Raw genomic sequence first — 55713 nt, forward strand, 5'->3', positions numbered from 1 at the left:
CAGGTACGAGTGCGTTTGCCGGCAGGGAAGCCACAGAATTGTAGAATAGAGGTAGAAGATAGTCCGGTAGATTTCGACAATGCCTACTACTTCACGCTGCAGCCTGCTGCTCCAATTCCGGTAGTAGAAGTAGCTGCAGATGCGCAGCTAAACCGATTGTATGGCAACGAGCCTTTGTTTCTCTATCAGCATATGGGGGCGCAGGCAGCAGATTACCGAAAACTTGCCACTGCCAACCTAATCATTGTGCGCGAGGCGCTTGGGCTTGGTGCTGGGGTACGTGAGCAACTTCGGCAACGGGTACAACAAGGTGCCACGTTGGTGGTAGTGCCACCGGAAGTAACCGGAAGCCAGGAGTCGTATAGTAGGCTGTTTCGGGAACTGGGGGTAGGACCTATTCAGTGGCAGCCGCGGCCACAAGGAGAGCCAGTGTTGCAGGAAGTGGCGATGCCTAGCATGCAAAATCCTTTTTTTCGGGATGTATTTGCGGGAGTAAATCAGCGAGCCGGGATGCCGAAGGCTGCGCCTGTTTTGCGGTGGTCACGGTCGGGGACTGACGTGCTGCGCATGCGGGATGGGGAAGGTTATTTGGCTGGGTTTGCTAGTGGGGCGGGTACGGTTTATGTATTTGCGGCGCCGTTTAGCGCGCCCTATTCCGATTTCTCGCAGCATCCGCTTTTCGTGCCGGTGCTTTACCGGCTGGCCCTACAAAGCTACCAGCAAGAGCAGCGGCCTGCCTACCGACTAACGGAGCAAGCCATTAGTCTACGACTGCCCAGGGCAGTCAGCACCCAAGAAGGTGAACAAGTGTACCGTTTGGTACAAGACAGCTTGGTTTATATTCCCACGCAGCAACTACAAAATGGTACGTTGCGGCTGGAGGTGCCACCGACGTTGCGCCGGCCGGGCTTCTACATGCTACAACGCGGCAACCAAGCCGTAGCAACCTTAGCATTCAACTTTGACAAACGAGAGTCGGACCTACGCAGCTACTCGGCGGCAGAGCTGCAGCAGCTAGTAGGAACCAACCGACCCAATGTGCAGGTGTACGAAGTAGGGCAAGGGCAGACCGTGGCAGCTCGCTATAAAGCAGCCCGCATGGGTGTGCCCTTGTGGCGCTACTGCCTTTGGGTAGCCTTGGCCTGCCTGCTGGCAGAATCCATACTGCTCCGCTGGCCTCGTAAGGTAACATCGGCACCGGTGGAACAGGCAGTAGCAGCTTAGGCTGGTGGCCAGCAGCTGCGTTCAGACCAAAGTATCGGCAAGGGGAGTAGTGTGGTATGAGTGACTCACGAGGTGGCCGACCAAACTTGATTCTCATCAGCCAACAGGTAATAAAGGTGGTTAGCTTGTATCTTGCTGCCTTTATTACCTGTTGGCTTTGGAATCTGCTGCTTCAACCCCGAACCCTGTGGTGCGCACGGCCGCTTTGTGCGGCGTAGTGGCGGGGGGGCTGTGTATCGGGTGGGTGCTGTTTCTGTATGCCACCGACAACAATCCGTACGGGCCTAAGCGCACACTCTCCAACTTTTTCATTCCCATTGTAGCGGTAGTCAGCCAGGTGCTGTTGCGCCGCTACTATGCAGATGGGCCAGGGCTTTGGAAGTCCATTGAGGTGGGGCTGTTGACCACGCTGATAGCCGCGGCAGTGGCGGCGGCCGGTATGTACACGTTTGCGCAGCTAGCAGGTCCGGGCCTGATTGAACAGCATTTGGCAGAAGCCCGGCACCTACTGGAAAGCACTAAAGCTCTTTACCTGAAACTGCCGAATGGGCAGCAGCAATACGAAGCCGCGCTGCTTGGCTTGGCCCAAACACCCCAGGCATTTGCCCAGGATGAGTTTGCAAAAAAGTTGCTGCTTGGGATTCTGTTAAGTATTCCGGGTGGGGTGTTTTTGCGGAAATGATTTACTTGCCCCCTATCTATTCACTTAAACTTCAGAGCACCATGGAAAACACCTCTATATCTGCTTCCCCAGCTGCGGCGGGCATCCGGTATGGACTAATCGTAGGCATTATCACGGTTATTTATTCCTTTGCCCTGATGGCCACTGGGCTAGAGCAGAACCCGCTGCTTGGCTTCCTTACCTTCGCAATTTTGATTGGGGGTATTGTGATGGCGCATCAATATTTCAAGCAGCACAATGGGGGCTTTATGAGCTATGGACAAGGGCTGGGAATTGCCATAATCATGGGCGGCATCATTGGGGGGCTTTCGGGTGTTTTTCGCTACATCTACGTCAATTTTATTGATGCGGAGTATACCCAGCGGGCCCTTGATGTAGCCCGAGCCAAACTGGAGGACCAAGGTACCTTGGATGATGCGCAGATTGAGCAAACGATGGAGTGGACGGCTAAAATGATGCCTACGGGTCCGCTCAGCATTGTGTGGTCTGTCATTGCAACAGCTTTTTTTGGCTTGCTGCTATCTCTCGTCATCTCCGCCATCACCAAACGCAACCGCCCCGAGTTTGAGTAAGCGTCTTTCGCAGCATTTCCCGGTTGAGCTGTCCATCGTCATTCCGCTGCTCAATGAGGCAGAGTCGTTGCCGGAACTGACGCGCTGGATTCACCGCGTGCTTGCCCAGCACGGGCTAACCTACGAGGTCATTCTGGTGGATGACGGCTCCACTGACAACTCCTGGGAGGTGATTGAGGAGCTGGCGGCCACCGACACGCACCTGCGCGGCATCCGCTTCAACCGCAACTACGGCAAGTCGGCGGCCCTGAACGTGGGCTTCCGCGAAACCACCGGCCGCGTGGTGTGCACCATGGATGCCGACTTGCAGGATTCGCCGGAAGAGCTGCCGGAGCTGTACCGCATGATTGTGCACGACGGCCTGGACCTGGTGAGCGGCTGGAAAAAGAAGCGGTACGATCCGCTTAGCAAAACCATTCCGACTAAGCTATTCAACGGCGTAACGCGCTGGATTTCGGGCATCCGGCTGCACGATTTCAACTGCGGACTAAAGGCCTATGACAGCCGCGTGGTGAAGAGCATTGAGGTGTACGGCGAAATGCACCGCTACATCCCCGTCATTGCCAAATGGGCCGGCTTCCGCAAGATTGGCGAGAAGGTGGTGCAGCACCAGGAGCGCAAGTACGGCACCACCAAGTTTGGGCTGGAACGGTTCGTGTACGGCTTCCTGGACTTGCTCAGCATCACATTCGTGAGTCGGTTTCGGCGCCGGCCCATGCATTTTTTCGGTACGCTGGGCACCCTGTCGTTTCTGGTGGGGATGCTGATTACGCTGTGGCTGGTGGGGCAAAAGGTGTGGCACTCCTGGCACAACCTGGCCTCGCGTGAAGTGACGGCACAGCCCTTATTCTTCCTAGCTCTGGTAGCCGTGGTGGTGGGCGTGCAGCTATTTCTGGCTGGCTTTCTGGCCGAAATGGTACAGCTCAACGGCGCCAACCGCAACGACTACCTGGTGCGGGAGAGGCTGAATTTGAAGTAGAAGTAAGAGAAGCTAGACCGTCCTGCTCTATCTGGCGTCCGCTTGTCGGAGCATCTCTACTGCTGGCTAACTGATTAGCAGTGCAACGAATTACTATTGCAACGAAGCAGGAGAGATGCTTCGCGGGGCTCAGCATGACAATACTACTCCAGCGTCAGCAGGTGGGATGCTTCGGCAAGCAGACGCCAGATCGAGCAGGACGGTCATATTTTATATGTTTCACGTTATGAAAGTAGTCATCATCGGGCCGGCGTATCCATTGCGGGGCGGGTTGGCTACCTACAACGAGCGGCTGGCGCGGGCCTTCCACGAGGCCGGTGACGAGGTGCGCATCGTGACGTTTTCGTTGCAGTATCCGGATTTCCTGTTTCCGGGCCAGACCCAGTTCAGCACCGAGCCCGGCCCCACGGACCTCGATATTGAGGTGAGCCTGAACTCCGTGAATCCGCTCAGTTGGTACCGGGTGGGCAACCGCCTGCGCCGGGAGCGGCCCGATCTGGTGATTTTTCGATTCTGGCTGCCATTTATGGGGCCGGCCCTAGGCACGGTGGCCCGCCTCGTACGCCGCAACCGTCACACCCGCGTGGTGGCCATTACCGACAATGTACTTCCGCACGAAAAGCGGCCCGGCGACCGGCCGCTCACGCGCTACTTCCTCGCGGCCTGCCACGGTTTCGTGACCATGAGCCGCGCTGTGCTGGCCGATTTGCGCCGCCTGCACTTCCGGCAGCCGGCCGTGTACCGGCCCCACCCACTCTACGACAATTTCGGCCCGCTCAAGCCCAAAGCCGACGCCCTGCGGGCCCTGGGTCTCGACCCTGCGTTTCATTACCTGCTGTTTTTTGGCTTTATCCGAGCGTACAAGGGCCTCGACATCCTGCTCCAGGCCTTTGCCGATGAGCGGCTGGCCCACCGGCCTATTAAGCTTATCATAGCCGGCGAGTTCTACGAAGACGCTGCCCCATACGAGGCCCTGATTCGGCAACACAACCTGGAAAGCCGCCTCGTGCGCGCCACCGATTTTATCCCAAATGAGCGGGTAGTGGATTACTTCTGCGCTGCCGATATGGTAGTGCAGCCCTACAAAAACGCCACCCAAAGCGGTGTATCGCAGATTGCCTACCACTTCGGCCGGCCTATGCTGGTGACGGACGTGGGCGGGCTGGCCGAGCTGATTCCCAATGGCGAGGTGGGCTACGTGGTGCCGCCCACGCCCCACGCCATTGCCGACGCGCTGGTGGACTTCTACGAGCACGAGCGGGAGCCGGAATTCACGGCCGGTGTGTGGGCGCGGAAAAAAGAGTTTTCCTGGGAGGTGATGGTGAAGGCGTTGAAGGAGGTGGCAGAAAGACCTAAGCTAATTTCGTAGCTTACAGAACCCCAATTCGTCATAGCTATGCCTACGCCAGCTTATTCCTATAAAGATTTTGTGGCCGCGCTGCCGGCTGAGCGGCAAGCCACCGTGCAGGGCGTCTGGGACACCGTACGAGCGGCTATGCCGGCTGGATACGTGGAACAGGCCAGCGCCACCATGTTACAGTTTGTGGCTGATGGCGAAATGGCCGTGGCGTTGGCTAGCAAGAAAAACTACCTGAGCCTCTACCTGATGACGCTCTACCACTTCCCGGAGCGGGCTAAACTGCTGCAAGCAGCCGCCCCGAAGCTGAAGCTGGGCAAAAGCTGCATCAACTTCAACAGGGTTGAGGAGCTGCCGCTAGAAGCCATTGCCGAGTTACTGCGCGGTATTTCGGCGCCGCAGTACCTGGAGCGGATTGCCAGCAATAAGCGTAATCCGCATCAACAGCCCGCCGACGGCACAAGCTAAAGCGTGTGCTACATGGGCACACTGGCTTGCACAGCCGCAAATACCTTTTCAGCGGGCAAATCCTCCATGCAGCTCACGCCCAGCTGGCAGGTGCCGCGGTAAAAGCACACGCAGGGCCGGTCGGGCTGCACGAGCTGGCCACGGCCGTAGAGGTCAAATTCGTGCGGGTTGAAGATGTTGTTCATCAGGATGGTGGGCTTGCGCAGGGCAATGCTGATGTGCATGGCCATGGTTACCTGCGTCACGATGCCGTCCATCTGGTGCATGAGGTTGATGAACTGGGGCAGGGGGAAGGTGCCCAGGTACGCCGCGCCGGTGGCGGCGTAGAGGCGGCGGTTCCGCTCGTCCTCAGCCTCGCCGCCCAGCAGCACCGGCGCGTAGCCAGCCGCTTGCAGCTGCTGAATCAGCTCCGTCCATTTCTCATCCGACCACAGCCGCGTCGTCCACCGGTCGCCGCAGCCGGTGTTCAGGCCGATGCGGAGGTGGCCCTGGGGCAGCTGGCGCCAGTCGTAGCCCTTGTCCTCGTGGGTATCGAACACGTACTCTTCGCCCCGGAACTCGTAGCCGCACAGCTCGAAGATTTCCTGCACGTAGGGCTTCTGGTTTTGCTGGCTTAGCTCGTCGAACACGCCCGTCAGGTACTTATGATTAGCCAGCTCGTTGCCGGGCCAGGCCACCCCGTACTGCGGGTGCAGGCGGTAGCCGAACTTGCGGCCGGCCCGGATGGAGTCATGCAGGGCGCAGGCTTCCTTGTCTTTATCAAGGTTGAAGAGTAGGTCGAACTCCCGCTGCTGCAAGTGCAGCACGGCGGGCAGGTCCAGCTTCAGTACCTCATCAATCCAGCCGCCATCCTGGAGCAGGATGGCGGGCGTGAGCGTGAGCCAGGTAATGCGGCTGTTGGGATATTCCTGCCGCAGCCGCCGCAGCAAGGGCGTAGTCCGAATCACGTCGCCGATGGCCCCGAGCTTAATAATCAGAATGCGCTGCTCCGTGGGCGCGTACACCGGGCAGCCCTGGCACTGGTAGCCGTGTTCCTTGTTGGGCCGGCACGGAATGTCGCCGCGGAAGTGGCGGCAGTCGGGGCGAACGGTAACGGAAGAAAGCTGCTGGGACATAAAGCGCCAAAGTGAAGCGCGAAGATAGCCAAGCTAGCGAGTGAGAAGCCGACCCGCGGCCTCTGCATAAAGCAAGCAAATTCGTGACAATGTAATTTGTGACAAACGTTTTTGTAACGAAACGCTTTGTAACGAGTCTTGCGGCTTCACTCATCTACTCATCTATTCATTCACCCAAGCGGACGGGCGCGTGCGACGCGCCCCTACACCCCCACATACGAAGCCGGCGAAATGGCGCGCAGCTCCTGCTTCACGGCTTCGCTTACGTCGAGCGTGCCGATGAACTCGCGTATGGTTTCCTGCGTGACGGGGCCGTGGGTACGGGTGAGGGCTTTGAGGGCGTTGTAGGGGTCGGGGTAGTTTTCGCGGCGCAGAATGGTTTGGATGGCCTCGGCTACTATGGGCCAGTTGTCGTCCAGGTCGCGGCGCAGGGCGGCTTCGTCGAGGGCCAGCTTGTCGAGGCCGCGTTGCAGGGCGGTGAGGGCAATGAGGGTGTGGCCCAGGGGCACGCCCAGGTTGCGCAGCACGGTGGAATCGGTCAGGTCGCGCTGGAGGCGGCTGATGGGCAGCTTGGCCGACAGGTGCTCCAGCACGGCGTTGGCCAGGCCCAGGTTGCCTTCGGCATTCTCGAAATCAATAGGATTCACCTTGTGCGGCATGGCCGAGGAGCCTACTTCGCCGGCCTTGATGGTTTGGCGGAAGTAGCCCAGGGAAATGTACTGCCACACGTCGCGAGCCAGGTCGGTGAGGATGGTGTTGAGGCGCTTCACGCCGTCGCAGAGCGCGGCCAGGTGGTCGTAGTGCTCAATCTGGGTGGTGGGGTGGCTGCGTTTCAGGCCCAAGCGCCCTTCCACAAGCTGCCGGGCAAACTCGTGCCAGTCGATTTGCGGATAGGCGACGTGGTGGGCGTTGAAGTTGCCGGTGGCCCCACCGAACTTGGCCCCGAACGGCACCTGGCCCAGCAGCTCCACCTGGGCATCGAGGCGGGCCACAAACACCTGAATTTCCTTGCCCAGGCGGGTAGGGGAGGCCGGCTGCCCGTGGGTGCGGGCCAGCATGGGCACGGCGGCCCACTCCTGGGCCCGCGTGGCCAGCTGGTTGCGCACCTGGGCGTAGGCGGGCAGCAGAGTGCGCAGCAGGGCGTGCTGGAGGCTGAGCGGAATGGCCGTGTTGTTGACATCCTGCGAGGTCAGCCCGAAGTGAATAAACTCCAGGTACTGCCCCAGCCCGGCCTGGGTGAATTGGTCGCGCAGAAAATATTCCACGGCCTTCACGTCGTGGTTGGTGACCCGCTCGTGGGCCTTCACGGCTTCGGCGTCGGCCACCGAGAAGTCGGTGTAGATGCGGCGCAGGCCAGCCGCTACGGCCGGCTCGATGCCGGCCAGCTGGGGCAGGGGCAGCTCGCACAAGGCAATGAAGTACTCCACTTCCACCAGCACCCGGTACCGAATCAGGGCCAGCTCCGAGAAGTAGGGGGCCAGCGGCGCGGTTTGGCGGCGGTAGCGCCCATCCAGGGGCGACACGGCGGTAAGGGGCGTCAGGGCGGCGTAATCGGCGGGTGAGGACATGCGGAAAGGGAGTTAGCCAGAGGACGAGCCAAAGGTAGGACACGCCGCGGGGCGGGCCAATCGGGGCCCAGGCCTTTTTCGCTACCTTTGTCGCCCGAGCGGCGGCGGGTTCGGCACGAATCTGGCAGGCTCGCCGCGACTTCCTTTCTCCCGAACTGTTCGCGTGACCTCAGCTACCAAACGAAAAATTGGCATCGGCCTGGGCATCCTGGCGGCCCTGCTCCTCCTCGGCCTCGGCGTTTTTCTCTTTAAGCGGCAACAGCTGCTGGATGCGGCGTTGCAGCAGGTAAAAGCCAAAGTGGAGCGTAAGTATCCGGTGGTGCTGACCCTGGGTCCCGCCCGATTCACCGACCTGAACACGGTGCAGCTGGACGGCATGAGCATGGTGCCCCGCGCCACGCCCACCGACACCTTGTTGCGGACCCAGGGAGTGCGGGCCTCGCTGAGCGTGCGCAGCCTGTTTGCGGGCCGCCCGGTGTTCAGCAACCTTGAAATCGACAACGCCCGCCTCTCGGCCCGCAAAAACGCCGCCGGCCAGGACAACTACTCCTTTCTCATCCAGAAAAAGAAGCAGCCCACCGTCCGCCGCGACACCACCAAGGGCACCAACTACGGCCTGCTGGCCAATCAGCTGCTGGAAGCCACTTTCGACAACATCCCCGACGAGGCTGACTTCCAGAATTTTCTGGTGACCTACCAGAGCCCCCGCCACCAGGCCCGGCTTACCATGCCGCGCCTGTCTATCGAAGACGGCGACATTTCGGGCCAGCTCACGGCCGTAGTGGACTCGGTGGAAAACCGCGTGGGCGTGCAGGGCCGCATCGACGCCGGCGACTACGAGGTGGACGCCCGCGTGTTTGGCCTGAACCGCCGCCCCGTGGTGCTGCCCTACGTGCAGCGCCGCTACGGGGCGCGGGTGCAGTTCGACACGATTCGCGTGAGCCTCACCGAAAAAGACCTGAGCGGCGGCGACGAGCTAACGGTGAAGGGCACGGCCTCGGCGGCCAACTTCATTGTGAACCACCCGAAGCTGTCGGACAGCGACGTGCGGTTTCCGCGTGGGGGCATTGATTTCGTGGCCCGGCTGGGGCAGGCTTCGTTTGCCCTGGAAAAGGGTACGCGGGTGCTGCTGAACAAGATGGAGTTTTTTCCGGAGGTGTCCGTGCGGCGCCTGCCGGTGCCGGAGCGCATCATCGGCAAGAACATCAACGGCCTGACCAACCGCAACCAGCTGCTGGCCGGCGTGCAGCTGAAGCTGCAAGTAGAATCGGGCGAGACTAAGGCCAACGACTTCTTCGCCTCCTTGCCCGAGGGCATGTTTGAAACCCTGGAGGGCACCCAGGGCGAAGGCACACTCAAGTACCGCCTTGCCGCCGAGCTGGACATGAATAAGCTCGACAGCCTCAAGTTCAACTCGGGGTTGCAGGCCACCAAGTTCCGCATTACCCGCTTCGGCCGCGAAGACCTGAGCAAGCTGAACCAGGAATTCCCGGTGACCGTGTACAACGACAAAGGCGACTCGGTGAAGACTATTCTGGTGGGGCCATCGAACCCGGAATTTACGCCCTACAACGAGGTATCGGACTACCTGAAGGCGGCCATTATGACGGCCGAAGACCCGCGCTTCCTCACCCACCGGGGCTTCATGGAAAAGGCCTTTGTGAAGTCGGCTATCCAGAACATCAAGGAGCGGCGCTTCGCCCGCGGCGGCAGTACTATTTCCATGCAGCTGGTCAAGAACGTGTTTCTGACCCGCAAAAAGACGATAGTGCGCAAGGCCGAGGAAGCCCTGATAGTGTGGATTATCGAAAACACCCGCCTGGTTTCCAAAGAGCGGATGTTTGAGGTGTACCTGAATATTATTGAGTGGGGCCCGAAAATTTACGGGGTGCACGAGGCCTCGGAGTTCTACTTCGACAAGCGGCCCACCAACTTGACCCTCACCGAGAGCCTGTACCTGGCCAGCATCATTCCCAAGCCCAAGTACTACCGCTATTCCTTCAACCAATACGGGGAGCTGCGCGGCTCGGCCCGCTACTTCTACCGCCTTATTGCCGGCCTCATGGCCCGCAAAGGCCTTATTTCGCAGGACGACTACGACAACCTGGGCTACGCCATCAACCTCGACGGCCCGGCCCGTCGCTTTATCGTGACGGCCACCCGCGACACGGTGCGCACCGTGTCGCCGGCCGACTCGGCGCAGTTTGAGCCCCTGAACCTGATTGACCTGCTCGGCGGCCAAACCGCCCCCGATGCCGGCGCCAACCAGGAAGTGCAGCCACCCACGCCGCCCGCCGGCAATGAGCCACCCGCCAAGCCGTGAGAGGTGATAAGGTGAATAGTGATAGGTGACAAGAACGGTTGGCCCCAGCGGGGCGGCATATCGGTAGAAAGACACACATTAGATAGTTTAAAAGCCCCAGCGGGGCGACACCTACCGTCCGCGGACGGTAGGTGTCGCCCCGCTGGGGCTTTCCTCTACACGTACGTTCCAGATTTCTACCGATATGTCGCTCCGCTGAGGCTAACCGTTCTTGTCACCTATCACCTCTAGCCTCTCACTTCTATTTCTTCCTCTTCCTTTTTAGGAAAAAGCAGGGACAAGGCCACGGCACCCACCAGGATAAAGCCGACTACGCCGAGCGAGGCAACCATAGGAATGTGCAGGAAATCGGAGACGAGCAGCTTGCCGCCGATAAAGACCAGGATAAGCGAAAGGCCGTAGTGCAGGTAATGGAACAGGCGCATGAGGCCTTCCAGGGCAAAGTACAGGGCCCGCAGCCCCAGGAGGGCAAACACATTGCTGGTGTAGACGATAAACGTGTCGCGCGAAACGGCCAGAATGGCGGGAATGGAGTCGGCGGCAAATACCACGTCGGTGGTTTCGACCATAACCAGCACTACAAACAGCGGCGTAGCGAAGCGTATACCGTCTTTGCGCACGAAAAACCGGCCTTCGTGCAGGTTGCGGGTGATGGGCAGGTGGCGGCTCAGGAACTTCACCACCGGGTTATTGTCGGGGTCAATTTCAGGCTCGCCGGCGCTGGTGGCCATTTTGATGCCCGTGTACACCAGGAAAGCGCCCAGCACGTACAGCAGAAAATGAAACTTGGCCAGCAGCGCCGCCCCGGCCAGGATAAACGCCGCCCGCAGCACCAGCGCCCCGATAATACCCCAGAACAAGATGCGGTGCTGGTACTGCTGCGGTACCTTGAAGTAGCTGAAGATGAGCAAGAAGACAAACAAGTTGTCGACGCTCAGAGCCTTTTCGATGAGGTAGCCGGTCAGGAACTCCAGCGCCGCCTGCCGGCCCAGCCAGCGGTACACGAGGTAGTTGAAGCCCAACGACAGCAGAATCCAGAACACGCTCCAGCCCAGGGCCTCGCGCATACGCACTACGTGGGCCTTGCGGTTGAACACAAGCAGGTCGAGCAGAAGCAACGCCAGGATAAAGACGTTGAAGCCCGCCCAGAACAATGGCGAGTTAGTCATTGGCGGCAAGATACGCGCCCGCTCCTACTTTGGCATTGGCAGAAGCCACGCGCAACGGGTCTAGCCAGCTTACCGCGTTTCTGGGGCCGAGGTTGCGGGAGCCGGTACCAAAGTGGCGCTGTCGGGGGCCGGCTCGGCCGGGGCGGGGGCGAAGCGCCGGAACCAGCTTTCCACCTTCATCTGCACCACACCCAGCAAGGCTTCCTTGAAGATGCCCTTGGTCATCTTGGACGTGCCGCGGGTGCGGTCGGTGAAGATGATGGGCACTTCCTGGATGCGGAAGCCGTATTTGTAGGCCAACCACTTCATCTCAATCTGGAAGGCGTAGCCCACAAAGTGAATCCGGTCGAGCGGAATGGTGCGCAGCACCCGGGCCGAGTAGCACTTGAAGCCCGCCGTGGCATCCATGATGGGCATACCGGTTACCAGCCGCACGTAGGCCGAGGCAAACCACGACATTAGCACCCGGTCCATGGGCCAGTTCACCACGTTCACGCCCTGAATGTAGCGCGAGCCAATGGCCAGGTCGTAGCCCTGGTGGGCGCAGGCGTCGTAGAGGCGGATCAGGTCGTCGGGGTTGTGCGAGAAGTCGGCGTCCATCTCAAACACGTACTGGTAGCCCCGCGCCAGGGCCCACCGGAAGCCGTGAATGTAGGCCGTGCCCAGGCCCAGCTTGCCGCGGCGCTCCTCCAGAAACAGCCGCCCCGGAAATTCGGGCATGAGCCGGCGTACCACCTCGGCCGTGCCATCGGGGGAGCCGTCGTCAATGATGAGCACATCAATAAGCTGAGGCAATGAAAACACTTTGCGGATAATCAGCTCCGCATTCTCGCGTTCATTGTAGGTAGGTATCAGGACAACCCCGTCGTTCATTGCCCAAAGGTAGAAATTTGCTTCGTGGTACAGCGGAGTTCTGGGCCGGGAGCCGACAAAGCCCGCAGTGACTGCACACGGTGATAGTGCTACTAGGACGCAAGGCCAACGCATTACGTTGCCTGCGCGTCGTTGTGCTACAGGTACACTACCACTGCGTAGGGCCCGCTAGTGTGTAACAGCAAAAACCCGGCTCCAGGTTTTGTGGTATCCAAATTTACCGTTTGCCCCTCCGGAGTAGTTAGGCTTGCGCCAGCCGGGCGGCCAGCTCCCCGGCGTGCCGTACGCAGTCGGGCACCCCCACGCCGGAGCGCCAGTTGGCTGCGGCGTACAGGCCCTGAGAAGCCAGAGCATCCACGGCTTCTTGGGCCGGCCCGATGCGGGCGTCGAACTGGGGAATGGCCCGCTCCCAGTGGTAGCGGTATTGCCACAAAGGCGGCCCCTGGATGCCGTACAGACGGCTCAGCTCGGCGTGCACGGCAGCTTGCTGCTGGTCTGCGGGCTCGTGGGCCTGCTGCTGGTACTGGGTGCCGCCCACGAACGTGGTGAACAGCACCTGCCCGTCCGGTACCCGGTCGGGGAAGATGGAGCTGGTCCAGATGCTGCCGGCGGCGTAGGGCTGCTCTACCCGCGGGTGCAGGGCCCCGAAGCCGTCCAGCGGATGCTGCACCTGCGCGCGTCCGTACGCCGAGTACACGGCGGCCATGGCCGGGTAGCGCACCGCGGCCAGGGCGGCGGCAGCGGCCGGAAACTGGGCCTGAAGCAACGAAGCCGCCGCATAAGCCGGGAGGGCCAGTACTACCCGGTCGTAGGCGGGGCGGGGGGCGGGGCCAGCCGCGGTGTCTACTTGCCAGCGCCCGTCGGGGAGGCAGTGCAGGCCCGTCACGGCGTGGCCGGAGTGGTAGTGGCTTAGGCGGGCGGCCAGCGTGTTGGTCAAGGTGTGCAGGCCGCCGCGCAGGGAAATGATGCGGCGCCGACCCGCGCCACTTTTGTTTTTTATCAGGCCGCGCAGCACCGAGCCGTGCGCTTGCTCCAGGGCCACCAGCTGCGGAAAGGTGCGGTGCACCAGCAGCTGCTCCGGGTCGCCGGCGTAGATGCCGGAGATGAACGGGTTGAGGGCATAGTCCACGATTTCCGGGCCGAAACGGCGGCGGAAGAACTGGGCCAAGGTTTCGGTGGGGTCGGGCTGCCGGGGCGGGCGGGTCAGCTCGCGTAGAAGGTCAACTTTACCTTTCAGGCTGAAAAACCCATTCGTGAGCAGGCCCGGCGGCGAGGACGGCAGGCGCTGGTAGCGGCCGGCGCGCAGCACGTAGCGGTGCTGGCTGACGGTGGCCGCATCCTGCACGTGGCCCAGCAGGTCGAGGCTGGTGAGCAGGTCGTGCAGCTCGGGGCTGAGCTGCACGGAGTTAGGGCCGGTTTCGAGCAGGTAAGGCCCGGCTTGCTCGGAGCGGATGGTGCCGCCGGGGCGGCCGGTGGCCTCCAGCAGGTCGTAGGCAAGGCCGGCGCGCTGGAGGTGCCAGGCCAGGGTCAGGCCCGAAATACCGCCGCCCAAAATGGCTGTCGTCATGCGTAGGGAGTGAAGTCAGAAGAAAACCCGCTGGCCCCGGTATCGGTTCGGCCGCCGCAAAAGTAGCGGCGGCTGGCTCCGGCGCGAGGACTGGGTTTGCTCACTGCCCACTACTGCTGGTTCGGCCCGGAGCGGCGGTGTAGCTTTGGGGCATGAAGCAACCTGCTGCCGCGCCTGCCGCCACCAACAAAGCCGTTTTCCTGGACCGGGATGGGGTTCTGAACCGAGAAATCGGGGACTATGTATGGGAGCCGGATAAGTTTATCGTGCTGCCAGGCGTGCCCGAGGCCCTGGCCCGACTGAAGCAGGCCGGCTATTACTTGATTGTCGTCACCAACCAGGCTGGCATTGCCAAGGGCCTCTACACGGCTGCCAACGTGCAGGCCTGCCACGCCAAATTGCAGCACGCCTGCGGGGACCTGCTCGATGCTCTCTACTACGCCCCCAGCCACCCCAGCGTGTCGGAGTCGTTGCTCCGTAAGCCCGATTCGCTGATGCTGGAAAAAGCCCTGGCCCGCTTCCGCCTCGACCCGGCCCAGTGCTGGATTGTCGGCGACCGGCTGCGCGACCTGGAGGCCGGCGCGCGGGTGGGGGTGCGCGGCATCCTGGTGGGCCACACCGAAGCCGGGACTCAGGCGCCCTGGGCCGCCGACCTTCGCGCCGCCGCCGAGCTGGTAGTGGCGTCTGGCCAGGCTGCGTAGTAAAGCCGTTTCCCGGTGGCCGGGGGTGGGGGCGCCGGAGAGCGGCTAGTAGCTCTGTAAAATGCCGCTGGCTCCGTTTGCCAACCCAGCGGGTGCAAACGGAGCCAGCAGGAAGAGGCGCTTTTAGAAAGCTACTGCCGGTCGGGGGCGGTAGTGGCGCTGGTGGCCATGGCCGGGGCCGCCGTGCGCGTTGCTGGCTTCGTGGCCGAGTAGGCGGGGCACTTGGTCTGGCACGAAGAAGCTCCGACAGCTACTAAAAGGAAGAGTGCAAAAAACTTTCTCATGAAAGGGGCTGGAAAGGAAGGTTAAGAAACGGTCAGCTTGCGTTAAGTTAACTTATTTTTCGCAACAAACGATTCAAACCCCTTGAAATTGTTGTAGTTATAAATAAATATTTACATGTTGAATTAATACAAAAGGCCCTGGCACGGAAGTGCCAGGGCCTTTTGGGTAAGCGGATGCCGAGGCTTACTGCCGCTCCGGCGTTGTGCCTTGGCTGGCCAGAGCGGGCGTCGAAACGCGCGAGGCCTGTTTGGTGGCGCTGTAGGCCGGACACTGAATTTTCTTGCTGCAAGAGCTGAGGCCAAGCGCGGCCACACACGTGAGGAGTAGAAGTTGTTTCATGCGCGAGAAATAATACGGTACAAATGAGGGGTTGCGTGAAGGAATGGCGTAAAGGTAAAAGTCACGCCCAGCGGGTGCAAACCAAAGCGGGCAGACCTCGGCCAACGGCCCGATCTGCCCGCTCAACACAGGTTTTGTCCGGTTACAAGCCTTCGGGGCTACGACTGGTAGCCCAGAATGCGCATCATGGAGTCGGCGGTTTGCTTTTCGGCAAACACGGAGTCGGTGAGGCTGCCATCGGCGGCGCGGTCCAGGATGACGTGCTTGGGGGCCGGAATCAGGCAGTGCTTGATGCCGCCGTAGCCCGACAGACTTTCCTGGTAGGCCCCGGTGTGGAAGAAGCCCACGTACAGCGGCTTGCCGTCCTGGGTTTTGGCGGCGGCTGACCGCGGGTTGCGCTCCGGCAAAAACACCTGGTAGATGTGCTTTTCGGCGTTGTAGTAGTCCTGGGAGTCGCAGGTGAGGCCGCCGAGCTGGATTTTCTTGTACTGCCGGTTCCAGCCGTTCAGAGCCAGCATGATGAAGCGCTGGTTCAGGGCCCAGGTGTCGGGCAGGTTAGTAATAAACGAGCCGTCAATCATGTACCACAGCTCCTTGTCGTTTTGCAGCTTCTCGTCCAGGATGGAGTAGATAGTAGCCCCCGATTCGCCCACCGTGAAGATGCCGAACTCGGTGAAGATGTCGGGCTCGGGCACGCCTTCTTCCTGGCAGATGCGCTTAATCGTGCGCAGCACCTCCTCAATCATGTACGGGTAGTCGTACTCGGGCTGGATGCTGGTCTGGATGGGCAGGCCCCCGCCGATATCGATGGTGGTGAGCGTGGGACACACCTTGCGCAGCTCGCAGTACTTGTGCACGAAGCGGCTCAACTCCGACCAGTAGTAGCTGGTGTCTTTGATGCCCGTGTTGATAAAGTAGTGGAGCATGGTTAGCTCGAAGCGCGGGTCGTCCTTGATTTTCTCCTGGTAGAGCGGCACGGCGTCGGCGTAGCGGATGCCCAGGCGGGAGGTGTAGAACTGAAAGCGCGGCTCCTCGTCGGAGGCCAGGCGCATCCCGATGTTGCACTTCTCGCGCACGTGGTCGTGGTAGTACTGCACCTCGTTGGGCGAGTCCAGAATGGGCATGCAGTTCACAAAGCCGTCGTTGATAAGGTCCGTGATTTCGCGCTTGTACTCCTCGGGCTTGAAGCCGTTGCAGATGATGAACGTGTCCTTGGCCACCTTGCCTTTCTCGTGCATGGCCCGGATGATGCTCATATCAAACCACGACGAGGTTTCGATGTGGACGCCGTTTTTGAGGGCTTCTTCCACCACAAAGCTGAAGTGCGAGGCCTTGGTGCAGTAAGCGTAGGAGTAGCGGCCCTGGTAGTCGGTTTTCTCGATGCCCACCCGAAACCATTCCTTGGCCCGCTGAATCTGGCTGGAGATTTTGGGCAGGTACGTGAGCCGCAGCGGAGTGCCGTGCTTTTCTACCAGGGCCATCAGGTCGATGTCGTGGAAGCGCAGCGTATTTTCTTCTACCCGAAATTCCTGGGTCGGGAAATCAAACGTCTGGGAAATGAGGTCGTGGTAGGTATCCATTGAGGGGCTTAGGGGCTTAGAGACTTGGGGGCTTAGAAGAACGTCATGCTGAGCTTGCCGAAGCATCTCTACCTCTGGCTAACCCCACCGTGAGGGTGAAGCGGTAGAGATGCTTCGGCAAGCTCAGCATGACGTTCTTTTTCTTGGCAAAGCTTTTACCGAACTTGCGGCTGCAAAGATACCCCGCGCGCGGGGTTTTGGTTATGCTTTGTTCGTTGGTTGCGCCGGAAGGTCCGCGCGCGTCAAGCCTAGTTGGGGCTGTCCCCGGCAATCGGCAAGCATTAATTGGGTAGTTGGATGCTGGCAGTTGGTAATAGGTAGCTCGATAGAATTGGATTGCCCAATGGTGTAATTTTATCTGCCTACCTACTACCAACTACTAACATCCAACTACCCAACAACCACCTAACCTCTTTCCTGCCAATGTAATATGCGACGCATTAAGCTTCTGGAAGTCCGCTCCGAACTCGGGGCCGGGACCCGCGGAGCCAGCCTGGGCGTAGATGCCCTCAAGGTGGCCTGCCTCAACAAAGGGTCCGACTACTTCCGCCGGTTCAATTCCGTGAGCATTCCGGACCTGAACCACGTGCTCTTCGACCGGAATCATTTTCCAAAGGCCAAGCACATTGACTCCATTTATACGGTGCAAAAAGGCATTGCCGGCGCCGTGGAGCAGACGCTCCGCTTCGGGGAGTTTCCCCTGGTGCTGGCCGGCGACCATAGCTCGGCCGCCGCTACCATTGCCGGCATCAAGGCCGCCTACCCGCACAAAACCCTGGGCGTGGTGTGGGTAGATGCCCATGCCGACATTCACTCGCCCTACACCACGCCCTCCGGCAACATGCACGGCATGCCGCTGGCCATCAGCCTGGGCGATGATAACCGGGAGTGCCAGCGCAACCACGTAGAGCCCGAAACCGAGTTCTTCTGGAACAAGCTCAAGAACCTGGGCGAGCCCGGCCCCAAAGTCACCGGCGAGCATCTGGTGTACGTGGTGGTGCGCGACACCGAAGCCGAGGAAAACGCCATTATTGAGCGCCTGGGCATCAAAAACTACAAACTCGACGAAGTACGCGCCAAAGGGACTCGGCAGGTGGCCCGCGAGGTGTACGAGCGGCTGCGCTTCTGCGACATGGTGTACGTGTCGTTCGACGTAGATTCGCTGGACTCGCGCTTCTCGAAAGGCACCGGCACGCCCGTGGAAGAGGGCCTGAACGTGGAAGAAGCCATTAGCCTGTGCCGCGCCCTGCTCGACAACGACCGGGTAATCTGCTTCGAGATGGTGGAAATCAACCCCACCCTCGACAACATGAACACCATGGCTACCAACGCCTTCGACATCCTGGAAGCCGCCACCGACGCCATCCAGCGCCGCCTGCGCATGGAAGAAGTGGTGAGCCGGTAGTCGGTCTGTTGGAGGGATGTAGAAGCATCAGCAGGTTTGTTGAGTGTGGCTACAGACCTGCTACCCCGATGGCATGGCGCACAGCGCCGCGCCATCCGAGGGCTTCTGCTCGGCGCTACAATGTTTATTATTGCCCAATGACTCGACAAGCAACTTGGCTTACCGCCGCTGCTGCAACGCTGCTAGCAGCCTGCACAGCTGCGCCCACTAGCCCGGACAGCAGCCCGGACAGCAGCCCGGCCACGAACACGGCCTCCGTTGGTCCTGCCTCGGTCCTGGATTCGGTGACGGGCACCGTCACGTACCGGGAGCGGGTGGCCCTGCCGCCCACAGCCGTGGTGCGGGTGCAACTCCAGGATGCCTCGTTGCAGGACGTAGCGGCCGTTATTCTCGACTCCGTAACCATCCGGCCTCAGGGGCGGCAGGTGCCGCTGGCCTTCACGCTGCGCTACGACCCGGCCCGGATTCAGGAAGGCGGCATCTACGTGGTGCAGGCCCGTATTCTGGACGCCAGCGGCCGGCTGCTGTTTCTGAACGACGAGGCCTACCCCGTGCTGACCAACGGCAAACCCAAGCGCGTGGATATGGTGCTGCGTCGAGTGCAGTAAGCGGGTATGCTGCTCGCTTGAGGAGGAGAGGTGTGCCCGCGCAATCCGCTTACCTTTGCGGCCGAACCGCGGCCGGCCCCTGCTGCCGGCCTGCCCACCGCATCCGCTTTCTTCAGCCCGTGCAACACCTCGAACAAACCCTCAAAGCCGCCCTCGGCGCGGCCATCCAACACGTATTCAACGTCGAAGTAGCCGCCTCCCAGCTGGCCTTGCAGCCCACGCGCAAGGAGTTTGCCGGCTCGTTTACGCTCGTCACCTTCCCGTTCACCAAAGTCCTGGGCCGCGGCCCCGAGCAGATAGGGCAGGCCGTGGGAGAGTGGCTGGTAGCCAACGAGCCGCTGGTGAAGGGCTTCAACGTGGTGAAAGGCTTCCTGAACCTGGAAATTGCCGATTCGGCCTGGCTGGAGGTGTTTGAGCAGCTGCGCCAGCAGCCCGACGGCGCCCCCGTGCCCACGGGTGGCCCCCAGCGCGTGGTGGTGGAGTATTCGTCGCCCAACACCAACAAGCCCCTGCACCTGGGCCACCTGCGCAACAACTTCCTGGGTTACTCGGTGGCCGAAATCCTGAAAGCCACCGGCGCCACCGTCAGCAAAGTAAACCTGGTCAACGACCGGGGCATCCACATCTGCAAGTCCATGCTGGCCTACCAGCACTACGGGCACGGCGAAACCCCCGAGCAGGCGGGCATCAAGGGCGACCATTTGATTGGCAAATACTACGTGCTGTTTGAGCGCCACTACCGGGAGCAGGTGCGCCAGCTCGAAGCCGAAGGCGTGCTGCCCGACGTAGCCAAGCGCCAGGCCCCGCTCATGACCGAGGCCCAGGACATGCTGCGGGCCTGGGAAGCCGGCGACGAGCAGGTGGTGAGCCTGTGGCGCCAGATGAACGGCTGGGTGTACGAGGGCTTCACGGAAACCTATCAGACCATCGGCGTCGATTTCGACAAGTTCTACTACGAGTCGGGAACCTACCTGCTGGGCAAGGAACGCGTGGAAGAAGGCCTGGCAACGGGCGTGTTCTTCCGCAAAGACGACGGCTCGGTGTGGGTGGACCTCACGGCTGAGGGCCTCGACGAGAAGCTTTTGCTCCGCGCCGACGGCACTAGCGTGTACATCACCCAGGACCTGGGCACGGCCGAGCTGAAGTACCAGGACTACGCCTACGACCTGTCGGTGTACGTTATTGCCGACGAGCAGAACTACCACATGCAGGTGCTGAAGGCCGTGTTGCAGAAGCTGGGCAAGCCCTACGCCGACGCCATCTACCACCTCAGCTACGGCATGGTAGACCTGCCCTCGGGCAAGATGAAAAGCCGCGAAGGCACCGTAGTCGACGCCGACGAGCTGGTGCGCGAGGTGGTAGCCGCCGCCAAAGCCGCCACCCTCGAAAAAGGCAAAACCGAAGGCCTCTCGGAGCCGGAAGCCGAGCAGCTCTACCACCAGCTGGGCCTGGGCGCGCTCAAGTACTATCTGCTGAAAGTGGACCCCAAAAAGCGGATGCTCTTCAACCCCGAGGAGTCGGTGAGCCTGGAAGGCCATACGGGGCCATTCATCCAGTACAGCCACGCCCGCATTGCCAGCATTCTGCGCAAAGCCCAGGAGCAAGGCGTAGCCGCCGACGCCCCGCTGGCCGGCCCGACGGAGCTGCACGACACCGAGCGTGACCTGGTGCAGGAGGTGGCCCGCTACCCCGCCGTGGTGGCGGAAGCCGCCCGCACCCAGTCGCCGGCCGTGGTAGCCCAGTACGCCTATGACGTAGCCAAGGCCTACAACCGCTTCTACACCGAAGTGCCCATTTTCGCCGAGCCTGATGCTGCCAAGAAAGCCCTGCGCGTGGCCCTATCGGCCCAGACGGCGCGGGCCATCCGGCAGAGCATGGGCCTGCTCGGCATCCAGGTGCCGGAGCGGATGTAGCGCGCAGCTTCCGCTTCGCGCCTCATTGAACAACAATCGAGAGGGCGGCGCGGACGATGCGCGAAGCGGAAGCTTGGCCCCGCCTTCCTGCCGTTCGCGCCACAGCGCAACGCCAGCGCCAAGCGTTGCGGCTTTTCTTACCCATACATATCATTCGCCAACTCCATGTTGGTTACTGCCCATGAACAGCGTAGCGGTGTATTGCGGGGCCAGCAGTGGCTTCCATGAAATCTATACCCAACTGGCCCAGGACATGGGCCGCGCTTTGGCCGAGCGGGGCCTGACGCTGGTGTATGGCGGGGGCCGCGTGGGCCTGATGGGCGCCCTGGCCGACAGCGTGTTGCAGCACGGCGGCCGGGCCATCGGCGTCATCCCCGATTTTCTGGTGGAAAAGGAAGTGGAGCACCGCGGCCTCACCGAGCTGCACATCGTGCAGAGCATGCACGAGCGGAAGCTGCTGATGGCCGACCTGGCCGAGGGCTTCGTGGCCATGCCCGGCGGCTTCGGCACTCTGGAGGAGCTGTTTGAGGTGCTGACCTGGGGGCAACTGGGCCTGCACCGCAAGCCCGTAGCCGTACTCAACGTGCAGGGCTACTACGACCACCTGCTTCGCGCCCTCGACCACATGGTAACTGAAGGCCTGCTGCGCCCGGAAAACCGCCATCAGCTGCTCAGCCACGCCCAGCCCCGCGCCCTGCTCGACGAAATGCAGGCCTACCAGCCCCCGCAAGTGGAAAAATGGCTGACGCCGCCTACGACCTAAATGAGCGAATGAGGAAATGAGTAGATGCGTGAATGCGTAGCCCCAGCGGGGCGGCATGTCGGTAGAGACCACCGGATAGATGCATAGTCAAAGCCCCAGCGGGGCGACACCCTCGTTCAACAATGGGTGTCGCCCCGCTGGGGCTTGGCAGTTATTTTACCTCGACTTCTACTACTGACATGTCGCCCCGCTGGGGCTACGCATTCACGCATCTACTCATTTCCTCATTCGCTCATTTAGGTATCCGGTACACCACGGCGTTGCAGTTCATGCCGGCGCCCACGGAGGCAAATACCAGATGGTCGCCGGGGCCGATGTCGTTGCTGCTGTCGTTGCCGGGGAGCTGATGCTTGAGAAGCAGATCTAGCAGGGTGGGGAGCGTGGCTACCGAGGAATTCCCGAGCCAGGAAATGGTCATCGGCATGACGCCTTCGGGCACGGTAGCCTCGTTATAGAGGGCGTACAGGCGCTTAAGAATGGCCTCGTCCATTTTGCCGTTGGCCTGATGAATGAGCAGTTTGCGCAGCGCCGTAATGGGCAGGCCGGTTTTGTCGAAGCAGTCTTTGATGGCTTGGGGTACCGTTTTGAGAGCGTACTCGTAGAGCTTGCGGCCCTCCATCTTCAGAAACAGCTCCTCGCCTTCGTAAGCCGGGTTATACGACTTGTCCATGCGCAGCAGGTGGGCGGCCTGCACCGTGTCGGAGCGGGAGCCGTGGGCCAGAATGCCGATGGGCGTGGCGCTTTCCTGGGCTTCGAGCAGGACGGCCCCGGCGCCATCGGCGTAAATCATACTGTCCCGGTCGTGCGGGTCGCAGACGCGGGAAAGCGTTTCAGTTCCAATGACCAGCACCCGCCGGGCATCGCCGGAGCGCAGGTAGTAATCGGCCTGAATGACGCCTTGCAGCCAGCCGGGGCAGCCAAAAGGCAGGTCGTAGGCAATGGTATTCGGGTTTTCGATGCCCAGCTTGTGCTTCACGCGGGCCGCCAGGGTGGGCACAAAATCGGAGCGGCGGTTGGCGGCCGATATGTCGCCGAAGTTGTGGGCCACCAGGATGTAGTCGAGCTGCTCCGGGTCGGCGTTGCAGGATGCAAACAGGTTCTGGGCGGCCAGAAAGGCCAGGTCGGAGGCTACCTGGTCGTCCTCGGCGTAGCGCCGCTCCTGAATGTCAGTAATCTGAGCAAACCGCTCGACAATCTCCTCCCCCGACTTGGTGAGGGGCTGGCCGTTGGCCTCGAAGAAGGCCGAAGAAGTGAAGGCCGCGTTGGGAACAACCCGGGAGGGAAGGTAACTGCCCGTTCCGGCAATGACCGAATAGAGAGTCCTACGCATGAGCAGGCAAGGTTAAGGTGAAGGACGCGGCGGGCCGCAGGCAACGGTTTTTCTAGTAGCGCCGGGCTAAGTTGTGCAGAATTTCGGCAATTTCGTCCGCGCCGGCTCTGGCAACGTCCTTACTCTGGGGCCGAACATTGCACCAGCAACCCGGTTTGCTGAGCAAATCTGCTTTGTCATTTCCTGTACTTACGCCTACCCATGAAATCTTTTCTCCTACTCGGCGCGCTGCTGGCCGGCGGCCTGTCTTTCTCCCATTTTTCTACCGCCACCCACCCAATGACTACCGAAACCACTGCCGCTCCCACCACGGTCTACGATTTTACCGTGAAAAGTATCGACGGCAAAGATGTGAAGCTCAGCCAATTTAAAGGCAAGAAGCTGCTCATCGTAAACGTAGCCTCGGAGTGCGGCTACACCCCGCAGTACAAGGAGCTGGAGGAGCTGCACAAAAAGCACGGCGACCGGGTAACGGTGCTGGGCTTCCCGGCCAACAATTTCGGCGGGCAAGAGCCGGGCACCAACGAGCAGATTGCCACCTTCTGCGAGAAAAACTTCGGCGTCACTTTCCCCATGTTTGCCAAAGTCTCGGTGAAGGGTGCCGACACGGCTCCGCTCTACCAGTTCCTGGCCGACAAGTCGAGAAACGGCGCCGTCAGCGACGCGCCCACCTGGAATTTCTGCAAGTACCTGGTTGATGAGCAGGGCCGCGTGGTAGCTTTTTATCCATCGAAGGTGAAGCCCATGAGCGACGAGCTGGTGGCGGCTATTCTGAAATAAGTTATTGCGTCCTTTAACCGTCCTGCTCGATCTGGCGTCCGCGCAGCCAAAGCATCTTGCGCACTGACGTTGTAGCGCTATTGTCCTGCTCTATCTGGCGTCCGCTTGCCGAAGCATCTCTCCCGCTTCGCCGCGGATGCCTGCTTCGTCCGCACGATTGAGTTAGCCAGCGGTAGAGATGCTTCGGCAAGCGGACGCCAGATAGAGCAGGACGTTTTCTTTAGCACAACGGTTAGATGTTTCTATGATATGAACCCTGCTTCCTCTATTGCTCCTGCCGTTTCGCCTGCCAAAGCCTGGATTTCGGCCTTTCGGCCGCGCACTTTGCCGCTGGCCCTGGCCAGCATCCTGACGGGCGGCTTTTTGGCGGCCAGCCACGGGCAGTTTCGGGGCAGCGTGGTTGGGCTGGCGGCCCTGACGACCGTGCTGCTCCAAATCCTAAGCAACCTCGCCAACGACTATGGCGACTCGCAAAACGGCGCCGACAGCGTACACCGGGAGGGGCCACAGCGAGCCGTGCAGAGCGGAGCCATTTCGCCCCAGCAGATGAAGCGGGGCATGGGCCTGTTCGGGCTGCTGTCGTTGGGGAGCGGGCTGCTGCTGCTGTGGGTGGCCCTGGGCACGGCCGGCGCCTGGCTGTTTGCGGGCTTCTTTGGGCTGGGCCTGGCGGCCATCTGGGCGGCCGTCAACTACACGGCCGGCTCCCGGCCCTACGGCTACGCCGGCCTGGGCGACTTGTCGGTGTTCGTCTTTTTCGGACTGGTGGGCGTGTGCGGCACCTATTTTCTGCAAGCCCGCAGCCTGCCGCTGCCCGTGCTGCTGCCCGCTGCGGCCCTGGGCAGCTTCGCCACGGCCGTGCTCAACGTCAACAACATCCGCGACATCCGCTCCGACGAGCTGGCCGGCAAAATCACCATTCCCGTGCGCCTGGGCCCCGTGCACGCCCGGCGCTACCACTGGCTGCTGCTGCTGCTGGGCTTCGGGGCAGCCGTGCTTTACGTAGCCCTGACCTACCACTCGCCCTGGCAGTGGCTGTTTCTGCTGAGTGGCCCGCTGCTACTGCGCCACGCCCGCGCCGTGTGGCAGCGCCAGGATTCTATGCAGCTCGACCCGCTGCTGAAGCAAATGGCCCTGACCACGTTGGTGTTTACGGTGCTGTTTGGGGTAGGGCAGGTGGTGTAAGAGCCGCGCTGCACAGCATACACTTCATGCGGGCGGCTTATACGGGCGACGCACCACCTTACACGCCTTCAAACACCTCGGCCCACTCCAGGACTACACCGGGCAGCGTGTGCACCGGGATGGGGCCGGGGGTGTAGTATTCGCCTTTTGGTTGGTAGCGGCCTTCCTCCAGCACGTACACGGCCACGCTTTTTTCGCCGGGCAGCACCAGCCAGTATTCCCGCACGCCGGCTTCTTCGTAGAGGTCGTACTTTTCCTTGGTGTCGCGGGCGAAGTTGCCGGGCGACACAATTTCGATAACCCAGTCGGGGGCGCCCAGGCAGCCCCGGTCGTCCAGCTTCTGCGGGTCACAAATGACGCACAAGTCAGGTTGCACCACGGTTTCGATGCTGGCGTCGCCGTTGGCAGTGCTGCGGGTCAGGCGCACATCGAAGGGTGCGGCAAAACCCTGGCAGGATTTGCCGCGCAAGAATTGCTTAATGGCGGCGCTTAAATTGAAAGACACCGTTTGGTGCTGCCGCCGCGGCGCGGGGCTCATACGGCGCACTCGGCCCCGGATTAACTCCACAAACTCATCGAACTGCCACGTCAGGTAATCGGCGTACGAGTAGGTTTTGCTTAAGTCGAGCTGCGAAAACTGCGTGATAGGCATGGTGGCAAGGCTGAGGGATGAGAAGAGGCAAGATACAGCCGGCCCACCATTACCGCGAGTGGCTAACAGCTTCCGGAAAACAAGTTACCACCAAAAACGCCCCCGCTATAGTGGCAGCGGAGGCGTTTTTCAGTTACTCAGCACTCGGGGCAATCGGTGCGGCAGCCGTAGGCTCTGCCGCTGGGGCGCCGCCTTCCGGGCGCGGGTCGCGGCCGTTGCGGTTGCGGCCGCCCCGCTTCCTGCGGCGCTGGCCTTCGCGCTGTTCGCCTTCGGCCCGTGGTTCGGGGGCGGCAGCTTCGCCTTCCGGGCGCGGGGGGCGCGGGGCGCGAGGCTCCCGGCGGGGCCGGCCCTCGCCCTCCGGCCGCGGTTCGCGGGCCAGGCGCTCATAGGGCTGGGCGGGCTTTTCGCCGGCGTCCAGGGCAGCCAGGGCGGCCTGGGCCTTGGCAATGCGGGCTTGCTGGTCGGCGTCGGGCTTGCCGTGGCCACGGTCGGGGCGGGGGGCGCGGTTGTCGCGCGGGCCACTGCCAGAGCGGCCACCGCCTTCGGGGCGCGGGCCCCGGTCGCGGCCGGAGCCGCCGTGGCGGCCACCACGCTCGGGCCGCCCGCCGATTTTGCCGCGCAAACCGCTGAAGCGTTTGGGGTCAAACTCGGGCGCTTCGCCTAGGCCTAGTTCTTCGGTGATTTTCTGCTTCTCGATTTCGCGCTCAATCAGGCGCTCAATCTTCACCACGCGGTCCTGGTCCTGGTCCGAAATGAAGGTAATGGCCGTGCCTTTGGTGGCGGCGCGGGCCGTGCGGCCAATGCGGTGCACGTAGTCCTCGGCGGCGCGCGGAATGTCATAGTTCACCACGTGGCTCAGCGAGTCGATATCGATGCCGCGGCTGAGCACGTCGGTGGCTACCAGGATGGGGAACTGCTTGTTTTTGAACTCGCGCATGATTTGCTCACGCTCCTCCTGCGTGCGGTCCGAGCTGATGCCCTTGGCCTCGTAGCCCAGCTTGTTGATGGCCCGCACAATACCGCCCACGGCCGCTTTCTGGCTCGTAAACAGCACCATGCTCTGCACGTCCTGGGTTTTGATGATGTGTTCGAGCAGGTAAATCTTCTGGCGGTCGAAAGCCATATAGAACTGCTGGTCGATGCCCTCGGCGGGCTTGCTCACGGCCAGGCGGATTTCCTCGGGGTCCTGCAAAATCTGCTTCGAGAAGTCGCGGATTTTGTTGGGCATGGTGGCCGAGAACAGCAGGGTCTGCCGCTGCTTGGGCAGCTGCCGCACGATGTTGAGGATGTCATCGGAGAAGCCCATGTCCATCATCTTGTCGGCCTCGTCCAGTACCAGGTACTTCAGGTCGTCGAACTTCACGTAGCCCATCTGCATGTGGGCAATGAGGCGGCCGGGCGTGGCAATGATGATGTCGGCGCCGGAGGTGAGGGCGCGCTTCTGCTGCTCCCAGCCCTCGCTTTTGCCCCCGCCATAAATGGCAATGGAGCTGACTTCAACGTAGTAGCCGAAGCCCATGACCTGCTCGTCAATCTGGGTGGCCAGCTCCCGCGTGGGCACCAAAATGAGCGTGGAGGTGGTGCCGTGCTTGGCGTGGGAAATCTTGTCGATGAGGGGCAGCAGGTAGGCGGCCGTTTTGCCGGTGCCGGTCTGGGCGCAGGCAATCAGGTCTTTGCCGTCGATAATGCGGGGAATGGCCTGCTCCTGAATGGGTGTGGCCTGCAGGTAGTTCATGGCGTCGATGCCAGCCAGCAGGTCGTCGTGGAGGTTGAATTCGTGAAACGTCAAGGTTCAGCTGAAATTATGATGAAAAATGGGCTGACCTTCGCTTCCTCGGTCAGCAAACCGCCTGTGTGTGGGCGGCAAAGATAAGGGATAGGACGCGGAGCCGAACAGCGCGGCGGTTGCGTGTGGCGAGCCTTGGCGGTTGCCTAAGCGGCGCGTTTGGTCACGGCGTCTTTGAAAGCCTCGCCACCAACGCAAGCCGCCGCTCCCGCCCCGCACAGGCGGGCCGGAAGCGGCGGATAATAGATAATAACCCGAGGAAGGAACTCGTCAACGGTTCAGGTTCAGGCCGTAAGCAAAGGTGAAGAGAAACACCCCACTGCCCTGGCTAAAGCTCGTGCCAAAGCTGGTACCCAGGTCCACGTAGTTGCCCTTGCCGACAGGCAAGGCGTAGCCCACCCCGGGCTCGAAGTGGAAACTGGTAGTAGTCAGCCGGTTCACCCCGATGTCGACGCCCAGGTTGAGGCTGGTGTGCAGCCCTTCGACGATGTAAAAGCGCGGGCCTACCGTCACCGGAATCGACAGGCCAGTGGTGGGGCCATAATAGTAGCGGTAGTACTCGGAGTAGCGGCCCTTCACAAAAAATACGTCGAGGCCGGTTCTGGCGGTGAGGGCAAACTGCCGGCCGAGCGGCAGCTGGTAGCGGATGTCGGGGCCGGTGAGCAGGCCGATGCCGTTGTAGCGGCCCACGCCCACACCCAGCTCGGAGCCCAGGAACAGCACGTGCTGCCCGCCTTGGGCGTGGACCGCGCGGGGCCGGCCCAGCAGCGCCGCGGCCAAAAGCGCGCCCACGGCGAGAAATCGGTTGAGTGCGTGCATGGTGCGGCTTATTTGCGGCCCGTAAACGACAGCTCCACATGCTGCCCTTGCTGATCGGTTTCCGACACGCTGAACGTGCACGTGTTGCCGTCCACGCTGCCCACCGACTGGCCGTCAAGCTTGAGCGTGTAAGGTCCGGAACCTTCCACCCCGATTTCGTCGATGTCGATGACAGCGTCTTGCTGGCCAGTGATTTTCAGCGTTAGCTTCAGGCTCACCTTAGCATCTTGCCCGCTCACTTGCGTCAGGACCACGGTGCCGGAAACAGTGCGCCCGTTGATAGTGGTGGGCAACGTGGGCAGGTTAGTGGTGCCGTCGGAGTCGGAGTAGCGGAACGCCGACAGCGTGTAGGTGCCGGCGACGGCCGCGGCGGGCTTGGCCGGCTCGGGGTCTTTTTCTTTGTCTTTCGGGCAGCCCGTGAGGACCAGCAGCAGCGGGAAAAGGAAAAACAGCAGCTTGTTCATGGCAATGGGGTTTGGAAGGTGAAGCGCAGCCCGATTCCCAGCGAATCGGTGAGGCAAACCTAGCCGCGCAGCTGGCGCCGCACCATACCGCATTTGCATGATTTTTAGCTTCTTGAAGCCCTGTTCTGCCGTTGGACGAGGCATGGGCTTCGGCCTATAGCCTGCTTGTTGGAGCGCGGTGTCCGGCCGGGGCAACGCACAAAGCCCGGACCATGCGGTCCGGGCCTGCTTTCTGTGCCCGCAACAGCTTCTGCAGCTGCTTTAGGCTGCAGCTCGGCCGCCTAGCCGCGGCCCAGGTATTTATTCACGGCGGCAATCTTGGAGTGTACTTGCAGCTTTTCGTAGATGTTGAAAATATGCTTGCGCACGGTGGTAGGGGCCACTACCAACTCGTCGGCCACTTCCTTATGGCTGTAGCCGCGGGCCAACCGGTCGAGGATTTCCCGCTCGCGGGCCGTGAGGGCGGCCAACTCGTCGGCCGCGGCGGCGGGGTGGGCCTGAAACGAGCCCACGATTTTGCGGGCAATGGAGCTGCTCATCGGCGAGCCGCCGTCGTGCAGCTCAGCCAGGGCTTCGAGCAGGCGGTGGGGCGGGGTGCGCTTGAGAATGAAGCCGTTGGCGCCGGCCTTGAGGGCGTCGAATACCGGCTCGTCTTCGTCGTACACCGTGCACATCATAAACTGCGTGGCCGGGCACTGCGGCTTGAGCTGGCGCACGGCTTCGATACCGTTGATGCCCGGTAAGTCGATGTCCATCAGCACGATGTCGGGCGGGGCGGCGGGCAGCTCGGCCAGCGCGGCTTCGGCCGTGGCGTAGGTGGCCTGGCACACGAAGCCGGGTGCGCCGCCAATCAAAATAGCCAAGGACTGCCGGATGTCGTCTTTGTCCTCAACAATGGCAACCGAAATGACGTGGTTCATGCGGCAAAATGCGCAGAAAGTGCGCCGGGCACCATACTACAATTGCAGTATTTTCGGCGAGGCCGCTGCTACGGTTGGGCGGTACGGATACGTGAGGCGCACGCAGGTGCCACCGCCCGGCGCCGGCTCAACGGTGCACTGGCCGCCAGACTCGCGCATCCGGTTAGCCATGTTGGTCAGCCCGTTGCGCTGGTCCGCGGGCGAAGCACCCGGCGCCAGGCCGCGCCCATCGTCGCACACCTCGATGAGCAGCGTACCGGCGCGGGCTTCCAGGCGTAAGGTCACGCGCGTGGCCTGAGCGTGCTTGACCACGTTGTGCAAGGCCTCCTTGATGGTGAGGAAGAGGTTGCGCCGGTCGTCGCCGCTGATGCTCACGTCTTCGGCGGCCTCGGCGGCGTGCACGCGCAGCGCAAGGGTGGTGTTGTCGAGGAACTCGCGGGCGTAGGCGCGGATGTAGGCAATCAGGCCGTTGAGGCTGTCGTTGCGCGCGTTCAGCGACCAGATGATCTGGTTCAGGTTGGTGACCATCTCGGCCGACAAGGCCGAAATCTTGTGCACCTCGGGCGCGGCGGCCGTGCCGGGGCGGGTTTTCAGCACCTCGCTCAGCAGCCCGATAACCGTGAGCGAGCCGCCCAGGTCGTCGTGCATCTCCTTGGCAATGCGCCCGCGCTCTTTTTGCTGCCCGTGCAACTCGGCCTGCACGGCCAGCAAGTCCTGCTGGCGCTGCACGGCCAGCAGCGCCTGGGCGTTAGCGCGCTGCTTCTGCTGGTAATAGGAGTAGCCCAGCGCCAGCAGGCCAGCCGCGGCCGTGGCCGTCACGGCCGCCAGCACCAACCATAGGCGCTGGCGCCGCCGCTCGTCTTGGAGGCCGTTGATTTGGTTTTGCTTGGCTTGCAGCTTCAGCTGGGTACTAGCCTGCTGCGCTTTTAGCCGGTAGCTTTCCAGCAAATCCTTGGTGGCTTGGTTGTCGAGCGAGTCGGCCACGGCCTCGTATCGGTCGCGCCAGCGGTAGGCCGCCTCGAAGTTGCGCTGCCCTTCGTACATGTTGATGAACCCGCGGTAGATGGCTATGCGCTCCGTGGGCGCGTTGCCGTGCTGGCGCACCATGGCCAGCGCCCGTTGCAGCAAAGGCCGGGCTTGGGCGTACTCTCGCTGGTCGTTGTAGATAGTGGCCAAGGCGTTTAACTGGTGCAGCTCGTCGACGGGGCTGCGCAACTGCCGGCTCAGCTGCAAGGCTTGGCGGTGGTAGTAAAAGCTGGAGTCGTGAAGAATGCGCCGCCGCTCGGCCGAGGCGTCGGCGGCTTGGTGCAAAAACATCTGGCCCAGGTTGTTGTATAGGTTTACCAGAATGTCGAGGTCTTTGCGCGGATCGAGGTGTTGCCGTGTTAGCCGGTAGTAGTGCTTGGCTTGCGGGCCGTTGCGTTGGCGCCAGTAGTTGCTGGCAATGTTGAAGTACGTAATGGCCAAGTCGCGCGGGGTGGCATTGGTCTGGCGCTGGAACTGCAACGCCAGCTGCAGTTCTTTCAGGGCTTGGTCGTAAAGTTCTTGCTGCTGGTAGATAAGCGCCAGGTTGTTGTGGATGACGCCTAGGTTGTAGGTTTTGTGCAACTGGCGCATGTAGTGCTCGGCTTGGTGGTACTGGCGCACGGCTTCCTTGAACTCGCCCTGCTTCCAAGCGGTTAGGCCCAGCGCAAAATGGCTCTGGCCCAGGTGGTTTTTCGACGTGTCCTGCCGCGCCCGCGCTAGGGCGCGCAACGCCAACGCCTTAGCTTCGGGGTAGCGGCCCAGGTTGTTGAGGGCGAAAACCAGGTGGCGGGTGGCCGTGAAGTAGCCGACGGGGTAGCCCAGGCTATCAGCCAGCGTGAAGGCGCGTTGGTAGCAGCGCACCGCCGCCGTAGGCTGCTGGCTTTCCACGGCTTGGCCTTGCTGCACCAGCGCCGAAATGCGGGCCGTGTCGGCGGGCGTGGCCCGGCCCAGTTGGGCCCGGCTCGGCCGCGCCAGCCCCAGCAGCCACGCCCCCAACAGCGCCGTCAGCACCCACCCGAAAGGCGCCGGCCGGCGGCAGAGTAGTCGATAAGTCAGGAAATGGTGCATACACTCCACAGTTCAGCCGGCCGTCTGCTTCGGCCACACCCTCTCAGGAAAGTAAGTGGATTTTGGCAAATAGGCCCGCCCTACCGGCCGCTCATAGGCTGCACCAACACCTCGTCGGCCACCTTCTCCCGCCAGTACAACTACATTTCCAGCGCTTCCAGCTGCCAGCGCAGCTCGTCTTCGCGGACCGGAAACGGCTGCCCGTGGCGCACAGCCTGGTACACAGCTTCGAACAAGGCCGCATAGTTGCCGCGCGGGGCCGCCACGGCCGACTCGGTTCGGGTGCCGTCTTCGGCCACCAGCGTCAGCCGGCCTTCGGCGACGGCCGGCTCGTGGCCGTAGGCGGCGTCGAGCGGCGAGAGGCCGTGGTCGAGTTGGGCTTCCTGCACGTCGGCGCGGGTTTTGGTGAAGCTGCCGCCGGTGCCGTGCAGCGCGTAGGCCGGGCCGGGCGCGGCCACCAGCAGGCTGCCGCCCACAAATACGTTCAGCCCGCCGGCGTATTCCAGGTGCAGGTGGAAATAGTCGTCGACACGGGAGCCGGGACGGTGGGCGGCCAGGGTTTTGCGTACCCGCCGCGGCGGCCCAAACAAGCTCAGCGCTTGGTCGAGCACGTGCGGGCCTAGGTCGTAAAGCAGGCCGCTGCCGCGCAAAGCGGGGTCTTCCTTGAACTGCTTGGTGTTGAGCGGCAGCTTGTAGCGGTCGAAGCGAAAGTGCGCTTCCGTGAGCGGGCCCAGCTGCCCGCTTTCCACTACCTGGCGCACCAGCTGAAAGTCGGAGTCCCAGCGGCGGTTCTGGTAGGCCAGCACGTGGCGGCCGACCGTGCGGGCCAGCGCAAACAACGCCGTCAGCTCCGCCACCGACGTACACACCGGCTTTTCCATCAGCACGTGCTTGCCGGCTTGCAGCGCTTGCTGGGCCAGCTCGAAGTGGGTATGGCTGGGGGTGTTGACCACCACCAGCTCAATGGCAGAATCGTGCAGCAGTTCCTCAACACTGCCGTAGCTGACAAGGCCGGGGTAGTCGGCGGCGGCCCGCTGCTGGCTGCGCTCCACCACGGCCCGCAGCCGGAAGCCGGGGTGCGCGGCCAGAAACGGGGCGTGAAAAACGCGGCCCGACAAGCCATAGGCCAGCAGGCCGGTCTGGATGGGAGTTGACATGCTGGGGGTTGGTTGATGGGGATTGGTTTGTGGGAGTTGACGACGGCGTAAAGTACGGACCATTTAATCTTGCGGAAGGTGGCGTAGAAGGAGTTGTTCCTACGTGTTCTGCCCCAACCACCAACCAATCCCAACATGCCCGCTCTCGACCGATTCTCAACCCAGGCCAGCCTGTACGCCCGCTACCGCATCGATTATCCGCCGGCCCTATATGAGTGGCTGCTGGCGCGGGTGCCGGGCCGGGAGCGGGCCTGGGACTGTGCCACCGGCAACGGGCAGGTGGCCCAGGTGCTGGCCCGGCACTTCGCGCGCGTAGATGCCACCGACCTCAGCGCGGCCCAGCTCGCCCAGGCACCGGCTCACCCTGGCATCATCTACCAGCAGGCTCCCGCTGAGCACCCGCCTTTTCCCGACTCGTCGTTCGACTTGGTGACCGTGGCCCAGGCCCTGCACTGGTTCGACATGGAGGCCTTCAACGGCGAGGTAAGCCGGGTGCTGCGGCCGGGCGGCGTGGTGGCCGAATGGGGCTACGGCCTGGTGCAGGTGAGCCCCCACCTAGACTCGCTGCTGCGGCAGTTTCACGACGACACGCTCGGTTCGTACTGGGATGCCAACCGCTGGCACATCCTCGACGCGTACGCCCGCCTGCCGTTTCCGTTTGCGGCCACGGAGCACGCTCGTTTCGAGGTGGAGCGGCAGTGGTCGGCCGACTGGATGCTGAACTACCTGCGCACCTGGTCCAGCGCCGTGAAGTTTCAGCAGCAGCACGGCCACGACCCGGTGCTGCTGCTGGCCGACGAGCTGACCCGCCACTGGGGCGCTGAGGAGCGGACGGTGCGGTTTCCGGTGTTTGTGCGGCTAGGTAGAAAGTTAGCTGCGTAATGAAATCAGAACACGAAACTGCGCCGCTGCCTCCTCCTGGTTGGTATCAGCGTATCAAGGAGGTTTCCAATGGGGTGTATCGGGTGCTGCAAGCTGCTGACGGGCGCCAGGTTAGCAGCACGGGCCCGGATGTGGACGTCCTGCGGCGGCAGTGTGTGGCCGATGCTTGGCATATCGAGCGGAGTATGCGCCGCTGAAGATGGCCCGCGCTACTTTGTAAGACGAAATTACCCGATCCATGCGTTACCCGGCCGTATTAGGTATACGAAACGATGATTATGTATCTGCGGGCCGGGTGGCTCTTTTATCGTTCGGTACTGCCGTTCACCGTGCCGCTATCCATCCTGGTTGTTCTTTCCTCGTGGTTCGTGATGGGCCAGTTGCCCCGCCTACTGCCAGCTGTGCTGCTCAAGCTGCTAACCTTTCCGCCGGTTATCTACCTGACCAGCAAGTTTCGGCCGAATCAGTATTGGCTATACCGTAACCTGCACCTGTCGCCCCGGCAGCTGTGGGCTGGCGTGGTGCTGGCCGATACGGCACTACTTGGTGGACTGCTGGCTTTACTCCACGCTCTAAGCCGGCTATGAGCACAGCTGATACGAGCCCTTGGGTGCTGGAGGCAGATGGGATTCAACTCAGCTTCGGGGCGCGCCCCTTGCTTACCGACATCTACCTGCGGGTGCAGACCGGACAGATTGTGGCTCTGCTGGGCCGCAACGGCTGCGGCAAGTCGACGCTGCTGCAAACCATTTTCGGGGCCCGAACGGTGCCAGATGCTTCGGTACGCGTGAACGGCCGCCGCGTGGTGCCCGCCTACCCAGTGCCGGGGCTGATGAGCTACCTGCCCCAAGTGCCGCTCCTACCAGGACACCTGCCGGCAATAACGGCGGCTGGCTTACTGGGCGTAGACGTAGAAGAGGCGCTGGCCGACTTTCCCGAACTGCGCGAACAAGTGCGGTCCGGGCAGCGGCTGAATGAGCTGTCGGGCGGAACGCTGCGGCTGCTGCAAGTGCTCCTGCTAGTAGCCCGCAGCAGCCGGTTTCTGCTCCTGGACGAGCCGTTCTCCGGCATCATGCCCTTGCATGTGGAGCGCCTGGCTGACCTGCTGCGAGCCGCCAAGCGCCGCACCGGCCTGCTCATCACCGACCACCGCTACGCCGAAGTGCTGGCCCTGGCCGATGTAGTGTACCTGCTGCGCAACGGCCGCTTGGAGCTGCTGCGAAATCCTGAGTCAGACCTGCGCGACCGAGGCTACCTAGCGTCGTAACAAGTGCTGCCTGGCGGCAGACTTCTCGCCGCAGGCGAGGCGTCTGCCCGCCGAGGAATGGGGCAAGTCTCCCGACTTGCGGCCGCCGGAGGCGGCCAACTCGCGTCAGGACCATATGAGCTGGTGGGGCAGAGAAGTGTAACGCGAAGTTTCACTTCGCGACGCGCCAGAACGATTCAGGACCGGTCGTCCTAGCATCTCGCGAAGTGAAACTTCGCGTTACATCTGTCTGGCCCACTACCAGTTCCTGCGGCGCGGTGCCGGCTGGCCGCCTTCGGCGGCCGCAAGTCGGGAGACTTGCCCCATTTATCGGCGGGCAGACGCGGCAACTTCGCTGCCTAAGTCTGCCGCCAGGGTACGCCAGCAAGCATATTACTTTCGTGCATGAAAGATTCTTCCCAACCGCTTCCCCTCCACGGCTTACGCGTGCTGGAGTTGGCCTCGGTGCTGGCGGGGCCGCAGGTAGGGCAGTTTTTGGCCGAGCTGGGTGCTGAGGTGCTGAAGATTGAAGCCCCGGCCGGCGACGTGACGCGCACTTGGCGCACCCCTGCCGAGGCCCCCGACGCGCCCGTATCGGCGTACTTCTCCTGCGCCAACTGGGGCAAGCAGAGCCGGGTGCTTGACCTGACCCAGCCCGCCGGCCGCCAGGAACTGCACCGCCTGGCCGCCGCGGCCGACATCGTGCTGGCCTCCTACAAGCCCGGCGACGCCGAGAAGCTGGCCGCCGACTACGCCACGCTCTCCGCCCTGAACCCGCGCCTGCTCTACGGCCACATCACCGGCTACGGCCCCGATACCTCGCGCGCCGGCTACGACGCCGTGCTCCAGGCTGAGGCTGGCTTTATGCACCTCAACGCCGCTGGATCCGGCCACGAGCCCCAGAAAATGCCGGTGGCCCTCATGGACCTGCTTACCGCCCACCAGCTCAAAGAGGGCCTGCTCACGGCCCTCTACCAGCGGGAGCGAACCGGCCGCGGCGCCCTGGTGGAAGTGTCGCTCTGGGATAGTGCCCTGGCCTCGCTGGCCAACCAGGCCGCTACCTATCTCGTCACCGGCCACGACCCCCAGCCCCTGGGCTCGGGCCACCCCAGCATTGTGCCCTACGGTACTGTGTATCAGGCCCAGGATGGCGTGCGCCTGCTGCTAGCCGTGGGCAGCGACCCGCAGTTTCGGCAGCTGTGCGCCGTGCTGGGCCGCCCGGACTGGGCCGGAGATGCCCGCTTTACCACCAACCCGGCCCGCGTGCGGCACCGCCGGGAGCTGGAGGAGCTGTTGCGCCAGCGGATTGCCGAGGTCAGCGGCACGGAGCTGCTGGCGGAGCTGGAGCGGCGGGCCGTGCCGGCCGGGGCGGTGCGCACGGTGGGGGAGGCCCTGCAAACCGCCGCAGCCCAGGCTATGCTGCTGCCGCCCGCGCCGGCGTTTCCGCACGCGGGCCTGCGCACGGTAGCTTTTCGGAGCAATGCCTGGCCCGTGGCGGAGCAGCTGCTGCCGCCACCGCCGTTGGCCGGCTAATGCGGCCCACTTACCGAGTTGGGCAGCGTCAAAACTCCGCGGTGGTTATTTTGCGTAGGTTCAACTCAGCTACGCCTTTGCACTTTCCTCTTTGTTTGTATGGACGAACTGCCTGCCTCTGCACTTGCCCCCGCTGCCTCACCCCACACCGACGACGGCACCCCCGGCGCCCCGCTCCCGCCGCTACCGGCCGGCTCGCCCAATACCGATAATGCCGCACCCAACGAGGCCGGCTCCCCCGGCCCAACGCCCGCCGACCGCCTCGACCTGATTTTTGATGGCCTGCGGCAGAAGTCAACCGTGAAGCAGGCCATCTACCGCAACACCCTGGCTACGTTTGACTTGCTGCGCAAAGTAACGCAGGAGCTGGTGGTGGAGCTGAGCCGCAAGATTACGCCCGTCGATTCGTCGGTGATAATCGAGTACCGGCCCGTCAACGACATGGAGTTTCACATCCGCTTCTCCGGCGACTTGCTGGTGTTTGTGCTGCACTCCAACATCGTGACCTTCCCCGACGACTACGGCCCCATGTCGACGCCCTACGTGCAGGAGGATTTCCGGCGCCGGTTTTTCGGCCACATCATGGCCTACAACTTCATGGCCGACTCCATCAAGTACCAGCGCATGAACGACCCCGGCTACCTGGTAGGTCGCCTGCTCATCAACTACGACAACCACTACTTCCTGGAAGGCGTGCAGCAGCTGGAACTGCCCGACAACGATATGTCGGACAACAAAGTAACGGAAGACGACCTGAAGCTCTTCGTGGAAAGCGCCATGATTGCTGCTGTCAACAACGACCTTATTGCCCCGCCCCTGGACGACATCCAGAAAATCAGCGTGAAGCAGAAGCTGGAAAACCAGCAGGTAAGCCGCCCGCGCAAGGTAGGCTTCAGCTTTTCGGGCGAGCAGCAGTACCTCGCGGCCACCGACGGCCTGCCATATTAGTAGTGAGTAGTGAGTAGAAAGGCCGTCATGCTGAGCGCAGCCGGAGGCGTAGTCGAAGCATCTCTCCCGCGGGCTAACTTCCTGATGCTTGTTCAACGAAGCGGTAGAGATGCTTCGACTGCGCCTCCGGCTGCGCTCAGCATGACGGTCTACTCGTTACCTATCACTTGTCACCTGTCACCTGTTACCTCCTCACTATTTCACCGCCGCAGATACCCTACTTTCTCGCGGACCTTGTTCAGGACTTCGGCGCCGTAGGCCTGGGCTTTGCGGGCGCCTTCGGCGAGGCGGGCGTCTACTTCGGGCAGGTTGTTCATGTAGAAGCTGAACCGCTCCCGCTCCGTGGCGAAGCGGCGCAGAATCAGCTCGTAGAGGGCCTGCTTGGCGTGGCCGTAGCCGTAGCCGCCGTTGAGGTAGTTGGCCCGCATGGCGGCGGTTTCGTCGGGTGTGGCCAGCAGGGAGTAAAGCTTGAAAGTAGTATCGGTGTCGGGGTTTTTGGGGGCTTCCAGCGGGGTGCTGTCCGACACGATGCTGCGGATGGTTTTGAGCAGGAATTTGTCGTCAGCGAAAATGTCGATGGTGTTGCCGTAGCTCTTGCTCATCTTCAGGCCATCAATGCCCGGAATTGTCATCAGCTCCTGGTCGATGCGGGCCTGGGGCAGTACTAGCGTCTCGCCGTAGCGGCTGTTGAAGGCCGCGGCAATGTCGCGCGTGATTTCCAGGTGCTGCAATTGGTCCTTGCCCACGGGCACCACATCGGCGTCGTAGAGCAGGATGTCGGCGGCCATGAGCACGGGGTAGGTAAACAGGCCCGCATTCACGTCCGACAGCCGATCCGACTTGTCCTTGAATGAGTGGGCGTTGGCCAGCATCGGATAAGGCGTGAAGCACGACAGATACCAGGCCAGCTCCGTCACCTGCGGCACGTCGGATTGGCGGTAAAACAGGTTCTTGTCGGTATCGAACCCACAAGCCAGCCAGGCGGCGGCCACGGCGTAGGTGTTCTGGCGCAGCGTGTCGGCGTCGCGCACCGTCGTGAGCGAGTGCAGGTCGGCAATGAAGTACAACGACTCGTTCTGCGCGTTTTTCGACAGCTCAATGGCCGGAAGGATAGCGCCGAGCAGGTTGCCCAGGTGGGGGCGGCCCGTGCTCTGAATGCCGGTAAGGATGCGGGACATAAGATGCTTTGCGGTAGGGGCGCGTCGCACGCGCCCGGTCGTTGGGTTGATAGCCGGCAGATTGGCGCGAAACGGCCAGCACCGGCGGGCGCGTGCGACGCGCCCCTACGCGGCGGCTTCCCGACCCACATACCGGTCGATGAGGAAATGGGCGAGGTAGAGCACCGGCGTGAGCAGGATGGCGGCCGCGAATTTATACCAGTAATTGGTGTTTGCCACGCTCAGCACCTGCTCCAGCGTCCAGTTGCCGAACAGGTAGAAGGCCACAAACAGCACCACAAACGAATCGACCAGCTGCGAAACCAGCGTGGAGCCCGTGGCGCGCAGCCACACGTAACGCCCCGCCGTGGCCCGGCGCAGCAGCTGAAACACCGTGGCATCGAGCACCTGGGCCACGAAAAAAGCCACGATGGAGCCCACAATGATGTTGCCGCCCTGCCGGAAGATGCTTTGGTAGGCGTAGTCAATGTTGAACGGCCGGCCCTGGGCATCGGTCTTGTTGACGTCGAGCCAGAAGGCCGCCGGAGGCAGCTTGGTGGTGAGGTAAATCACCAGAAAGGCAAACAAGATCAGGGCCACCGTGAGGTAGCTCACCCGCAGCACGCCCTCGCGCCCGAAGTACTCGTTGATGATGTCGGTGGTGACAAACACCACGGGCCAGATGAGCACGCCGGCCGTGAGGTTGCCGGGCAGCCCCAGCAGGGCCTCCGCCGAAAATATCTTCACCCCAATAATCTCCGCCAGCAGCGCATTGGTGATAAAAATGCCACTGAGCACCAGGTAGAGCTGCTGTTTTCTTTTAGACATGAGACGGTGAGAAGTGAGACATGAGACGATGTTCGGGCGCAAGATGCGGCGGCAAGCAAACCATCAGCACGAAAGTCTCATGTCTCATGTCTCACTTCTCACCGTCTTATGTCTGAATCAAACCGAAACCGTCAGGCCTTCCACGGCCAGGTCCGTGGGCTCAAACTCGGTGCGGGCCTCGGCCAGCAACGGTTCCAGCTCCCGGTAGCGGCTGGAGAAGTGCCCGATGAGCAGGCGCTGCACCTGGGCCTGGCGGGCCAGCTGCCCGGCCTGGCGGGCCGTGGAGTGGTGGGTAAGCTGGGCCCGGTCGCGCAGCTCGTCTAGGAAGGTGGCCTCGTGGTAGAGCAGGTCCACGCCGTGCACCAGCTCGGCCAGGCCGGGCGTGTAGAGCGTGTCGGAGCAGAAGGCGTAAGTGCGGGCGGGCCGGGGTGCGGCCGTCACGTCGGCGTTGCGCACCAGCAGGTGGCCAGCGGCGTCCACCACATCGTCGCCGGCGGCCAGGGCGCCGAGCTGGGCGGGCGTGAGGCCGGCGGGCAGGCGCTCGGCCAGCAGGCGTCGCCGCCGCGGCTGCTCCCGAAACAGGTAGCCGCAGCACGGAATGCGGTGGCGCATGGGCAGCGTGTGCACCGTCAGGTTCTTGTCCTCAAACACCAGCGCCGGCTGGGTGGTATCCACGGCCGTAAACTCCAGCTCGAAGCCGAGGTGAGTGGCGGAGTGGCGGAACTGCGTGGTCAGGATTTCGTCGAGGCCGGCTGGCCCGAACAGGCGCAGGGGCTCCTGGCGGCCGTTGAGGTGCATGGTGCCCAGCAGCCCAAACAGCCCGAAGAAATGGTCGCCGTGGAGGTGGCTGATAAAGATGGTGTGGATGCGCTGGTGGCGAATCTTGTACTCCATCAGGCGGTGCTGGGTGCCTTCGCCGCAGTCAATCAGGTACTGGCTGCCGTTCACGGTCAGCACCTGGGCCGTGTGGTGCCGGTCGAGGAAGGGGGTGGCCGAGGCGCTGCCTAAGATTTTCAGCTCAAACTCCATGCGGGCGAAAAAAGCGACAAGCTATAAGCTGCAAGCTGCAAGCTCCGGCCCTGCGAGCTAGTCGGCAGAACAGAAGCTTGCAGCTTGCAGCTTATAGCTTGCGGCTCGAAAGAAGCTATTCCTTGCTGGTCAGGTCACGCTCAATGGCGTGCAGAAAAATCCGGTCAATGCCTTCTTCCACGGTGGGCAGAATGTGCAGCACCGATTCCAGCTTGCTGATGGTAATAAGCTTCATCACGTGGTCTTGCAGGCCGGTGAGCACCAGCAGGCCGCCGGTGGAGTTGCACAAGCGGTTGGCAATCAGAATAGAGCTGAGCCCCGACGAGTCCGTGTACTTTACGTTGCTGAGGTCAAGAATCAGGTTATTAATGCCCTCCGCGTTTAGCTTCACGAATTCCGATTTAAGATCCGGCGCAACGGTAGTGTCGAGCTTCTTCTCGTCAATCGTAATAATCGTGTAGGTTTCCTTCTTATCGATGGAGTACTTCATGCCGTCGGTGGTTCAATGATTATGGGAGTTGCGAAGGTAGCAAAAAAAATGTTCGTCGGAAGGGGGCTGTTAAAGTTGCGCCCGTAGGACTTTGTTTTTAAAAAATGAGGATTTAAGGCTGAGAAACCGGTTGAAAACTGAACGTTAACGTGCTCCAGGTGCTTTGCCAGTCGGCGTCGGGGCGAGCTACGGGCTGCATACGCAATGTGCTGACCATGTACTCGCCCGGCTCGGATAAGCGTAACAGTGCCCGGCCGTTTTGGTTGCTGTGCACCGTGCTCAGCAGGGCCTGGGGCCGGGCACCGCGGCGCCACAGCCGCACCAGCTGCCCGGCCACGGGGCGCCCGGCAGCCAGCACCCGCACCGTGAGGGCTGCGCCGGGCCCCAGCTGGTAGGGGTTTTGCTCGGGCACCAGCTCCAGGGGTAAGCCTGCTACCCGGCCCCAGGCGCGGGCAGTGTCAGAGGGGAGGGCGGGGCCGGCCTGTACCAGGGTTTTGGCGCAGCGGCGGTAGGCTTCGCGGCCGGGCTGGGCAGCGTGGCCGCGCTGCTGGCGCAGGGCCAGGGCCTGGGTCAGGCCTTCGGCCTGCAAGTAGGCCGTGAACTGGTCGGCGGGCAGCGCGAGCAGGGCTTCGTTGGAGGCCAGAGCCAGCAGGTGGGTGCCGGGCCGGCGCAGCACCACCGTGGTGCTGAGCGTGTCGGCGGCCGTGGCGGCGGGCAGCAGGTTGGTGGGCGCACTGCCAGGCGCCAGGTGCAGCAGCTGCACTACCCGGCGGCTCTGGCCGGCCCAGGCCTGGCCCCGAAAACTCTCGCCCACCAGCCGCCGCAGGTGCACCGCCGCGCCGGGTGCCACCACAAAGCGGGCCGGCTCCAGCCAAAACTCGTGGGCCGCAGCGGCGCCAGCGGCCAGGCAGATAGGTACACAAAAGGCCTTCCGGAAACCAGGTGCAAAGGAAAGGGGCATGAGCAGAGTGCGGGGCAAAAAACGACTGACGGCTACTGATCAGGCCAGAGCAGTGAGGCAAAGAAAAAGTTAAGAACCAGGCCCAACAATATAGAGGGTTTACTAGTGTTACTATCAGAACACGTTACTTCTTCACCTTAATCATTTGGCAAATGAATAGAATGCCCCTTTCTCACCCCTGGCCGATGCTGCGAGTACTGGCGTTGTGGGTATGTGCCGCGCTCGGCCTGAGCCTGACGGCCTGCGACGACGATGAGGCCACCACGCCCCCGGCCTCGTCGCAGAATATTGTGCAGGTAGCCCAGGGCAACGCATCCTTCAGTGTGCTGGTGGCCGCTGTTACGAAAGCCGACCTGGGCACTACGCTGAGCGGCACGGGTCCTTTCACGGTGTTTGCGCCCACCAACGACGCCTTTGCCAAGCTGCAGCCGCCCTTCAATACGGCCGCCAACATCACGGCCATTACCGATGCCAACCAGATTGCCACGCTGCGCAGCATTCTGCTCTACCACGTGGTGGGAGCCAACATTAAGGCGGCCGACATTCCGGCCGGCGCCAGCTCCCGCACCACGGCCCGCCCCGCCAGCTCCGGTGTCAACGACAATACCATCTACCTGACCAAGAGCGGCGCCAACGTCTTTATCAACGGCAGAACCCGCGTGGTAACAGCCGATGTGGCAGCGAGCAACGGCACCATCCACGCCATCGACAACGTGCTGATGCCGCCCAGCCAGACCATCGCGCAGCTGGTGACCAGCGCTGCCAGTCGCGCCACCAACCCCGAGTTTACCTTGCTGCTCCAGGCCTTGCAGCGGCCCGCCGCGGCACCCATTCTGGCCGCGGCCGGTAATGCTGGCGTGAACGTAACCGTGTTTGCGCCCACCGATGCTGCCTTCCGGGCCCTGCTGGGCAATAATTCGCTCAGCTCCGTCTCCGACGCCGACCTGACGGCCATTCTTTCGCGCCACGTTATCAGCACGGGCCGGGTGTTTTCCTCGGACCTGGCGGCGGGTACGGTAGCCACGCTGGGCGGTAACGTTACCATAGGCACGACGACCAGCGGTGGCTTTACCGTGCGTGGTGGCTCAGGTACAGCGGCTAACATCGGCAACACAGCCGCCACCGTTGACATCCTGGCCACCAACGGCGTGGTGCACGTCATCGACCAGGTAATCCGGCCCTAGCCAACAAGGGTAGGGTAGGTATTGTCATAGAAAAAGGTCCGATTCTCTCGTGTCGAGAACCGGACCTTTTTCTATGGTATGGCGGGAGTCGCTACGCGGGCTGTCGTCGGCGCTGATACTCGATGAAGTTGACCAGCTGGCGCTGCTTGCTGATGAGCAGAGCGCCAAGCGCTATTTTAGTGGCTGTCTGAACCAGGTTTGTCAGCTCAGGGTCAATTACACCGCCTCGGCGTTCCTGCGAGTAGGCCAGTAGCAGGCGAAGAAAGTTGGGCAGTTCATTGACGAGTAGTAGCCCTCCCACCACAATAATCGCCACACTGAGAATAGTAGAGCGGTGGACTGCCAGGGGAATGGCTTCCTGCTCGATGCCGCTACTCAACTGAAGCTTATCAGCTAACCATGCTGGCTTAAAGATGAAAGCGTAGGGCAGCAGGCAATACAGTGCTACGCTACCCACCAACACAAGCAGATATATCACGCCTTCTACACTACCGGCCTCCTGAAAAGCATACCCAAGCGCTGGTAGTGCGCCAAACAATCCCACCAAAATGTCCTTCAGAGCCAGTAAACCAATAACTTTTAAAATGATGATGAACAAGATACGAGAAGTCATGTAGGCTTAAATGAGAGTAAAGGGGCCGTAATATAGAGCTAATACTATTCCCGCTCCAGGGCCAGGGCGTAGGCCCGGTCGTAGTGGTGGCGCAGGTTTTTCCAATCAAATAGCTCGGCGGAGCTTTCCACCTGGTTGCGCTGGGTGATTCGCTCCCGGCGGGTGAGCTGCACAAACTGCCAGAGCATGTCGGTCAGCTCCTCGGCGGCCTCATCGAAGCTCTTTTCCTGGCGGCGCACCACGAAAATGCCTTTTTCCTCGTGCTGAGGCACGGTTTGCATCACGTAGTCGCCGAAGCCGCTGAGGTCCGACGTGACGGCGGGTACGCCGCGGGCCACGCACTCGAGCGGGGTGTAGCCCCAGGGCTCGTAGTAGCTGGGGAAGATGCCCAGGTGGCAGCCCCGCACAAACTGGCCGTATTCCATGCCAAACAGCGGCGAGGCCGGCGACACAAAGTCGGGGTGGTACACGATTTTCACCCGGTCGTGCCGGTTGTTTACCAGATTGGCCCGCCGCAGAAAGCTCAGAATCTCGTCCTGGGCGTCGTCCACGAGGTTGTGGGTGATGACCGGGGGCAGGCTGGTGGTCTTCCAGCTTTGCAGGGTGCGGCGGTAGCGCAGCTTCCAGTAGTCGTCCACCAGGGCGTCGAGGTCGGGGAGGCGGTGGTCGGTGCTGGCGGCGGCGGCGTAGAACAGCCGCTCGCCCACCTGCCGCTCAATGGCCTCGCAGGTTTCCTGCACCTCGTTGAGCACGGCCCGGCTCTGGAGCACCTGCGGATTGATGCTGTAGAAGGGCCGCTTGGTGATGAAGAACATGACCACCTGCCCGTCCAGGTTGCTTTGCTGCAGGCGGTAGTTGAGGCGGGCCAGGGCCTCCAGCGTCAGGTCGAAGCCCTTGTTGTGGTACTCGTAGCGCCCACTTGTAAACAGGTACAAGGTCTTATCCAAATCGAAGGAGTACGACTGGAAGAAGTGCGCCATCACAAACTCGTGAATCTTCGACTTGTACTGCTGGTGCAGGTTCTGAAACTCGTGCAGGGCCACAAACCGCTCGATGTTGAGGCCGTTGGGCAGCACGGCATCCGGAATTCTATCTAACAGATAAATACACTCCCGCACCGTTAGCTCACTCACCGTAGTAAACACGTGGGCACCGTGGGCGGCGGCCCGCTCCATGGTCACGGCCGGCTCAATGTTGAAGTGCCGGGCTTCGGCCTGCCACTCCACCTGCATGAGGTGGTCGTAGAAGTTGGGGTCGTTCATGGCCAGGTAGCGGCCCAGCAGCGTGGCGTGGGTGGTAAACACCAGGTGCAGGGGCACCTGCTCGCGGCGTAGGGCCGGAATGGCCACGCCCGTCATCCACTCATGAAAGTGCGTTACTACGCGCTGGGGCGGCACCACCTCGGCGGCCAGAATCTGCAGGAACACCTTGGCCAGATGCCCAAACGCCACCACCTGGTGCAGGAGGTCGTCGTGGTCGGGGGTGGGAATGGCGTGGTGGAGCCAGAGGTCGGTTTTGAGTTGGGCCAGCTGCGGGTAAGCCTGGAAGGGGTTGATGAGCACCACCCGCGGGCGGCCCGTTACGAGCCAGATGCCCATGCACACGTCGTAGCCGCGGCGGCGCATCTCGCGCACGGCTCCGGCAAACGGGTCCTGGAAGGCCTGAAGCTGCTGGTCGTCGTAGGGCTCAAACTCGCCCTGGGCTTGCTGGGCGAAGTAGGGGCCCAGCAGGCAGTACCGGTCGTCCCAGCCCTGCACCGTGGCCGGCACCTTGGAGCGAATGACGGTGTAAATGCCGCCGACCTGGTTGCAGACCTCCCAGGCAACTTCCACGAGCAGGGCATCCGGGACAATGGGGTCGGGGGTAGGTTGGGGGGCTTGCATACGGGAAGGATGGTGGGACGCCGGGCAAGATATACGGCCTGCTGGAGTTTACGCAGCCAGTAGTTAAAAGAAAATGCCACCAGGAACAGAAATCAGCCAGGACGGCGACTGATTCTTACCCCATACGGGCAGCACATCTGCAAACTGCCTGAATGGCTGTGGCAGCTGATATTAGCTGACAACGGCAGCTGCCACTGACGAGACCTACCCCTAGGTGTGCCGAATACGGCCGATTAACACAAGGAAGATAGAAGCAAAGAACACAAGGAGCCGTTGGATATGAATAATGTCTAAATGAATATTGACTTACCAAGATAGAGCTGGTACCAAAAATCAGGACGTTGGTACTAGGAATTAAGGACTTCATCCTGATAAGGCAGGTAGCCCTTTTCCTGCCCGGCTGAACAATACGTTCTTCGCACTACCAACCAGAAAGCCGCCAGGGGCGGTTCCGCCCTTTTCCCAACCAAAACCTTCCCGCGCCCCATGAAACATTCTTACCCGCCCGATTTCCTGGTGCATCAGCAAGGCCGCCACCGTCCTCATGTGGGGCCGCTGGGCCTGGGCGCTTTCCTGCTGCTGGCACTGGTCAGCTTTCTGATGGCCTTCATCACCAAGCCGGCCAACCGCCTACGCACCCCGCTGGCCCAAACGGCGCCCGCAACTCCCAAGCTCAACGTGCTGCTGGTGGTATCCGACGACCTAGGCACCCAGCTCAGCTGCTACGGCGACAAGGTGATGAAAACGCCTAACCTCGACCAGTTGGCCGTGGAGGGGACTCGCTTCAGCAAGGCCTACGTAACCCAGGCCTCGTTCAGCCCTTCGCGCAGCAGCATGCTCACCGGGCTCTATCCCCACCAAAACGGGCAAATCGGGCTGGCCTACAAGGGCAGCACTTACGAGATGAAGGCGGGCGTGCAAACCCTGCCCACCCTGCTCAAGGCTGCCGGCTACCGCACTGGCATCCTGGGCAAGCTGCACGTCTACCCGGAGTCGGCGTTTCGGTTTGCTACCAAGGAAACGTGGTTTTTCACCAACGACGTGCAGAAAACGGCCGACCGGGCCAAGACCTTCTTCACGGCTTCCACCGAGCCCTTCTTCCTGATGGTCAACTATAACGACCCGCACCGCCGCTTCCGCAAGCAGGTAGCTGGCCTGCCGGCCACGCCGCTCACGGGCGCCGACGTACCGACGTGGTACTTCCAGAGCAGCGTGAACGGGCCGGGCCAGCGCGACAGCATCGCCGGGTACTACAACGGGGTGAAGCGCATCGACGAAGGCGTTGGGATGCTGATGCAGGCGCTGAAAGCAGCCGGCAAAGACCACAACACCCTGGTCATTTTCCTGGGCGACCATGGCTCGCCGTTCGCGCGCAGCAAGCAAACCAACTACGAAGCCGGTGTGCGCGTGCCCTTCCTGGTGCGCCTGCCGGGCCAGGGCCGTCCCAACTTCACCAGCAACGCCCTGATTTCGACGGTGGACATTGTGCCCACGGTGCTCGACGCCACGGGCGTAGCCATTCCGGCCGGACTAGCGGGCCGCTCGTTCAAGCAGGTGCTCAACGGCCCCGGCTACGTGCGCCGCGACGCGCTGTGCACCGAGTACACCAGCCACATATTCTCGAAGGGCTACTACTTCCCGCGCCGCACCGTCACGGATGGCCGCTACAAGCTGATTGTGAACCTGCTGCCTGGCCGCGTTTTTGGGGGCGCAGCTTCCGACAACGACAACGCACCCACGTTTGCCGCCGAGCCCCGCTACAACAACACCCTGGTGCGCACCGTTTTCAACACGCTAAAGACGCCGCCCGCCGAGGAGCTGTACGACCTGAACGTGGACCCGTTTGAGTTCACCAACCTGGCGGGCCAGACCTCGGGCGTGAACAAGGAGAAGCAGGACGAACTGCGGGCCAAGCTGCTGAAGTGGCGCCAGGACACCCAGGACCCGCTGCTGGACCCCGCCCAGCTCAAGGCCCTGACCGACCGCCACGACAACCCCGGCGGCACTACCCCTGTGGCGGCCCGCGCCTCGCTGTCCGCGGCAGCCAACACCGAGCAGCCAGCCGCAGCCTCGCTGCACCTGGAAGTAAGCCCCAACCCCACCAGCGGCGTGTGCACCGTGACGGGGGCGGCCACCAACGGCCGGGTGGAAATCTGCGTGGTGGATGTGCGCAGCGGCCGGGTAATAGCCCTGGAAACGGTGGCAGCTGAGGGAGGCTTCCGCAGAGTGTACTTGCTGAAGCGCTACGGTCCTGGTGTGTACGTGGTAAAAGCCCGCAGCAGCCAAGGGCAGGTGCAAAGCCGCCGGCTGGTAGTAGAGTAGTTCTGTAGAGGAAGAACCGCGCCTAAAAAGGAACGGGCGCAGCTCCTGTTCCTGAGCCTTCTCTCATCCGCTCGTTTCTTCTTGCTGCGCACTCCCCACTCCTTCGTCACCTAACAAACCTCATGAAATACTTTGTCTTGTCTGCTGCAGCCCGCTGGCCGCGTATGCTGGCCCTGAGCTGCCTGCTGGGGCTGCCAGCCAGCCTCTCGGCGCAGGAAGTCAAGAAGTACAACGTGCTGTTCTTCTACGTCGACGACCTGCGGCCGGAGCTGAAAAGCTACGGCGTCGAGCACATGAGCACCCCCAACATCGACAAGCTGGCCGGCAGCGCAGTGCAGTTTCAGCAGGCGCATTGCCAGCAAGCAGTGTGCACGCCCTCACGGGCCAGCATGCTCACCGGTACCCGCCCCGATGTCACCAAGGTGTACGACATACACAAGTACTTCCGCACGACGCCGGCCCTGGCCAATGTTGTGACGCTGCCCCAGATTTTCACCAACAATGGTTACACTACGGTGCGGGTGGGCAAAGTCTTTCATCAGGAAGACGACCAGTCCTGGAATGGTAAGGCAGCGAGCTTGGCTGACCCCGCCGGGAAAGTAGTGGATGATGGCAATGCTATTCAGGTAGTAGACAAGCCGGACAACTTATTCAAGGATGGCATAACGGCCAGCAAAGCTGTGGCTACGCTGGCGCAGCTGAAGGACGGTGGCAAGCCGTTCTTCCTGGCTGTGGGTATGAGCCGGCCCCACCTGCCCTTCGTGGTGCCGCAAAAACACTGGGGCAAGTACCCGAACGTACTATTGCCGCCCGCTGATTACGTCCAGCTTCCGAAGGACATACCCAGCATTGCCCTGGGGGGCTCCGGCCTGCAAGAGTTCCGCGGCTACAATGACATGGAAAGCCAGCCGCAAGGACCATTTACAGGTAACGTAGCCAAGGACCTGCGCCGGGCTTACTTCGCGGCCATCAGCCACACCGACGAGCAGATCGGCCGGGTTATCAACGAGCTGGACCGCCTGAACCTGCGCGAAAACACCATCATTGTGCTGGTGGCCGACCACGGCTTCAAGCTGGGCGAGCTGGGCCAGTGGGGCAAGTTCACCAACTTTGAGCTGGACACCCGCGTGCCCCTCATCATGGACGTACCCGGCGCGCCCGGCAACCAGAAGCGCCGGCAGCAGGTGGAGCTGCTGGACCTGTACCCTACGCTCTGCGACCTGACGGGCCTGACCAAGCCGGCCCACCTGCAAGGCACCAGCTTCAAGCACCTATTCGTGACCAACACTACCGCCGCGGCCAAGCCGGCCGTGTTCAGCCAGTTCCCGCGCTGGCAGGACGACCGTAAAATCAACATCATGGGCTACTCCATGCGCACGCCGCGTTACCGCTTCACGCGCTGGCAGGAGCAGCCCAACCCCTCGGTGGTTATAGCCCGCGAACTGTACGACCATGAAACCGACCCGCTGGAGAAGAAAAACATCATCGGCACCGCCGACCCCAACCTGGTGAAGCAGCTCGACCAGCAGCTCACCGACGCCCTGAAAGTCCAGGCCGCCGAAGCCGCCAAGATTAGCACCGCCGCCCGCGGTGCCGCGCCTCAGCCGAGCCGCGCTGCCGATGACGCTGAGGCCGAGACGACGCTGGCCGTGTTCCCGAACCCGAGCGAAGGCATCTTCCATGTGCAGCTCGACCCGCAGACCTGGACCGGAGCCTCCGTTCGCGTGGTAGATGGCATCGGTAGAACCGTGCGCCAGCTCACCTACCAGGGCCAGGAGTGGCTGCCGCTGGACCTGTCGCAGCAGAAAGCCGGCCTCTACCAGTTGCGCGTCGAAAAGGGACCCCGCGTGAAAACGCAGGCCTTGCAGAAGCACTAGTGCCAGCGCGGCAAGCAGCGGTTGTGGGGGTAGTCAGCAGCATAACTACTTGATCATGAAGTTTCATACCACGCTTTGCCAAGTTCAACCCGCCCGCTTTCTTTCCGCAGGATATGTACGTTTACATTCTCACTAACCTAACCCGCACTGTGCTTTACATCGGCATGACCAACGACCTGTCGCGCCGGCTGAACCATCACCAGCGTGGCCGGGGTACCGAGGGCAAGTTCACCAGCCTCTACCAAGCCGACCGATTGGTGTATTTTGAGGTCTGTCCTGACGCGCTCCAGGCCATTGTGCGCAAAAAGCAGTTGCAGGGCTGGACCAGAGCCAAAAAGGAGGCTCTCATCACGGCCTTCAATCGGGCCTGGGAAACGATAAACCCGTACACCTGGCGCGGCGGCCGAAAAGCCTAGCACATCCCCACCGGCCGGCACCTCAGCAGCGGGTGCCAGCCGGTGGAAGGCCCGCCGAAAGCAGGCTACCGGTAGGGTCGATAGTGGCAGTAGACAGGTATAGCATCTATCTTTCTTTTAAAACAGTGCTAAAACAGCAGCAAGTGGCTCATATAACTGGCTGGTCTTGGCTTGTGGCCACGACCCGAACCGCCGTGGTACTCTCCGTAGGACTGGGTGCGTGCCAGCAGCAACATTCTGGCGCAAAAGCGTCGAAGACGACGGATGCCGCGGGCAAGGACAGCACGGCGGCAACTTCCTGCCACCAGGGCCTGCCCAACCGGTTGGCTGGTTCGGCCGCCGCGCCAGCCCAGCCGGTCAGCGCGGGTAAGGCTTCCACCGAGGGTATGGTGCGGATTCCGGGGGGCACGTTCAGCATGGGCGCCGACAACGACCAGGCCCGCCCCGACGAGAAGCCCAAGCACCGCGTCACGGTAGCGGGTTTCTGGATGGATGCCCACGAAGTCACCAACGCCCAGTTCCGGCAGTTTGTGCAGGCCACCAGCTACCGCACCACCGCCGAGCGGAAGCCCGACTGGGAGGAAATGAAAAAGCAGCTGCCCGCCGGTACGCCCCGCCCGCCCGACAGCGTGCTGGTGGCCAGCTCCCTGGTGTTCACGGCGCCCAGCCGCCCAGTGCCCCTGGACAACGCCGGGCAGTGGTGGCGCTGGGTGGCCGGCGCCGACTGGCAGCACCCCGACGGCCCCGGCAGCAGCCTAGCGGGCAAGGATACCTGGCCGGTGGTGCACATCAGCTGGGACGACGCCCAGGCCTACGCCCGCTGGGCCGGCAAGCGCCTGCCCACTGAGGCCGAGTGGGAGTGGGCCGCCCGCGGCGGACAGCAAAACGCCGTGTACCCCTGGGGCAACGAGCCCGTGGACGCCGGCCAGCCCAAGGCCAACTCCTGGCAGGGCGAGTTCCCAAACCGCAATACCCAGCGCGACGGTTTCTACGGGGCGGCGCCGGTCAAAACCTTTGCCCCCAACGGCTACGGCCTCTACGACATGGCCGGCAACGTGTGGGAATGGTGCGCCGACTGGTACCGCCCCACTTACTACCAGACCATCAACCGGCCCGAAGGCGTGCAGAACCCCCAGGGCCCCAGCAGCAGCTACGACCCCGACGAGCCCACCGTGCCCAAGCGGGTGCAGCGCGGCGGGTCCTTCCTCTGCCACGACTCCTACTGCAGCAGCTACCGCGTAGCCGCCCGCATGAAAGCCAGCCCCGACACGGGCTTGTCCCACGCCGGATTTCGCTGCGTCAGGGACCTGGCGGCGCAGTAAGGCAGCGAGGCTGCTCAGGAATAAAGCTGTTTAGGAAGTCGACAGAACGTCATGCTCTATCTGACGTCCGCTTGTCGAAGCATCTCTCCCGCTGGCTAACTGATTAGCAGTGCAACGAAGCGGGGAGATGCTTCGACTGCGGCTGCGCCTCCGCTCAGCATGACGGTCATCTTCCTGCTTAAAGGACGACGCGTCTCTTGCTTTTGCTCTAGTTTCAACAGCCTAGTGCCTGAAGTAGGGCTAGGCTGGCTCCTGCGACAAAATTAGCACTGAATACGGCCCCAGCCCAAAGGTGCCGTGGAAGGGCTGGTCGTCGTAGATGCCTTCCTCGGCCTCGGTGTCCACGCTTTCGTAGTTGCCGAACTCCTGGTCGTAGCCTTCCCAGTCGGAGTTGAAGCGCACCCGCCACTGGCCACCGCGGGGCAGCCCGATGGTGTAGGCCGCGTGGGCTCGGTCGGCGAAGTTGCAGAGCACCACGGTGGTGTCGCCGGGGCCGCCCTGGTCGCGGCGGATAAAGGCCAGAATTTTGTCGTCGTCGTTGAGGTGGTGCACCTCGGTGTACTGGCCCAGCAGGCCGCGGGTAGTGCCGGCCACGTTGCGCCGCAGCCGGATCAGGTCGCGGTACAGGGCCACCAGGCCGGCGTGCTGGCGGGCCCGTTTCCAGCGCAGGGGCTGGTCGTCGGAGAAGTAGCCGTCCTGCAGAAACTCCTGGCCCTGAAACAGCATCGGGATGCCGGGCGCCGTGAATACCAGGGCGGCGCCTAGGGTGGCGCGTTTCTTCGGAAACCAGGTGTGGGCCTCGCCGGGCATGATTTCCTCGGGCACCCGGCGTTTGCCGTTGGCCACTTCGTCGTGGCTTTCGGTGTAGATGACGCGGTGGAAGGCGTCGTAGTTGTAGCGGTAGGCCAGGGTACCGGCTACGGCGGGCAGGTTGCGGTGGGCATCGTCGGGGGTTATCAGGGCCTCGCGCACAATGCCCACGAAGGCCGCGTCCCACTGCGTCGAGAAGCCCTGCCCGCCCTCCTCAAAAGTTTTGGTGATGTACTCATTGCCCTGCAAGTCCTCGGCAATCATGATTTTCCAGGGCATGCGGGCCTGCACTTCCTCGTTGATCCAGCGCATCAGGCTCCAGCCCTCGGGCAAGTCGTGCTCGGGGTCGTTGGAGCCGTGCACGTTGCGGATGTGGGAGATGGAGTCGCAGCGCAGCCCATCCACGCGGTAGTCTTCCAGCCACATCAAGGCATTGTCGCGGATGTAGCGGCGCACCTCTTCGCGGCCATAGTCGGGGCGGTTGTGGCCCCAGGGCGTTTCGGCCCGCCAGTCATTGTAGAAGTAGATGCCGCCCCGGTCAGGCTGCTGCTGCCAGCCGTCGAAGTGCCACAAATCCAGGTCGCCGGGCCCGAAGTGGTTGTACACCACGTCCAGAATGACGGCAATGCCGCGGCGGTGGGCCTGCTTGATAAACTCCTTGAAGGCCAGGGGCCCGCCGTAGTCGGTTTCGATGGCGAAGGGATGGGCCGGATTGTAGCCCCAGCTCAAAGAGCCCGGAAACTCAGTAGCCGGCATGATTTCGACGGCGTTGATGCCCAGCTGTTGCAAGTAATCCAGCTTGTCGATGGCCGTCAGAAACGTACCGATTTTGCCCGGTTCGGGAGCGTGGAAGGTGCCCACGTGCAGCTCGTAGATAACCAGCTCGTTCCAGGCCGGCATCTGAAAAGCATCCTCGTCCCAGTCGAACGTCAGCATGGGCACCACCGAGTTGCCGGCCGAGTGGGTGACTTCGCGGGCGTAGGGGTCGTTGCGGAGCAGCTCGCCGGCGGGCGTGGTCAAGTGAAACTTATACTCGGTGCCGGGGCCCAGGTCCTCAAAGTCGGCGGCCCAGTAGCCGTTGGCTTCGGGCAGAAGCGGGTGAGTGGCGGGGTCAAAGTCGTTGAACGGGCCCACCAGCGCAACGGCCGTGGCGTGGGGCGCCCACACCCGGAACGTGGTGCCGTGCTCGTGGGGCAGGGCCCCCAGACCGGCTTGCAGGGCCGGGGTGGTGGATAAGTCAGTTTCGGGCATTCGGTTGTGCAAGGAAAGGAGGGCAAAAGGTCAACAGTAGCTGCTTCTACTGCTGACCTACCGCTCAGGTTATGGGTCTGAGCAGTAACGCATTGTGATTCAGAGATTTGTCGTGCGATACAGCAGTCTTATCACCGGCCAGCAGAACTTCTCCGGCGCCGAAACGGCTTGTTTGCTCATCAAAAACCCTGGGGCGATAGGACAAAAAGCTGCTACACAATTCCTTAGCTTACAGCCATGATAGTAGAATACATCCGCTACAGCATTGCGCCCGACCAGCAACCGGCCTTCCTGCAAGCCATGCAGCAAGCCTGCGCCATTTTACAGACCTACCCGGCGTGCCTGCGCTACGAGGTGACGCACTGCCACGAAACACCGGATAACTTCATCTGGCGCATTGAGTGGACTTCGCTGGACGACCACCTGAACGGCTTTCGCACAAGCGCCGAGTTTCAGGCCTTCGTGCGGCATGTTGGGCCGTTTTTTACCAGCATTCAGGAAATGAACCACTACAACTCCGTAGGCATTGCCGGCGCTAGGAGCTGACGAAACGCCTGGTTTGCTTGTGGTCTTTTCGGGTATATGACCATTGGCGGCATAGGAACCGGCAGCGTGGGCAAGACCCTGGCCCGGCGCTACGCGGCTGCCGGCTGGCCCCCGACGTCTCGGGCAACTTTCAAGAGCGGATACGGGTTTTTACTGACCTTTGTCCGCTCTTAGTATTTCACAATGCCCCGCACCAAACCCGTCATCTACGGCCTGTATGGCTGGATGCCCGAATACGGCTACCGTTATATTCACCCCGCCAACCGCCGCACCTTCGAGTGGCTGGAGCCGGTGGGCAAGCTGTTCGAGAAAATCGACGAAAACGACGACTGGATTGTGCTGCGCTACGATGAGCAGCAGTTTTTGGTGAGCCCCGAGCTGTTCAAGGAGCTGTACGTGAAGCCCCCGTTCAGCTTCGGCGACCTGGTAGTGGAGGCTCGCCCCGAGCCCGGCCGCCCACCCCACCGGGGCCTGATTTCGGACGTATTTCACCACGAAGCCACCGATACCTTCCGCTTTCAACTGGTAGAGAAAAAGCGCAAAGTGAAGCGCGTGTTTGAAGCCAACGAACTGCGGCCGGGGTGAGCGGTGAAATAGTAAGACGAGCAGCCCTAGCGGGACAGTATATCAGTCGAAAAAGCGACACCTCTTGGGTGCATCAAGCCCCAGCAGGGCGACACCTACCGTCTGCGGACGATGGGTGCCGCCCCGCTGGGGCTTGGTCGTTTCTACTGATTCCTAGCTTGCTACCGATATGCCGCCCCGCTGGAGCTGCTCGTCTCACCATTCTGGAACCGGGGAATCGTATCTTCGGGTTGAGAGGGCTATCCATGAAATACGCGGAGTTTAAGCAACTGCACATGTACCGCCAGGCCGAGCATCTGCGTCGGCAGGGGCACTTGCTGGCCGAACGCCGCCAGGACAGTTTCCGCCTGCGCCTGTTTGCGCTGGGCGACTTCTACGCCGAAGAATGGTGCCAGTGGGGCGAGGACCAGATCCTCTTTATCCACCTCTTCCAGCACCCCGGCGGCCTGCACGACTACCTCGACGCCATCCGGCTGCCGGAGGAGCTGTAGGTGCGTGGCACGCAACCAGGCCGTGTGTCCAGGAAATAAGAACTAAACAGCCTAGGATGGGAGCTTACGCAGAAGACAAACAATATCCTCAGAAGTAAACCTTCCTGGCCTTTCGTAGCTCCTGTTGCTAGTGCGGTTGCTCGGCAACTTCCGGGCGAGAGGGCGGCTCAGAATCGAAGCGGGCCAGCAGCAGCGGAAACACGAACAGCTCGGCATAAAATGCTGCCGCAATGGCCGTGGCCGTAAGCACCCCGAACAAGACTACCGTTTTTAAGCTAGCCAGGGTCAGGACCAGATAGCCGGCACACAGCACGGCGCTGGACAGCACAATGGTGGGGCCCACGTGGGCCACGGTAGTCCGGTGGGCGGTGGCCGGGGCGTGGCCGCGGCGGCGCAGCTAGCGGTAGTGGTGCACAAAATGCACGGTGTCGTCGGTGCAGAGGCTGAGCACGATGGCGGCAATACTGACCGTAGCCGTGTCCAGGGCAATGCCCGCCCAGCCCATCAGGCCCAGCAGCAACAGTACGGGCAGCAGGTTCGGAACCAGCGTGAGCAGGGCCAGGCGCAAGCTGCCCACAAACACCCACACCAGGCCGAAAATCAGCACTGCCACCCAGGCTAACATCAGACTTTTCAGAGCGGTAAGGCGGTTCCTGCTGCCGAA

54 protein-coding genes (1 of these 54 running past the window's edge) are annotated in these 55713 nt (G+C 62.1%); 28 read left to right on the top strand and 26 right to left on the bottom strand.

What is annotated here, in order from left to right:
• From OIS53_RS01180 to OIS53_RS01205, 6 genes are all read left to right on the top strand, one after another.
• Nucleotides 1–1224: the 3' portion of a BatA domain-containing protein gene (locus tag OIS53_RS01180; protein ID WP_264680558.1), read on the top strand. Its footprint begins 840 nt before the window's first position; only the last 1224 of its 2064 coding nucleotides appear in the window; its start codon lies off the left edge, out of view; its stop codon occupies nt 1222–1224.
• A gap of 157 nt (nt 1225–1381) precedes the next feature.
• Nucleotides 1382–1906 (top strand): DUF4199 domain-containing protein, encoded by a 525-nt coding sequence (locus OIS53_RS01185; RefSeq protein ID WP_264680559.1) that lies wholly within the window; start codon nt 1382–1384, stop codon nt 1904–1906.
• A gap of 41 nt (nt 1907–1947) precedes the next feature.
• A complete protein-coding gene (locus OIS53_RS01190) occupies nt 1948–2478 on the top strand; it encodes a DUF4199 domain-containing protein (protein WP_264680560.1) in 531 nt (176 codons plus the stop codon).
• Nucleotides 2471–3457 (top strand): glycosyltransferase family 2 protein, encoded by a 987-nt coding sequence (locus tag OIS53_RS01195; RefSeq protein ID WP_264680561.1) that lies wholly within the window; start codon nt 2471–2473, stop codon nt 3455–3457. Before OIS53_RS01190 ends, OIS53_RS01195 begins: the two co-directional genes overlap by 8 nt.
• A gap of 226 nt (nt 3458–3683) precedes the next feature.
• On the top strand, nt 3684–4826 hold the full coding sequence (locus OIS53_RS01200; protein ID WP_264680562.1) for a glycosyltransferase: 1143 nt from the start codon (nt 3684–3686) through the stop codon (nt 4824–4826).
• A 27-nt stretch (nt 4827–4853) separates the two neighbouring features.
• Nucleotides 4854–5282 carry a DUF1801 domain-containing protein gene (locus tag OIS53_RS01205; protein ID WP_264680563.1) on the top strand — a complete coding sequence of 143 codons (429 nt, stop codon included), beginning with the start codon at nt 4854–4856 and terminating at the stop codon, nt 5280–5282.
• A gap of 8 nt (nt 5283–5290) precedes the next feature.
• On the opposite strand, the gene OIS53_RS01210 is transcribed toward OIS53_RS01205, so the two are convergent.
• Together OIS53_RS01210 and purB are read right to left on the bottom strand one after the other, a co-directional pair.
• A complete protein-coding gene (locus OIS53_RS01210; protein WP_264680564.1) occupies nt 5291–6397 on the bottom strand; it encodes a glycosyltransferase family 9 protein in 1107 nt (368 codons plus the stop codon).
• A 203-nt stretch (nt 6398–6600) separates the two neighbouring features.
• Nucleotides 6601–7965, bottom strand: a complete 1365-nt coding sequence (purB, locus tag OIS53_RS01215) for an adenylosuccinate lyase (RefSeq protein WP_264680565.1) — start codon at nt 7963–7965, stop codon at nt 6601–6603.
• 163 nt (nt 7966–8128) lie between these two features.
• Here purB and OIS53_RS01220 point away from each other — a divergent pair, with 163 nt between their 5' ends.
• A complete protein-coding gene (locus tag OIS53_RS01220) occupies nt 8129–10288 on the top strand; it encodes a transglycosylase domain-containing protein (protein WP_264680566.1) in 2160 nt (719 codons plus the stop codon).
• A gap of 227 nt (nt 10289–10515) precedes the next feature.
• Here OIS53_RS01220 and OIS53_RS01225 read toward each other — a convergent pair whose 3' ends face one another.
• The 3 genes from OIS53_RS01225 to hemG all read right to left on the bottom strand — a co-directional run bounded on the left by OIS53_RS01225 (nt 10516) and on the right by hemG (nt 13897).
• On the bottom strand, nt 10516–11457 hold the full coding sequence (locus OIS53_RS01225; RefSeq protein WP_264680567.1) for a TerC family protein: 942 nt from the start codon (nt 11455–11457) through the stop codon (nt 10516–10518).
• A gap of 69 nt (nt 11458–11526) precedes the next feature.
• Nucleotides 11527–12330 (bottom strand): polyprenol monophosphomannose synthase, encoded by an 804-nt coding sequence (locus OIS53_RS01230; protein WP_264680568.1) that lies wholly within the window; start codon nt 12328–12330, stop codon nt 11527–11529.
• A 241-nt stretch (nt 12331–12571) separates the two neighbouring features.
• Nucleotides 12572–13897, bottom strand: a complete 1326-nt coding sequence (gene hemG / locus OIS53_RS01235; RefSeq protein WP_264680569.1) for a protoporphyrinogen oxidase — start codon at nt 13895–13897, stop codon at nt 12572–12574.
• Nucleotides 13898–14049: 152 nt separating this feature from the next.
• Here hemG and OIS53_RS01240 point away from each other — a divergent pair, with 152 nt between their 5' ends.
• Nucleotides 14050–14598: a D-glycero-alpha-D-manno-heptose-1,7-bisphosphate 7-phosphatase gene (locus OIS53_RS01240; protein WP_264680570.1), complete on the top strand. Its 549-nt coding sequence runs from the start codon at nt 14050–14052 to the stop codon at nt 14596–14598.
• 131 nt (nt 14599–14729) lie between these two features.
• Here OIS53_RS01240 and OIS53_RS01245 read toward each other — a convergent pair whose 3' ends face one another.
• The 3 genes from OIS53_RS01245 to OIS53_RS01255 all read right to left on the bottom strand — a co-directional run bounded on the left by OIS53_RS01245 (nt 14730) and on the right by OIS53_RS01255 (nt 16802).
• Nucleotides 14730–14882 carry a hypothetical protein gene (locus OIS53_RS01245; protein WP_264680571.1) on the bottom strand — a complete coding sequence of 51 codons (153 nt, stop codon included), beginning with the start codon at nt 14880–14882 and terminating at the stop codon, nt 14730–14732.
• A 184-nt stretch (nt 14883–15066) separates the two neighbouring features.
• The gene (locus OIS53_RS01250) at nt 15067–15222 is read right to left on the bottom strand and encodes a hypothetical protein (RefSeq protein ID WP_264680572.1); all 156 of its coding nucleotides are present in this window, start codon (nt 15220–15222) and stop codon (nt 15067–15069) included.
• A 158-nt stretch (nt 15223–15380) separates the two neighbouring features.
• Nucleotides 15381–16802: a type III PLP-dependent enzyme domain-containing protein gene (locus OIS53_RS01255; RefSeq protein ID WP_264680573.1), complete on the bottom strand. Its 1422-nt coding sequence runs from the start codon at nt 16800–16802 to the stop codon at nt 15381–15383.
• Between the two features lie 430 nt (nt 16803–17232).
• Here OIS53_RS01255 and OIS53_RS01260 point away from each other — a divergent pair, with 430 nt between their 5' ends.
• From OIS53_RS01260 to OIS53_RS01275, 4 genes are all read left to right on the top strand, one after another.
• Nucleotides 17233–18207 (top strand): arginase, encoded by a 975-nt coding sequence (locus OIS53_RS01260; protein WP_264680574.1) that lies wholly within the window; start codon nt 17233–17235, stop codon nt 18205–18207.
• A gap of 137 nt (nt 18208–18344) precedes the next feature.
• The gene (locus OIS53_RS01265; protein ID WP_264680576.1) at nt 18345–18815 is read left to right on the top strand and encodes a YbaY family lipoprotein; all 471 of its coding nucleotides are present in this window, start codon (nt 18345–18347) and stop codon (nt 18813–18815) included.
• A 119-nt stretch (nt 18816–18934) separates the two neighbouring features.
• The gene (argS, locus tag OIS53_RS01270) at nt 18935–20728 is read left to right on the top strand and encodes an arginine--tRNA ligase (RefSeq protein WP_264680577.1); all 1794 of its coding nucleotides are present in this window, start codon (nt 18935–18937) and stop codon (nt 20726–20728) included.
• A gap of 181 nt (nt 20729–20909) precedes the next feature.
• Complete coding sequence (locus OIS53_RS01275) at nt 20910–21491, top strand: LOG family protein (RefSeq protein ID WP_264680578.1); 582 nt, start codon at nt 20910–20912, stop codon at nt 21489–21491.
• A gap of 232 nt (nt 21492–21723) precedes the next feature.
• Here OIS53_RS01275 and OIS53_RS01280 read toward each other — a convergent pair whose 3' ends face one another.
• Nucleotides 21724–22821 carry a 3-oxoacyl-ACP synthase III family protein gene (locus tag OIS53_RS01280; protein WP_264680579.1) on the bottom strand — a complete coding sequence of 366 codons (1098 nt, stop codon included), beginning with the start codon at nt 22819–22821 and terminating at the stop codon, nt 21724–21726.
• A 201-nt stretch (nt 22822–23022) separates the two neighbouring features.
• On the opposite strand from OIS53_RS01280, the gene OIS53_RS01285 reads away from it, so the two are divergent.
• Entirely contained in the window at nt 23023–23601 is a 579-nt protein-coding gene (locus OIS53_RS01285) for a glutathione peroxidase (RefSeq protein ID WP_319805470.1), read from the top strand.
• 249 nt (nt 23602–23850) lie between these two features.
• Complete coding sequence (locus tag OIS53_RS01290; RefSeq protein ID WP_264680580.1) at nt 23851–24783, top strand: 1,4-dihydroxy-2-naphthoate polyprenyltransferase; 933 nt, start codon at nt 23851–23853, stop codon at nt 24781–24783.
• Nucleotides 24784–24841: 58 nt separating this feature from the next.
• Here OIS53_RS01290 and OIS53_RS01295 read toward each other — a convergent pair whose 3' ends face one another.
• The 7 genes from OIS53_RS01295 to OIS53_RS01325 form a co-directional block, all read right to left on the bottom strand.
• On the bottom strand, nt 24842–25435 hold the full coding sequence (locus tag OIS53_RS01295) for a Uma2 family endonuclease (RefSeq protein WP_264680581.1): 594 nt from the start codon (nt 25433–25435) through the stop codon (nt 24842–24844).
• Between the two features lie 133 nt (nt 25436–25568).
• Nucleotides 25569–27170 carry a DEAD/DEAH box helicase gene (locus tag OIS53_RS01300; RefSeq protein WP_264682290.1) on the bottom strand — a complete coding sequence of 534 codons (1602 nt, stop codon included), beginning with the start codon at nt 27168–27170 and terminating at the stop codon, nt 25569–25571.
• A gap of 321 nt (nt 27171–27491) precedes the next feature.
• On the bottom strand, nt 27492–28040 hold the full coding sequence (locus OIS53_RS01305; RefSeq protein ID WP_264680582.1) for a hypothetical protein: 549 nt from the start codon (nt 28038–28040) through the stop codon (nt 27492–27494).
• An 8-nt stretch (nt 28041–28048) separates the two neighbouring features.
• Nucleotides 28049–28504: a hypothetical protein gene (locus OIS53_RS01310; RefSeq protein ID WP_264680583.1), complete on the bottom strand. Its 456-nt coding sequence runs from the start codon at nt 28502–28504 to the stop codon at nt 28049–28051.
• Nucleotides 28505–28785: 281 nt separating this feature from the next.
• Nucleotides 28786–29424 carry a response regulator gene (locus OIS53_RS01315; RefSeq protein ID WP_264680584.1) on the bottom strand — a complete coding sequence of 213 codons (639 nt, stop codon included), beginning with the start codon at nt 29422–29424 and terminating at the stop codon, nt 28786–28788.
• A 36-nt stretch (nt 29425–29460) separates the two neighbouring features.
• On the bottom strand, nt 29461–31518 hold the full coding sequence (locus tag OIS53_RS01320; protein WP_264680585.1) for a tetratricopeptide repeat-containing sensor histidine kinase: 2058 nt from the start codon (nt 31516–31518) through the stop codon (nt 29461–29463).
• A 140-nt stretch (nt 31519–31658) separates the two neighbouring features.
• A complete protein-coding gene (locus OIS53_RS01325) occupies nt 31659–32675 on the bottom strand; it encodes a Gfo/Idh/MocA family protein (RefSeq protein ID WP_264680586.1) in 1017 nt (338 codons plus the stop codon).
• Nucleotides 32676–32810: 135 nt separating this feature from the next.
• Between OIS53_RS01325 and OIS53_RS01330 the strand changes: the two genes are divergently transcribed.
• The 6 genes from OIS53_RS01330 (at nt 32811) to OIS53_RS01355 (ending at nt 37284) form a co-directional block, all read left to right on the top strand.
• On the top strand, nt 32811–33557 hold the full coding sequence (locus OIS53_RS01330) for a class I SAM-dependent methyltransferase (protein WP_264680587.1): 747 nt from the start codon (nt 32811–32813) through the stop codon (nt 33555–33557).
• On the top strand, nt 33557–33754 hold the full coding sequence (locus OIS53_RS01335; RefSeq protein ID WP_264680588.1) for a hypothetical protein: 198 nt from the start codon (nt 33557–33559) through the stop codon (nt 33752–33754). Before OIS53_RS01330 ends, OIS53_RS01335 begins: the two co-directional genes overlap by 1 nt.
• Before the next feature lie 132 nt (nt 33755–33886).
• Nucleotides 33887–34144 carry a hypothetical protein gene (locus OIS53_RS01340; protein ID WP_264680589.1) on the top strand — a complete coding sequence of 86 codons (258 nt, stop codon included), beginning with the start codon at nt 33887–33889 and terminating at the stop codon, nt 34142–34144.
• Entirely contained in the window at nt 34141–34824 is a 684-nt protein-coding gene (locus OIS53_RS01345; RefSeq protein ID WP_264680590.1) for an ATP-binding cassette domain-containing protein, read from the top strand. Before OIS53_RS01340 ends, OIS53_RS01345 begins: the two co-directional genes overlap by 4 nt.
• A gap of 384 nt (nt 34825–35208) precedes the next feature.
• Nucleotides 35209–36336 (top strand): CaiB/BaiF CoA transferase family protein, encoded by a 1128-nt coding sequence (locus tag OIS53_RS01350; RefSeq protein ID WP_264680591.1) that lies wholly within the window; start codon nt 35209–35211, stop codon nt 36334–36336.
• A 99-nt stretch (nt 36337–36435) separates the two neighbouring features.
• Nucleotides 36436–37284 (top strand): hypothetical protein, encoded by an 849-nt coding sequence (locus OIS53_RS01355; RefSeq protein ID WP_264680592.1) that lies wholly within the window; start codon nt 36436–36438, stop codon nt 37282–37284.
• A 200-nt stretch (nt 37285–37484) separates the two neighbouring features.
• Here OIS53_RS01355 and trpS read toward each other — a convergent pair whose 3' ends face one another.
• From trpS to OIS53_RS01380, 5 genes are all read right to left on the bottom strand, one after another.
• Nucleotides 37485–38462, bottom strand: coding sequence for a tryptophan--tRNA ligase (gene trpS, locus OIS53_RS01360; RefSeq protein WP_264680593.1), 978 nt, complete (start codon nt 38460–38462; stop codon nt 37485–37487).
• 105 nt (nt 38463–38567) lie between these two features.
• Nucleotides 38568–39269: a queuosine precursor transporter gene (locus tag OIS53_RS01365; protein ID WP_264680594.1), complete on the bottom strand. Its 702-nt coding sequence runs from the start codon at nt 39267–39269 to the stop codon at nt 38568–38570.
• A gap of 117 nt (nt 39270–39386) precedes the next feature.
• Nucleotides 39387–40298: a ribonuclease Z gene (locus tag OIS53_RS01370; protein ID WP_264680595.1), complete on the bottom strand. Its 912-nt coding sequence runs from the start codon at nt 40296–40298 to the stop codon at nt 39387–39389.
• A 115-nt stretch (nt 40299–40413) separates the two neighbouring features.
• Entirely contained in the window at nt 40414–40788 is a 375-nt protein-coding gene (locus OIS53_RS01375) for an STAS domain-containing protein (RefSeq protein WP_044002696.1), read from the bottom strand.
• A 112-nt stretch (nt 40789–40900) separates the two neighbouring features.
• A complete protein-coding gene (locus OIS53_RS01380; protein ID WP_264680597.1) occupies nt 40901–41749 on the bottom strand; it encodes a DUF4198 domain-containing protein in 849 nt (282 codons plus the stop codon).
• A gap of 161 nt (nt 41750–41910) precedes the next feature.
• Between OIS53_RS01380 and OIS53_RS01385 the strand changes: the two genes are divergently transcribed.
• Nucleotides 41911–42933, top strand: a complete 1023-nt coding sequence (locus OIS53_RS01385; protein ID WP_264680598.1) for a fasciclin domain-containing protein — start codon at nt 41911–41913, stop codon at nt 42931–42933.
• A 91-nt stretch (nt 42934–43024) separates the two neighbouring features.
• On the opposite strand, the gene OIS53_RS01390 is transcribed toward OIS53_RS01385, so the two are convergent.
• Together OIS53_RS01390 and OIS53_RS01395 are read right to left on the bottom strand one after the other, a co-directional pair.
• The gene (locus OIS53_RS01390) at nt 43025–43546 is read right to left on the bottom strand and encodes a hypothetical protein (protein ID WP_264680599.1); all 522 of its coding nucleotides are present in this window, start codon (nt 43544–43546) and stop codon (nt 43025–43027) included.
• A gap of 44 nt (nt 43547–43590) precedes the next feature.
• Nucleotides 43591–45429, bottom strand: coding sequence for a glycosyltransferase (locus OIS53_RS01395; protein WP_264680600.1), 1839 nt, complete (start codon nt 45427–45429; stop codon nt 43591–43593).
• A gap of 486 nt (nt 45430–45915) precedes the next feature.
• Between OIS53_RS01395 and OIS53_RS01400 the strand changes: the two genes are divergently transcribed.
• The 4 genes from OIS53_RS01400 (at nt 45916) to OIS53_RS01415 (ending at nt 51366) form a co-directional block, all read left to right on the top strand.
• Nucleotides 45916–47751 (top strand): sulfatase-like hydrolase/transferase, encoded by a 1836-nt coding sequence (locus OIS53_RS01400; RefSeq protein WP_264680601.1) that lies wholly within the window; start codon nt 45916–45918, stop codon nt 47749–47751.
• 122 nt (nt 47752–47873) lie between these two features.
• A complete protein-coding gene (locus OIS53_RS01405) occupies nt 47874–49628 on the top strand; it encodes a sulfatase-like hydrolase/transferase (RefSeq protein WP_264680602.1) in 1755 nt (584 codons plus the stop codon).
• A 113-nt stretch (nt 49629–49741) separates the two neighbouring features.
• Nucleotides 49742–50044, top strand: a complete 303-nt coding sequence (locus OIS53_RS01410; protein WP_264680603.1) for a GIY-YIG nuclease family protein — start codon at nt 49742–49744, stop codon at nt 50042–50044.
• 173 nt (nt 50045–50217) lie between these two features.
• Nucleotides 50218–51366 carry a formylglycine-generating enzyme family protein gene (locus OIS53_RS01415; protein ID WP_264680604.1) on the top strand — a complete coding sequence of 383 codons (1149 nt, stop codon included), beginning with the start codon at nt 50218–50220 and terminating at the stop codon, nt 51364–51366.
• A 240-nt stretch (nt 51367–51606) separates the two neighbouring features.
• On the opposite strand, the gene OIS53_RS01420 is transcribed toward OIS53_RS01415, so the two are convergent.
• A complete protein-coding gene (locus tag OIS53_RS01420; RefSeq protein WP_264680605.1) occupies nt 51607–53427 on the bottom strand; it encodes an alpha-amylase family glycosyl hydrolase in 1821 nt (606 codons plus the stop codon).
• A gap of 237 nt (nt 53428–53664) precedes the next feature.
• Between OIS53_RS01420 and OIS53_RS01425 the strand changes: the two genes are divergently transcribed.
• The 3 genes from OIS53_RS01425 (at nt 53665) to OIS53_RS01435 (ending at nt 55049) form a co-directional block, all read left to right on the top strand.
• Nucleotides 53665–53973, top strand: a complete 309-nt coding sequence (locus OIS53_RS01425) for a putative quinol monooxygenase (RefSeq protein WP_264680606.1) — start codon at nt 53665–53667, stop codon at nt 53971–53973.
• Between the two features lie 183 nt (nt 53974–54156).
• On the top strand, nt 54157–54558 hold the full coding sequence (locus tag OIS53_RS01430) for a DUF6960 family protein (protein WP_264680607.1): 402 nt from the start codon (nt 54157–54159) through the stop codon (nt 54556–54558).
• Nucleotides 54559–54803: 245 nt separating this feature from the next.
• A complete protein-coding gene (locus tag OIS53_RS01435; RefSeq protein ID WP_264680608.1) occupies nt 54804–55049 on the top strand; it encodes a hypothetical protein in 246 nt (81 codons plus the stop codon).
• 127 nt (nt 55050–55176) lie between these two features.
• Here the strand turns inward: OIS53_RS01435 and OIS53_RS01440 are convergent, their stop codons facing one another.
• Both OIS53_RS01440 and OIS53_RS01445 read right to left on the bottom strand, forming a co-directional pair.
• Complete coding sequence (locus OIS53_RS01440) at nt 55177–55446, bottom strand: MMPL family transporter (RefSeq protein WP_264682291.1); 270 nt, start codon at nt 55444–55446, stop codon at nt 55177–55179.
• A complete protein-coding gene (locus OIS53_RS01445) occupies nt 55447–55674 on the bottom strand; it encodes a hypothetical protein (RefSeq protein ID WP_264680609.1) in 228 nt (75 codons plus the stop codon). It lies immediately after the preceding gene.
• Nucleotides 55675–55713: the final 39 nt, after the last annotated feature.

It is taken from the genome of Hymenobacter sp. YIM 151500-1 (assembly GCF_025979885.1).
In the GTDB taxonomy this organism is placed as follows: Bacteria; Bacteroidota; Bacteroidia; order Cytophagales; family Hymenobacteraceae; genus Hymenobacter.

Coding starts and splice junctions, on each gene's coding strand:
- OIS53_RS01190 (WP_264680560.1), top strand. CDS start 1,948: ATGGAAAACACCTCTATATCTGCTTCCCCAGCTGCGGCGGGCATCCGG.
- OIS53_RS01200 (WP_264680562.1), top strand. CDS start 3,684: ATGAAAGTAGTCATCATCGGGCCGGCGTATCCATTGCGGGGCGGGTTG.
- OIS53_RS01205 (WP_264680563.1), top strand. CDS start 4,854: ATGCCTACGCCAGCTTATTCCTATAAAGATTTTGTGGCCGCGCTGCCG.
- OIS53_RS01210 (WP_264680564.1), bottom strand. CDS start 6,397: ATGTCCCAGCAGCTTTCTTCCGTTACCGTTCGCCCCGACTGCCGCCAC.
- purB (WP_264680565.1), bottom strand. CDS start 7,965: ATGTCCTCACCCGCCGATTACGCCGCCCTGACGCCCCTTACCGCCGTG.
- OIS53_RS01225 (WP_264680567.1), bottom strand. CDS start 11,457: ATGACTAACTCGCCATTGTTCTGGGCGGGCTTCAACGTCTTTATCCTG.
- OIS53_RS01230 (WP_264680568.1), bottom strand. CDS start 12,330: ATGAACGACGGGGTTGTCCTGATACCTACCTACAATGAACGCGAGAAT.
- hemG (WP_264680569.1), bottom strand. CDS start 13,897: ATGACGACAGCCATTTTGGGCGGCGGTATTTCGGGCCTGACCCTGGCC.
- OIS53_RS01240 (WP_264680570.1), top strand. CDS start 14,050: ATGAAGCAACCTGCTGCCGCGCCTGCCGCCACCAACAAAGCCGTTTTC.
- OIS53_RS01245 (WP_264680571.1), bottom strand. CDS start 14,882: ATGAGAAAGTTTTTTGCACTCTTCCTTTTAGTAGCTGTCGGAGCTTCT.
- OIS53_RS01250 (WP_264680572.1), bottom strand. CDS start 15,222: ATGAAACAACTTCTACTCCTCACGTGTGTGGCCGCGCTTGGCCTCAGC.
- OIS53_RS01255 (WP_264680573.1), bottom strand. CDS start 16,802: ATGGATACCTACCACGACCTCATTTCCCAGACGTTTGATTTCCCGACC.
- OIS53_RS01260 (WP_264680574.1), top strand. CDS start 17,233: ATGCGACGCATTAAGCTTCTGGAAGTCCGCTCCGAACTCGGGGCCGGG.
- OIS53_RS01265 (WP_264680576.1), top strand. CDS start 18,345: ATGACTCGACAAGCAACTTGGCTTACCGCCGCTGCTGCAACGCTGCTA.
- OIS53_RS01275 (WP_264680578.1), top strand. CDS start 20,910: ATGAACAGCGTAGCGGTGTATTGCGGGGCCAGCAGTGGCTTCCATGAA.
- OIS53_RS01280 (WP_264680579.1), bottom strand. CDS start 22,821: ATGCGTAGGACTCTCTATTCGGTCATTGCCGGAACGGGCAGTTACCTT.
- OIS53_RS01285 (WP_319805470.1), top strand. CDS start 23,023: ATGAAATCTTTTCTCCTACTCGGCGCGCTGCTGGCCGGCGGCCTGTCT.
- OIS53_RS01290 (WP_264680580.1), top strand. CDS start 23,851: ATGAACCCTGCTTCCTCTATTGCTCCTGCCGTTTCGCCTGCCAAAGCC.
- OIS53_RS01295 (WP_264680581.1), bottom strand. CDS start 25,435: ATGCCTATCACGCAGTTTTCGCAGCTCGACTTAAGCAAAACCTACTCG.
- OIS53_RS01300 (WP_264682290.1), bottom strand. CDS start 27,170: ATGAACTACCTGCAGGCCACACCCATTCAGGAGCAGGCCATTCCCCGC.
- OIS53_RS01305 (WP_264680582.1), bottom strand. CDS start 28,040: ATGCACGCACTCAACCGATTTCTCGCCGTGGGCGCGCTTTTGGCCGCG.
- OIS53_RS01310 (WP_264680583.1), bottom strand. CDS start 28,504: ATGAACAAGCTGCTGTTTTTCCTTTTCCCGCTGCTGCTGGTCCTCACG.
- OIS53_RS01315 (WP_264680584.1), bottom strand. CDS start 29,424: ATGAACCACGTCATTTCGGTTGCCATTGTTGAGGACAAAGACGACATC.
- OIS53_RS01320 (WP_264680585.1), bottom strand. CDS start 31,518: ATGCACCATTTCCTGACTTATCGACTACTCTGCCGCCGGCCGGCGCCT.
- OIS53_RS01325 (WP_264680586.1), bottom strand. CDS start 32,675: ATGTCAACTCCCATCCAGACCGGCCTGCTGGCCTATGGCTTGTCGGGC.
- OIS53_RS01330 (WP_264680587.1), top strand. CDS start 32,811: ATGCCCGCTCTCGACCGATTCTCAACCCAGGCCAGCCTGTACGCCCGC.
- OIS53_RS01335 (WP_264680588.1), top strand. CDS start 33,557: ATGAAATCAGAACACGAAACTGCGCCGCTGCCTCCTCCTGGTTGGTAT.
- OIS53_RS01345 (WP_264680590.1), top strand. CDS start 34,141: ATGAGCACAGCTGATACGAGCCCTTGGGTGCTGGAGGCAGATGGGATT.
- OIS53_RS01350 (WP_264680591.1), top strand. CDS start 35,209: ATGAAAGATTCTTCCCAACCGCTTCCCCTCCACGGCTTACGCGTGCTG.
- OIS53_RS01355 (WP_264680592.1), top strand. CDS start 36,436: ATGGACGAACTGCCTGCCTCTGCACTTGCCCCCGCTGCCTCACCCCAC.
- trpS (WP_264680593.1), bottom strand. CDS start 38,462: ATGTCCCGCATCCTTACCGGCATTCAGAGCACGGGCCGCCCCCACCTG.
- OIS53_RS01365 (WP_264680594.1), bottom strand. CDS start 39,269: ATGTCTAAAAGAAAACAGCAGCTCTACCTGGTGCTCAGTGGCATTTTT.
- OIS53_RS01370 (WP_264680595.1), bottom strand. CDS start 40,298: ATGGAGTTTGAGCTGAAAATCTTAGGCAGCGCCTCGGCCACCCCCTTC.
- OIS53_RS01375 (WP_044002696.1), bottom strand. CDS start 40,788: ATGAAGTACTCCATCGATAAGAAGGAAACCTACACGATTATTACGATT.
- OIS53_RS01380 (WP_264680597.1), bottom strand. CDS start 41,749: ATGCCCCTTTCCTTTGCACCTGGTTTCCGGAAGGCCTTTTGTGTACCT.
- OIS53_RS01385 (WP_264680598.1), top strand. CDS start 41,911: ATGCCCCTTTCTCACCCCTGGCCGATGCTGCGAGTACTGGCGTTGTGG.
- OIS53_RS01390 (WP_264680599.1), bottom strand. CDS start 43,546: ATGACTTCTCGTATCTTGTTCATCATCATTTTAAAAGTTATTGGTTTA.
- OIS53_RS01395 (WP_264680600.1), bottom strand. CDS start 45,429: ATGCAAGCCCCCCAACCTACCCCCGACCCCATTGTCCCGGATGCCCTG.
- OIS53_RS01400 (WP_264680601.1), top strand. CDS start 45,916: ATGAAACATTCTTACCCGCCCGATTTCCTGGTGCATCAGCAAGGCCGC.
- OIS53_RS01405 (WP_264680602.1), top strand. CDS start 47,874: ATGAAATACTTTGTCTTGTCTGCTGCAGCCCGCTGGCCGCGTATGCTG.
- OIS53_RS01410 (WP_264680603.1), top strand. CDS start 49,742: ATGTACGTTTACATTCTCACTAACCTAACCCGCACTGTGCTTTACATC.
- OIS53_RS01420 (WP_264680605.1), bottom strand. CDS start 53,427: ATGCCCGAAACTGACTTATCCACCACCCCGGCCCTGCAAGCCGGTCTG.
- OIS53_RS01425 (WP_264680606.1), top strand. CDS start 53,665: ATGATAGTAGAATACATCCGCTACAGCATTGCGCCCGACCAGCAACCG.
- OIS53_RS01430 (WP_264680607.1), top strand. CDS start 54,157: ATGCCCCGCACCAAACCCGTCATCTACGGCCTGTATGGCTGGATGCCC.
- OIS53_RS01435 (WP_264680608.1), top strand. CDS start 54,804: ATGAAATACGCGGAGTTTAAGCAACTGCACATGTACCGCCAGGCCGAG.
- OIS53_RS01445 (WP_264680609.1), bottom strand. CDS start 55,674: ATGTTAGCCTGGGTGGCAGTGCTGATTTTCGGCCTGGTGTGGGTGTTT.